The organism is Streptomyces sp. NBC_00239, from assembly GCF_036194065.1.
Taxonomy (GTDB): Bacteria; Actinomycetota; Actinomycetes; order Streptomycetales; family Streptomycetaceae; genus Streptomyces.
In genome coordinates this window covers 6,697,809-6,752,977 of the sequence record NZ_CP108095.1, presented here as the reverse complement: position 1 = coordinate 6,752,977, position 55,169 = coordinate 6,697,809, and the positions used below count along the sequence as shown (strand labels likewise).

Here is a 55,169-nt window from a genome sequence, read left to right as displayed (position 1 = left end):
AACCGGGTCCGCTCCGGAGCCGACGACCTGGTCGCCACAGCCGAGGCCCAGTTGCAGAGGCTTCCGGAGCGGAGCGTCCACCACCGCTGGGTCTGGCAGATCGGCGCTCTGCGCACCGCCCAGGAACGGATCGGTTCCCTGCAGAGCGAGTGGCTCGCATTGCGCGCCACCCTGCCGCAGTCCGTACGGCCCGGGGTCGAGGAGTACGACGGGCCGCTCGCCGGGCGGAACGCCGAGGCCTGGCACTACCTGGACGAATGGTCCCTCCACGGCCAGGCCGTCCTCGACATCCACAACGCTCTGCGGCGCAGCCAGTCCCGGCCGGCAACCGCCCCAGTCGCCGCGCTCCCCGGCCGGGACTCCGTCCCGGCAAAGCCCCGCCGGTAGAAGCCCACCGCCCCCTTCCCCTGGAACCGCCCTCTTGTCCAGCCCCTCCCCTAACTCCAACTCCGACGGCTACGACATAGCCTTCAAGGCCCTCCTCGGCGCCTTCGCCGTTGCCCTGCCCCTGTCCACCCTGGCCTGGCTGGGCGGCAACGCGACCGCCTGGGTCACCAGCAGTGGCCCCTGGGTCCCCTACCAGCCGGCCGAAGCTCTTTTCCACCCCGAACGCCTCTGGCCCGCGGCGGGAGAAACGTCCCTGCTCATCGGCACCCGCATCGTCCCCGCCACTGTCCTCCTCGCCCTCACCGTCTTCGGATACCTGTGGTGGACCCGGCACAGCGGCACGAGCGGGAAGAGGAAGCGCGTCGCCGGGATGGCCAAGCAGAGGGACATCGAGCCGCTGCTCGCCAAGGCCATCACCGCCAAGGCCCGCTCCCTGAGGCCCAGCCTGAAGGACGCCAAGGCCATCGACGCCTCCGACACCGGCGTCCTGCTCGGCAACCTGCAGGGCAGCCGCTCCGAGGTCCGGATGGGCTTCGAGGACGTCGCGGTCGCGATCATGGCCCCCCGATCCGGCAAGACGACCTGCCTGGCCATCCCCGCGATCCTCGCCGCCCCCGGCCCCGTGCTCCTGACCTCGAACAAAGCCGCCGGCGACGCCTACACCGCCACGCTCGACGCCCGCGGAGAGAACGGCCGGACCTGGAGCATGGATCCGCAGCAGATCGCCCACGCGGCCCGTGAGATGTGGTGGAACCCGCTCGCCACCGCCAAGTCCCTCGACGGAGCGGGACGATTGGCCGGGCACTTCCTCGCCGCGAGCGTGGATGCCTCCCAGCAGGGCGACTTCTGGTCCAAGGCCGGATCCAACATCCTGAGCCAACTGTTCCTGGCCGCGGCTCTCGACGAACGCCCCATCACCGACGTCATGCAGTGGCTGGCCTTCCCCGCCGACCGCAGGCCTCTGGACATCCTCCGCGACCACGGGTTCTCGGCCGTCGCCGCACAGCTCAAGGGCACCGTCGAAGGCCCGCCGGAGACCCGCGACGGCATCTACGAGACCGCGAGGCAGTACGCGTCAGCGCTCCTGAACAGCGAGATCGCCGCGTGGGTCACCCCGCAGAAGGGGGTCGCCGAGTTCAAGCCCGCCGACTTCGTGACCAGCAAGGACACCTTGTACCTGCTGTCGAAGGACGGAGGCGGCGGAGCCAGTGCGCTGATCGCCGCGTGCGCGGACTCCGTGATGCGGGCCGCGACCACCCAGGCCGAACGGGCCGGCGGACGCCTGGACCCGCCCATGCTTGCGATCCTCGACGAGGCCGCCAATGTGTGCAAGATCAGTGACCTCCCCGACCTGTACTCCCACCTCGGGTCCCGCGGGATCATCCCGATCACCATCCTGCAGTCCTACCGGCAGGGGCAGAAGGTTTGGGGCGACGCAGGCATGGACGCCATGTGGTCCGCGTCCACCGTGAAGGTGATCGGCTCCGGCATCGACGACCCGGACTTCGCCGACAAGCTCAGCAGGCTGATCGGTGACCACGACGTCGAGACGAAGTCCACCTCCATCTCCGACTCGGGGAAGTCCACCAGCATCAGCATGCGCCAGGAGCGGATCCTTCCCGCGGACGCGATCCGCGCCCTCCCCAAGGGCACCGCGTTGTGCTTCGCCACCGGCATGCGCGCCGCCATGCTCGACCTGCGCCCCTGGTACCTGGAGCCCGGCGCAGGCACCCTCGCCGCCGCTTCCGCCGCCTCGTCCCAGGGCATCACCGACCGAGCGGTCGCCAAAGCCTCGCCGAAGAAGGACGACTTCGGGAAGGCGGCGTGAACAAGCCGGACCGCTCGCCGACGCACACTCCGTGCCGGTCGCACTGACCTTCCCGAAGACACCGGGAGGGGTCTCGCCCTGGCCCACGACAGCCTGCCCCCTGAAACAGAAGGACCCCTGTGCCTGATTCGAACCCGCCGCCCCTGGAATACCCCGGCCTGTCTGACTTCATCGACGACATCATCGAGGATCTTCGCCGGCACCCGATTGGCATCGACCACGTCTCCGTCAGCACCGTCACACGGCACATCAGCCAAGTCAGTGCACTCCTCTCACGGATGGCCGACGAGGCGCACGCCCACAGCGACCACGCCCGCCGTCACCCCGAGCCCAGCATCTGGCGGCCGACCCACATCCTTTCGTTGACGACGGTCTCGCTGGCCGAGGCGCTGTCCGGCTATACGAAGATCCTCGCCCCCCTGACCATCGCCTGCGAGCCCACCCCGTACGGCACGGTCGACGACGCCATGGACCGCTTCGACTTCTACGAGGCCACCGATGAGCACCTGCCCGTCATCCGCCGGGCACTGTCCGAGGCCCGCGACCAAATAGGGCCGGACGCGACCGCCCCCCAGCCGTCGTCAGCGCCCAGCTCCCCAACCGTGCCGCCCGCAATGGACGACGCACCCGGGCGCCCCGACCCTTCGCCGGCAGACACGAACTCCGACCGCGGTCCGCAACCATCCCCACCCCGGGTCCCGGCCAAGTTGAACGACGCCCAGCACCGCGCGCTCCAGGTCATCGCCGAGCACGAGATCACCGTGTATCTGAGCAGGCACAAGCTGGCCCTGTCCGGCCAGCCCGGCGCTCACCGGTTCACCATGCGCACGGTGGAGGCCTTGGAGGCGCAAGATCTGGTGAAGCGTAGTTCCGCCACCACCCTCGTGACGGGCCAGCGACTGCACCTCACTCCCACTGGCCGCCAGGCCCTCGACAGCCTCGGCCCGGTCCCACTGCCCGCTCCGGCTTCCGCTCCCGTACGTCCGGTCCGCCCACCGGCGGCGCGCACCCGCTAGCCGGGATGCGCGACAACGCCCCGGACCGCCCGTAGGCACCAGCGTCGACACCTTCGTGCCCGCGCCCTGGAACCCAACCTGTGCCCGATACCCCATGAGAGTTCGCCTTGCAGATCATCGACCTTGCAGAACAGACCCGCTTCCTCGGCCAGGTGGCCCCCACTCTGAAGGCCCTGCGCGAGGAGGTGGAGAGCGTGAGGGCGGGAGAGATAGCCAAACCCCTTCGCGAGATCGGGCCGACCGCCGTCCGCGTACAGGACTTCGCGATGCAGTGCACCCAGCAGGCCCTCACGCTGTCGACCAGCCAGTACGCCGCCATGAAGGACGGCCACGAGAACCTCGCCGAACTCGTCGAAGCCACAACCCAGATATCTCTCGCCGCCACCCTGTGCACGTTCGCCATCCACCGCCGCACCGAAGTCCTGCTGTACGACGACGCTGATGAGACCCCCGCGGCGAGCCGCAGCAGGCTGAGCGAGGCCACCGAGGAACTGGATCGAGCGGCGAAGACGTACCACCGGCTGGCACAGCGCCTGTCCCATCGCCTGGCCTCGTTCGCCGCGCGACGCGAGGACCAACAGCTGATCGCCCAGGCAGCGGGTAGTCCCAGCGTGACCACCACGCCGAAGGAGCATGCGGCACGGCCTGAAGTCCTCGGTCCGCCAGCAGGCGTCGCGGCACCTCACCCCACCGACACGGCACCCGCAGCCTCGCCGCCCGCACCGCGAAGCCCGGGGCGCAGGTGACCGACTTCGCCCCCACCGACCGCGTCCTCGTCTCCCCCCGCTACCTGGCCGGCGCGGGTACCGACAAGATCCCCGACGTCATCGGGCCGCTCGTCCACCTCTTCGACTGGCGGGCAGAACAGAACCCGCAGCAGGTGAGGCTTACCCATCCGCAGGGCACAGCAGCGCTGGAGTTCACCCCCGAGAGCCCCGACGGCCTGTGGTGGAAGATAGAGAACGTCGAGCCCCACTGGCAGATCCAGATCAGCCGCCAGGCCCCGATCGAGGCGGTATCGGCCGTCGCCCAGAGCCTGCCGCAGCTCCTCGGCGACCACCGTCACGCCGGACAGATCTCCATCACCACGCTCTCGCTCCGCGAGATCGCCGTCACCAACCGGTGGGTCCGCGCGCCCGACAACAGCGCCTACAGCTCCCCGGACAGCCACTGCTCGGTGCACCACCGCCCCCGCCCCGGCGTCGGCTGGTCCTTCGAGCACTCGGTCTACGACGGGTTCGACACGCACTGGAGCGCCACCTTCACCGACGCCGTGCCCGCGCCGCTGGTCGCCCAGTTCTTCTCCCACCTGGCGTCCAGCACGCCCGTGGAGCGCCAGTACCGCGAGATCCCCTTCCTCTCCCGCGACCTGAGCGCCGCGATCATCACGCCCGCCCACTCCGCAAGCCTCGGCGCCCACGTACACCACGCACTCGCCCAGATCCCTCAGCCCCGCCCACCCGCGGCACCGCCCCGCCGTCCCTGATCGGACCACCAGAAGCGGCTACGCCTGATTGACGACTGCCCCCGCTACCGCACCGAAGAGCACCGCACGACGCTAACCATCCGCCCCCTTGGAGTACCCCTGAGTCCGCCCCCGGCCGAAGCCTCCCCCGCCAGTGCGCCCACCCCTTTCGACATCGCGCGCGCCCTGGCCACACACATCTCGACCACCCCGCCACCCCCGCCCCACGCCGTCACCTACAACCTCAATCTGACGCGCAACGCCGCACCCCGCTACGGATACCGAAGCACCGGCGGCTCCGTACTCGCCCTCGCCAACTCCCTGCACGCCCAGCTGTACGGCCTGCCGATCGAACGTCCCGCGCTGCCGAGCGCTCTGGACGAGCTGCTCCAGGCCACGGGGATCGACGACGACCAGGACCTCGTCCTCGAACAGGTCGCCGCGCAGATGGATGCCGCCGTCGCACTCATCCAGCGGGCCCGGTACACCCACAGCCACAAGCTGCCGGATCACGTGGCCATCCGCCTCGCCATGGTGGAAAACCGTGCCCAGCACATGACCGCTGAGCTGCGCGAGTTGGCACCGTCCCTCAAGACCGGAAAGCCCGCCACCCCGCTCCAGGCCGTCCGTCTGCCGCCCAGCCCCTCCGCAACGTCAGGGCCTACACGGCACTGACCCGGCAGCCCCAGCCACAGGCCGCAGCCTGCGCCCCTGACCCGATCCGGGACCCCGTCCCTGAAGGGTTCATCCGCCCATGACCGACGACGTCCTCTTCTCCCTCCCCGACGAGCCCGCACCGGCCGCGACCGCCCCTCCGTCACGCTCCGAACCCACGCCGCCCGCCTCCGCACCCGTCCCGCCAACACGTCCTGATCCCGCGCCGCCCGTGGCCTCCGCGCCCGTCCCGCCCGAACCCTCCTTCCAGAGACCACCCTCGCCGATCGTGCGTCTACTCGCCCTCGCCGACCAGTTCACGCAGTACAACGACCACCTCGCCCGACTCCGCCCGGCCTACGGTGCGGCCCGCGGGCACACCTCCGCCACGTTCCTCGTGAGCGCCTGCACCGAAGCGGTCCAGGCCATCCAGGACCAGCCGATACCCGCGACCGTCGCAGTCACGGACGCCGCGATCCGGATCAAGCAACTCGCCTACCTGACCGCAGGAGCAGCCCGTCACCTCGCCGAGGCCAAGGACCTTCTCGGCGCCCCGGCATCGGGGTCGGACCAGGAACGCGGGACCCAGGAGATCAACCGGCAGATAGCGCTCGCGCAGGAGCTGACGGCACTGGGGCCGGCTGCGGCGCTGGAGGCAGCGACCGCCGTCGCCCTGGAGATGCACCGCAGCAGCCTCACCGGTGCCACGGCAGCAGGCTGCCTGACCCCCGCCGAGCGGACCGCGCTGTATGCCGCCGCCCGCGGTCACCTCGCAATCGGCCGGAGTGGAGGCCGCGAACACATCCACAGCCGATCACGCACCGTACACATCGACACCGTGCTCGCCCTGGAGCACCAGGGCTTGACCGCACGTGAACCCGCCTCCGCTCCACCGGCGTTCGACGGCGGCCCTCCCCAGGACCGCGTCCGCCTCACCCTCAGCGGTGCGATGGCCGTCGCCGCCCAGCTCGGCCGCGCCCCCCACGCCCCCGCGCTGACCACAACTCCGTTGCCAGGCAACGGCGTCACCGCAACACCAGCCCGAACTCGCTGACCAACCCCCTTCCTCTCCGCGCCCCACGCCCTCCCCGCCCGGGACGTGCCCCCTCACCCCCAAGGACCCGCCATCCCCACCACCTCCACGTCCCCCCGGACACCACCCACCGCCACCTCGCCGGGATCTGCCGCCGCAGCCAATTCCCCCGCCAAGCGCATCCTGTCGCTGGGCGCCAGCGTCCAAAGCTCCGTCCTGCTCTGCCTGTCCGCGAAGGGAATCCTTCCCCGCGTCGATGTGGCGATCTTCGCCGACACCGGCTGGGAGCCGAAGCCTGAGCCGGTCCGCGACGACTTCGGTCTGACAGCGTGAGGGAGCTCGTCGTCGACTTGTTCGCCGGCCCCGGGGGCTGGAGCCACGCACTGCACGTGCTCGGCGTGCGGGACGTCGGCCTGGAGTGGGACGAGTGGGCGTGCAAAACGCGTGCCCGTGCTGGGCAGTTGACGATCCGCACCGATGTGGCCATGTACCCGGTGTGGCCGATGGTCGGCCGCACCCATGGGTTCATAGCGAGTCCGCCCTGCCAGGCCTGGTCGATGGCCGGCAAGCGGCTCGGCCTGGTCGACCAGCCTCTCGTCCACCAGGCTGTCGCCGACCTCGCCGCCGGGCGGGATACCCGGGCGAAGCTGCTGACCGCCTGCAAGGATCCCCGGAGCCTGCTGGCCGCGGAGCCGATGCGCTACCTCCACGCCCTGCACTCGGTGGGCGAGCCGGAGTGGATCGCCATGGAGGAGGTCCCCGACGTCCTGCCGCTGTGGCGGCAGTACGCCGTGATCCTTCGGGGCTGGGGCTTCTCGGTCTGGACCGGGATCCTCAACGCTGCGGACTACGGCGTGCCGCAGACGAGGAAGCGGGCGATCCTGATCGCTTCGCAAACCCGCACGGCGGAGCCCCCGCCGCCCACCCATGCCCAAGCGGCGGAACCCGAAGGCCTGTTCGGTCCGGGCCGGGCGAAGTGGGTGTCCATGGCCGAGGCCCTCGGCTGGGGCGCCACCGACCGGCCCGTCCCGACGGTCTGCGCCGGTGGCGGGCCCGGCGGCGGGCCCGAGCCCTTCCCTTCCGGGGCCCGCAAGACGCTCACCGATGCCCGAGACCGCGGCACCTGGAAGCCCCCCGGCCCGCGCCCCGCCTCCCAGCGCACACGGCTCCGCCCGGCTCGCTCCACCACCCCCGCCTGCACGTGCGGGAAGCACCCCTGGGCCTGGTCGCTGCGCAGCAACAACCAAGCCAACGCCACCATCCGGCCCGTGAACGAGCCGGCCGGGACCCTGTTCTTCGGCCATCGCGCAAACGAGTGCATGTGGGTCGCCGAACCGCGCTCGCCTGATACCGCCTCCCAGGGTGCTGCTCCGGAATCGATCCGGATCACCGCCACCGAAGCCGGAATCCTGCAGAGCTTCCCGGCCGACTACCCCTGGGCCGGCAACAAAGGCCAGCAGTTCTCGCAGATCGGCAACGCCGTCCCACCGCTCCTCGCGGGCCACCTGCTGGCCCCGCACCTCGGCAAGACCCTCACCCGCTCCGACTTCACCCTGGCCGTCTGATGCCCAACCCTCACACACCCACAAGGGAGTTCGCTCTGGAGGAGCCGCCTGCGGACCCGCCCGTCCGGTACGCCGAGCAGGCCCTCCTCGGAGCACTCCTTCTCGAACCGCTACGAATCAAGACGCTCGGTCTGCTCAGCCCCGAGCACTTCAGTGTCGCGATGCACGGGGCTTTGTTCGCGGAGATGCGCGCACTCACCCCTCCGGCCCCGAAAATCCATGCCCGGGAACCGGTGTGGATCACCGCCCTTCTTGACCGTGCCCGGCCCCGCGCCCGCGGACTGACCGCCTCCTACCTGCACACCCTGGCCGACTCGTGCCCCGAACCCAGCCACGCCCCGGCCTACGCCCAGATGATTGTGGCCAACCGGACCCGCCTCACCATCCGAGCCGCCGCCCAGCGCCTCATCCAGGCGGCCACCGACCCGGTACTGCCGGACCCCGCCGCCCACGTCCTGGACCGCACCGACGCGGTCGCCGCCGTCCTCGACGACCTGAGTGGGCTCTTCCCCTCCCACCCGGGCTCGCTCCCCCGCACCGTGCTGCTGGACCCACCGACCCCGGACACCGGGACCGAGGCCGCCGGCGAGGAGCAGCTGCTCCTGTCGACGGTGGCCGCGCGCCCCGCGTGCCTGCCCGAGATGAGGTGGCTGCGGCCCGAGGACTTCACCGTCCCGCTGCACGGCGTCCTTTACCGCTGCATAGCCTCCCTGGCCTACCGGGGCGATCCGATCGACGCAGTGACGGTGCTCTGGGAGGCCCAGCACCACGGCCTCCTCGCCTCCGGGGCAACAGCCAGCGACGTGCTGGATCTGCTCGCCACCCCGGCCGGGTCCCCGGAGCACTGGGGCGAGCAGATCCTGCAGCGCGCCCTCCTCCACCACGCGCACACGACCGGCCTGCACATCCACGCCTACACCGACGACCCCGCGAACACCCCGCACCAGCTGATCACCGGCAGCCGCCGCGCGCTCGCCGACCTCGGCGCCGTCCGGGCCCGATGGCAGCACGCCACCCGCCCGCCGACCTCCAGCCCCCCGCGTACCAAGCCCGCCCCAGCATCGCGCGCCGGGCCGCCCGCCCCGCGCGTAACCCCGGCCGCGGTGTCCACGCGGGCCTCCCGATAGCCCACCCCCGAACGGGCCCGGCCAGCAGCACGCCGGCCGGGCCCCGGAATCGAGTCCCATGCCCCAGCCCGGCCTCGCCGAAGCCCACATCCTCCTCGCCCGCCACCCCGACCACAGCAGCGCCGTGACCGCCACCCTCACCGGCCCCGAGTCCAGTCGACACCTCGCGGAAGCCGTCCTGACCAACCGCGGCTTCCGCTGGGTCGACCGCATGACCCTCGTCCTGGCCCGCATCGACCACGAGGAGCCCTACTACGCCGACCAGGCCGCGCGGGCTCTGCGCGACGAGGGTGCGACAGTGGAGATCGCCCCGTCGCTCCAGGAGGAGATCGACACCGAGTGGACGTACGGCAACTACCCGATGCCCTACCTGGATCGGGACGAGATCCGTGAGGTCAGCGCCGAAGCCCAGCGGATCCATGACGACATCGCCTCCGGCCGCCTCACCATCCACCTCCATGCCCGAGACGGATGGACCACCGTCGCCGTCGGCACCTACCGGGACGGCAAGAGCGTCTACCTCCATGGCGAGGACTATCTCCGCCAGGAGGTCACGGACTACGAATCCGAGGCGGAGGCCGTGGCGGACTTCCTGCGCCAGCACTCCGTCGCTGTCCGCCCCGGGCCGCCCCCCTCACCGACATCGAGCGCGCCGCCGCCGAAGCACTCACCACGCCGCCCTCCAAGGGGCCTGCACCTACCCCGGCCCAGAGCGTCGCGCCCAGCGAGCCGACGCCGGAAGCAGTGCCCGTGTACGCCGCCGACCCCGGCGACCACGAAGCCCTCCTGGTCGACTTCTTCGCCAAGCACGAGGAATGGGAAAAGTGGCGGCCTCACGACGAGACCACCATCGCCAGCCACGAGTCCCTGACCCTGCGCGTCGAGTTCCTCCATCAGGCACGGCATGGCGACAACGCCTGGACGATCGCCGCCTACGAGTCCCCCGTCGGCGAGCGCCTGTGGCACGCCTCCGCCACCCCCACGACCCCCGTCGAGATCATGCGCACCGTGCTGGAGAGCCTCAGTACCGAGGACGCCTGGGGGCAGGGCACCGAGACCCCGGTGAAGGAAGAACGCCTCGCCGAAGCGTCCCGTCCACTGGAGGACGTCGGCTGGCCCCTGGATGTCGGATCCCGATTGATCGACTGGACGGCCCCCACCACCGAAATCGGGGCGGGCCTGCGATTCGACACCTTCGTCCAGCAGGGAAGCGTCCTGCCGGCCTGGACCGTCTGGGGCGGCAACACAGCCGACAGTCCCACCTGGGCCATCCGCCTCTCCACACACGCGCCCACCGCACTCATCCAGGACATCACCTTCGAACTCGCCTACGCCCAGGGCCATCGACAGCCCCGCCACACCGCCGCAACCGCGCCCCACCTGCCGGTGCAGGCCACCGTCGCCCGCCCCGCGGCATCGGCGACCCGGACCGCGCCCAGGCGCTGAACTCCCTGCCACGCCGGGGCCCGTCGGACCCGGGGCACGGGCCTCTCCCCGGTCAGTGGCACAGTGAACCGGTGATCCCCTCCCCCTTCGCCGATGTCCCACCCCTCCTGTACACCGACAGCGTGGACATACCCGTGCTGTTCCGTGACAGTCCGGCGGCGCGGCCCTTCAAGCAGTGGCGAACCGCAAAGCCGTCCCCATGGCCCTCGACCGCCGGATTCCCGGCGAAGAACGGCTGGTACCTGCCCACCACCACCTGGCGGGAGATCCTCAAGGCCGCCACCGAGGTGGGCCGGGACATCACCCCCAACCTGCTGCGAATGCCCCAGCTGGCCGGCAGCGAGCTCGTCGCTCGCGTCGCCCCCTTGTACGCCTACCTCGGCACCCACAGCGTCGACACCAAGCACCCCCTGCCGGGCAGTAAGGGCCGGCGCCTGACCGTGAACCCGGTCTACGAGTACGGCACCGAGCGCTCCGCGAAGAACGCCCTCGGCTACCGCCTGGGCATGACCATGGCCGAGTGGGCGACCCGCTCGCTGATGGGACTGGGCCAGACCCTGCACATCGAGGACGGCGGCCCCATCCCCGCCCTCCGGGACAAGTTCGTCACTCCGTCCGCGAAGCTGCCGGACCTGTGGGGCCTGCACGAGGCCGAGAACCTGTACTGGATGATCGAGGCCAAGGGCGGCAACGTCCGCAGCCCGCGGCTCTGGGAAGGCTGGAAGCAGCTCCAGGGCGGAACGAAGGTCCTCCACGAGTACGCCCACCGGCGGATCCTCGTCGGGGCCAGCGTCCAGCCCCAGGGCGACCTGTTCCTCACCGTCGACCACGACCACCACCCCGGCAAGGAACCGCTCCAGCCCGCCGCCGGCCCCACATGGCCCCAACCACCGGGGTCCCCGGAGGACCACCTCGGCGACAGCGACGACGCCCTCATGGGCACGGCACGCGCGCAGATGCTGGTGTACCTCGCACTCAGCGGCGCCCAGCCTTCCCGGCTCAAAACCGTGGCCCTGCCCGCCGACCGCACAAGCCGCCGCAGGGGCCCCCGCGGAGTGACCACGCCTCTGGAGCACGACCCGGACGCCCAGGCGATGCGCAGCGCCGTCCGGACGGAGACCTCCGACAGCGACCAGTCCAGCCGCCGGGGGTACGCCCAAGCCCTCGGTCTCGACGACTTCCTGACCTACCGCGTCCCCGGAACCGAACTACGGCTGGGCATGTCCCGCCAGCTCTTCGCCGCCTGCGCCCAGCTCCACCACGAGGACCAGCTGATCGCCGAGCGAACCCCCGGCATGCGGGCCGAAGACGTCCGGGCCGACGAGCCCGTCAGCGAGGAAGCGGAAGAGCGTCGGCGGCACAGCCAACGGCGGGTCTTCCGGGAGCAGCAAGACGAGCAGCGGGCCCGGATCGAGCCCCGGGTCCGTGCGGCCTTCGAGTACGGAAGGGAACGTCCCTGGCGAGAACTGCTGCACACCCAGAACGATCCGCGCCTCGACCTCGACGAAGACCCCGGCCTCCTCGAAGCCGCGACAGCGGAGACCTATCTCGCCATCCGCGAGGACGATCTCCCCCACCACGGGCGTTGACCGGCCGTCGTTCCGTCGCCTGCCGAAGTCCGATGCCATAGGGGAGGCCCCGCGTACGGGGGATAACGCGGGGCCACTCACCAGACCCTAGCCTCCGACGCACCGCGCGGGGGCGCCCATCCCGACCCCGGGCACTGGGCGCGGCGGAACATAGCAGCGGATCCCCGGTCAGCCAAACCGGGGAATCGCCGGATCATTGGAAATCCACCGCCACCCATGTCCGAACCGTCGAGAGGCACCGTCACGAACCCAGTCGGCCAGCCCGCGTCAAACCCCTTCGACGCCCGTGGCCAGACCCCGGACACCGGGCCATCACGCCAGCGCGTAGCTCTGCCGGAAGTAGTCGGCGGCGCGCTCCAGGTCCCGCTCGGATTGGAGCGTCAGCTCCAGGTCGCCGGTGCCGTGGTGGCCGAGCCCCGTCACGTCCCGCGCGAAGCCGGGCACGAGGTCGACCGTCGCCGGGTCGGCCTTCAGATAGACCAGCAGTTTGGCCTTCTTCGGCGGGACCAGGCAGGCATAGTTCTGCATCCGCCGGTAGGCCGTGTAGGTCTGGTTCGAGACCTTGGTGAGGTCCTCTCCAAGCCCGAGCAGCACCTCGTCGACCGCTGTGGCCAACTCCGCCATGGCCCCGGCAGCCGACGCGGTCCGCTGCGCCTTCGCCGTACCCCGGGTCCGACTCCCGGCCCTCGGCGCCGCAGCGCGGCCAGCGAAGGAGGCCACCGTCTCAAGGCCGACGTGCTCGCTGCCGAAGTACCGGTAGCGGACCAGGTCGATCGCGTGCCGGTGCTCGCGGACGGCGTGGATGTCGTAGCGGGTGAAGTCGCCGGCCACGCAGATCAGCCTCGGTGCGCTCCAGAGCACCTGGGCCGCGGCGTGCACCCCGAGCCGGTCGCGGACCAGGTGCCGGAACGAATCCCGGTGGTCGAGCAACCAGGCCATGTAGAAGAGCCCCTGGTTTACGACTCCTGCGTCGGTGCCACGCTTGTACTCGACGATCACCGGTGCGCCGTTCTCGTCGATGCCCAGCGAGTCGATCCGGCCGCCGTGAACCGGTCCGGTGCTGTACTCGCTCGCCAGGAACCGGACGCCGAGCATGGTCTGCATGTGCGCCTCGACGAGGTCCTGCACATCAGCCTCGGCCTCGGCCAGACGCGGCGCGACCTCGGTCACGCCGCTTTTCGTGTTGAACAGCTTCAGGCCCGACACCTCCCCCTTCTTGACTCTGCCCTCTGCAACAGCGGACGGGTCAAGATTGTTTCCAGGAGGGTCTTCGGACTCGTGGGGACCGTGTGAGAGGCTACGTCCGGCGACTGGGGCGGTTCCCGTCCCAGATCCCACATGCGTCCCACGCTTCCCCTGATCAAACGTCAGGAGAGCGCGTTTCCGCAGGTCAGCCCCCGTAGCTCAGTGGATAGAGCACGCGCCTTCTAAGCACCCGCTCTACGATCCAAGATCCACCCAGGAGCAGGGCGCCACCTCCCATGCTCTGCTACCGCCCAGTGGGCGCGCACGGGTGTCGCGGCCGTTCCGGAACTTCGGCGCGGAGGTGGCCGTCTCCTCGTCCCTCGAAGCCTCAGCCACGTCGCCCGAGGCCGAGGAGCCCGCCCAGGAGGCTGCCATCGGCCATCAGACTGTGGGTGGCGGTGTGACCCGTCGTGGCGGTTGCGGCGTTGGCGTAGCGGCGGGCCAGGTGTGCGAAGGCGAGCCCGCCGGAGAGACACTGTCCACCGAGGACATCGCCCGGCCTCAGACAGACACATCGCAACAGACGGCAGACGATGACCTGACGGCAACCCCCGACTACGAGGGGGCAGCACCCCGGACCAGAATCACGGACGAGGCCGGAAACGAGTCCGAGCCCGTAGCCGGCGAACAGGTCGAGTCCGAGCAGGAGCCCGATACCACCCCGCTTCTAGCGACCCAGGAAGCTGAAGAGCTCCGTACCCGGTGGCAGGAGATCCAGCAGGGGTTCGGTCGACGACCCGAAGCAGCGGTGCTCGCGGCAGACGGGCTCGTCGCCGAGGTGATGCAGCTGCCCGCCACCACATTCGCCGACCACAAGCAGGGACTCGAAAGCCAATGGCATCGCGGCGAGGAGGTCGCCACCGAGGACCTGCGCCTGGCACTGCGCCAATACCGATCCTTCTTCGACCGCCTACTCGGCACCTGACCACCGGCCCGAACCCGCGACGAATACCCGGCGGTTCACAACGAAGCACCGGCCAGTGTCTCCCTCACGCAGAGAGGATCGCGTGGGCAGGCACCAGCCGGTACAGCTACAGAGCCGTCACATGGGGTCGACGTCCCCGAGGCCCCGCTCGCTCTCCTTCTTGCTCTGGTCCATGATCCGGCGGGCCTTGTCCTTCAGCCGCTGACGCTCCGCCGGGTGAAGCAGCCGCTGTACCACCCGAAGACGAAGAGTCGGTTGGGCGTCCTGCGGAGCTCGGCCAGAGCGTTGCCTTGCCGCTCACCCGAGGAGGTCACGACGGCGCTGCCCGGCCGCTGTCACGCCACCTACGCCGACGCGGGGGCTGGGGAAGTTGGGCTGTTTTCTCAACGAGGACTGCAACCAGCAAGGCGGAGGCAGCAGTTCGGGGCCGGCCACCACCTCAAGGGCCCACCGCCTCCCTTCCTCATGACAGGAGTTGGCGCGCGAGAGAGTCCGCGGCCCATCGTTGCCACCGCTCTGGCGTCCAGTGGCGGTCGGTCACCAGCAGGGCGTACGTCTCGGGGCCGAGCAGCGTCATGGCGATGTCGGCGGCCGACGCAGCGTCGTGGCCGTCACGCAGGCCACCGGGGGTCTTGGCCTCCAATGCCTGGGCGAAGTGGAGTTGGACCGTGTGCCGCTGGCGGAGATTGGTCCGCCACAGCTCGGCGAGCTCGGGTTCGGCAGCAGCGGCGCCGCGTACGACCTCCAGGACCGGCGCGGCTCGCTCCAGGATGCGGCGCGCACCTGCGGCCTGAAGGCGGAGTTGCGACTCTGGGTCGGGTTCGGCAAGGAGTTCACGTGCCCACGGGCGGTCGAGGGTGGCGACCGGATCCGCGTCGCCGGCGACGGCGGTGTCCAGAAGCTCCCTGAGCAGGGCGCGCTTGTTCCCGAAGGTGAAGTACACGGTCTGTACGCCGACCTCTGCTGTGCGGGCGATCTCGTCGATGGTCGTGCCCGCCCAGCCCCGTTCGGTGAACAGCCGTCCTGCGGCGTCGATCATCCGCAGTCGGGTCCGCCGGGCTTTCTCCGCCCTGGTCAATGGCTCGGCCATGGAATCCACCCCTCCTCTTTGACTGTAGTACGACTACAGTTTAGCTCACTGGAGTATGACTACAGTCAATTCAGGTGCCGCAGGACGGGTTCTCGTCGTCGGCGGATACGGAGCCGTCGGTGCGACGGTGACCAGCACGCTCGCCAAGTGGTTTCCCGGTCGCGTTGTCCCCTCGGGGCGGGATGAAGTAAGGGCGCGGCGGCTCGGTGGGGTGCGCGTGGACGCCGGCGACCCGGCTGGCTTCCGGCAGGTGCTGGACGAGCTGGGCGATGTGAGCGTCGTTGCGCTGTGCGTCGAGCCGGAGGATGCGGGGCTTGCCCGGATCTGTCTCGAACGCGGAATCCACCTCGTGGACGTCGGAGCGACTCACCGGCTGCTCGAGGAGGTGACGGAGCTGCACGGGCTGGCGGCCGCGGCCGGGGCCACGGCCGTGCTCAGCGTCGGTGTCGCCCCCGGGCTGACCAACCTCCTCGCCTGGCGCGTCAACGACGCCGTCGGTGGTGCCGAGCGGATCGACCTGACCGTGTTGCTCGGCGCGGGAGAGCGGCACGGCACGGACGCCGTGCGGTGGACGGTCGCCGGCCTGGGCAAGCCCGTCACGGCCCGCGCGCAGCGGCTGACCCTGCCCGGGTTCGGCGTGCGGACCGCCCACCCGTTCCCGTTCTCCGACCAGTACACCCTGCGGCGCACCCTCGGTGTCCCGGAAGTGACCACGCGGCTCTGCCTGGACTCCCGGCCGCTGACCGCCGCACTGTTCGCACTACGCCGGGCAGGACTACTTCGCGGCGTTCGCGGAGCACGCCAACGGCAGCTGCTGACCAGGGTCTTCAGCCGCGCCCACCTCGGCGACGACGGCTTCGCGGTACGGGCTGACGCCTACCGCGGCGAACGCCACGCGACCCTGGCCCTCACCGGTCAGGGGCAGAGCCGTGCGACCGGCCTGGTGGCCGCCCACGCCATCCGCACCCTCTTCACGCATGGTGTGCCCGCTGGGGTCCACCACCTCGAACAGCTGACGGCGCTGGCCGATCTGCCTGAACAACTGGCCGCCCACGGCATCACAGCAGCCTGCTGACGCCAAGACAATGCGTGCATCCGGCACTGGTCCCCAAACCTGGGCCCCAGCTCCGATGCGGTCGCTGGATTTCCTCGCTCATTCGGAGGCGAGGTAGCGCCTTCGACGAAGCCGGACTGCGTCCTACGGCCGGGATCACACCGGGGCCCTGCCGGCGCACCGCAACGCTGCGATCAGCGACCTGTTGGAAGGTCGCGCCACAGGGTGGGCGGCCTCTACGCAGTGCAGGCCCTCACCTGAGCCGGGGCTCGGGCGAGGGCCTGCGTACCGCCGATCGTGTCAGTGGTAGGCGTGGGCGACGGCGAGGCCTTTGCCGCGGCCGATCATCCACTTGTTCACCGGCGTGGTGATCAGGAAGGCGACGGCGAAGCCGCCGAGGAGCGCGTACCAAGACATTCCTTCGCTCAGGTGGGCGTCCATCGCGCCCGGGACGAGGGCAATGATGCCGTTGTCCACGGCCTCCATGACGGCGTGGAGACGGCGTCGGCGGCTAGCGTGACCTTGATCGCCGTCTTCCAGTCGAGGTCGGCCTCGCAGACGGCGCAGAGGGTGAAGGAGTAGCCGAAGCAAAAGGCCAGCGCGATCGCCAGGACCATGGTTGGGGTGTTGTGCCAGGCCAGATCCGTGCCGATGACCATGCCGAGGATCTCGCCGATGGCACAGTCGGTGAGGCAGTGGCGAGGATGCGGTAGACGGTGGCGACCGAGGGGCGCTTGCCCTGGCTCTGGTGGGCAATCGCCTCAGGCACCTTCAGTACCGGCCCGACATTCTCGACGGCTTCACAGCAGGCATGGGCCTCGCCCTCGACGCCCCGACGTCTGCCTGACAAGCCGAAGTCGGTTTTCCTGCTCGGTGGGCTGGTCGTCTCGACCGCCGCCGCCCTCGAAGACGACCGCAGCCCGGCTCCGAGCCACGGGACCAGCCAGCACGGTGCAGCCCACACCGTGGGACGCCTCGCAGACGCATCCACACCTGGTGTTATCTTCCTCCCAGTCCAGGTGGGGACGCCCCTGTTGGCATTCCCGCTACCAAGCCCTCCTATGGTCGTGAAGCGTGATCTCAGGCAAGGTCCTTCGCGACCATCACACGGGAGCGTTGCTGCGGGCAACGCTCCTCGCGGTGGTGCTTGCCGTATTCGCGATGCACGTCCTGGCCTCACATCAGCAAGTCCATAGCGGGCACGCCACCGAGTTCGCGCTCATCGACGCAGTGGACAAGGCTCAGCACGCTCACTCCGACGTCGCCCCCGGGGACGCCACCAAAACACCGGCCAGCCCGGACGGCGAATCCCCCTGCCATCACGGCGGAGTCGGAGAGAGCTGCCTGGCGCTGCTGTGCATCGTCGCCGCCCTGTTCACGTTCGTCCTCAGGCGCGGAGGCTCCAACCGCGTCCTGCGCCGATGGGCAACACGCGCGCTTCCCTGGATCAGCCGAACCGGCGACCCACCGTGCCTGCACCGACTTTCGATCCTGCGCTGCTGAGAACTGCACCAGCGTGACGCCGCACCACTGGTGCCGGCGCGCTTCTGCCTGCTCTCACACAGCAAGATCTGAAAGGCCTTACCCGCATGACCACCGTTCTCAAGCCCGAGCTCAACCAAACTCCCGCTTCGAACCACCGCCGCCCCACCCTCGACAAGAAGTCACTCCCGGCTCGCTACAGCGGCCAGATGCTCTACTTCTTGGGCGCCGCCCTCATCGCCGGCGCCGTCGTCCACTACCCGATCAATCCGTCGCTGTACGCGATCATCTGCGTCGTCGGCGCCTTCGTGTTCCTCCTCGGCACCATCGTCAACGAGTTCGTGCTGGCAGACGAGCGTCCGGCGCTGAGCCAGGCAATCTCGCTGGTCGCGTTCTCCCTGCTGCTGTCCTTCGGTGTCGGCCTGGTCGGCGGCGGCATCCAGCACTTCGAGCAGTTCCCCGAGCGCAGCGCCTGGATGACCCCCATCGGCCTGCTCATGTCGTATGTCGCGTTCGTCGCCAAGGACTCCAAGGGCCGCTGGCGGCACCTCGTCACCCCGTTCGCGGCCGGCGTCGTCGTCCTCGCAGCCCTCGCCTGGCTGGGCATGACCGCCCTCGCCGGCACCATCAGCTCCGATGGCCACAGCCACGACCACGGCTCCACGACCCAGACGCCCACAGAGCCGGACCAGGCTCCCGTCAAGCAGGACCAGCCGACCGAGGCACCCGCCGAGCCGGCAAAGGATGGCCATACGTCCCATAGCCACTGACCCCGGTCCCGCACCTCGTAGCCGTTCTCGCGGGCCCACGCTGGGCTCGTAGTCCGGCTCATGGCGCTTGCGCTTGCCGTCGGCGGGCTCGGGATGCGGAGTGCTCTTGCGGGCGCGCAGCTCGGCGAGGCGTTCCTCCAGCCGGTTCTCCTCGCTGGTGATCTTCCCCAGCTCGCCGCGGCGGTGATGTTGATCAGGTCCGCCGGCCGGTTCTTCGCCGCTGCCTCCTTGCGGATCGCCCGCTCGGCGATCCGCCGGGCCTCCGCCTGGTCGTACGCGATGCCGATCCTCTTGCGGGACCAGGCCCCGGTGGTGCTTGTCGGGCATCGTGGCCCGTAGTACCGCCAGGACTTCTCCCGCTCCACCGCTGGGGGCTGATCCCCAGTGGTGGGGTGGGGCGGGTCGCGGGCGGCATACCGCTCAGGATGCACGTGGCCCACGTGGTGTGCGCAGACGCTTCCGTGTGGCCCCATGACCGCGACCGTCGGAAGCCCGCGGTGAGCGCGCCCATGCGCAGCAGGCTGGCGCTGGCCCGGGCGGCCGGCGGAGGGCGGGCGGCGGCGTCGCTCATCGGCGAGGCCGCGGTGCGGAACGCGAGCAGTGCGTCGATCACTACGCAGCAGTTGGAGACGCTTCCCGTCGATCGGCGTGAGACGGAAACGTACGTGGAGTCGGCGATGGCCGCGCTGGAGGAGTTCAGCGCCCACGCCGCCCAGACCATGGCCGACACCCACTCCTCGGCGCAGTATTCGGCGCGGATCTTCCCCAGCAGCTCGACAGGTGGCGCCCGGGGCGGTCGCGTGGGCGCGCGGCACGGGGCCCGGTCGGAGTAAGAAGCGCGGGAGCGGGTCGGGGTGCTGGCCGCGCTCGGGTGGGGCCATCCAGCTGCAGCCGGGGCGTTGCGGACATAGGCCAAGCAAGCGAAGGGCCGGGGAGTCCCTCCCGGAGCGGGGAGGTACCGACCCTTTCGCGGCACTGGGGACAGCTCAGAGAACGCGGACGGCGCCCGCGGGCATGTCGTAGCTCAGGGAGCGTTCAACGATGCCCGTGCTGGGGTTCTGCGCACCGACGTACTTGCCGCCACCAACGTAGACGGCCACGTGGTAGGCGCCGCTTCCCCTGCTGCCCCAATACAGGATGTCACCGGGCTGGAGACTGCTCAGCGACACCGAGCGGCCGAGCATCGACTGGTCCTGCGATACGCGAGGCAGGGAGATGCCGGCCTGGCGGAAGGCGGCCTGGAGGAGGCTGGAGCAGTCCCACGAGTTGGGGCCGTTGCTGCCCAGCACGTAAGGCTTGCCGACCTGCGCGCGGGCGAAGTTGATGATGGCGGCGGCGGAGCCGGTGGCCGGGGTGCTGACGCCGCCGAAGCCCTTGACGGTGGCGGAGCCGGAGCCCTCGCCGGAGGCGGTCGTCACGGAGGTGCGGGAGGAGGTGCGGTTGGCACGCTCCGCGGCGGCCTTGCGGTCCGCCTCCTCCTTCGCCTTCTTCTCAGCGTCCGCCTTCGCCTGGGCGTCCTCCTTGGCCTTCTTCGCCTCGGCGGCAGCCCCGGTACGGGCGCTCTCCTCCTGGGCAGTCAGTTCGCCCTCGATGGCGGCCGCACGGGTGTTCTCGGCGGCCGTGGTGACGGCGGAGGCGACCTCCGCACCCAGGTCCAGATTCAGGACGGGCATTTCGAGCGTCGTCTCGGCCACGGGCTCGGCGGGCGGGGACGCACTCGCGGTGCCGGCCATGGCCAGGGTGCCGAGGACGCCACTGACAACTCCGGCGCGGACCACGAGCGTGGAGGCGCTGCGGCGGGGCTTCCGGTGGCTGGGGATGAGAGCGGTGGGGGACATGAGGACAACCGCTACCAGGGGTTGCGACACCCTTCAAGAAACGTGGGCTGCGCCACAGTTCCGCGCCAGGGGAACCAATCGGGCGCGACAGGCCCCACCTTGACGCCGTAACGGGCGAAACGGACACACTCTTACGAGCCTGCGACCACAGGCTTTCTGGAATAAGTCCGATTGGTCCTGGGCTTACCACCCCCACACGCAGATGGCCAAGCCCGCTTTCGATGGCCCAAATATGGAGTGACACACGTCACAGACGCGTCGCGTTACGCGGGCGTCGTGACCGAGCCGTGATCTTGCTGGGAGCGGGCGGCCGGATCCTGAACGGAGGTGCGCGTCAGCGGATCACGTTGCCGGGCGCCGCCGATGCGGCCACACCACACCAGGTTCGCGGTCTCACGAATCCGTCAGCGTCCATCGCCCCCGTCGCCCAGGCTGCCCCGGATCAACCCGACAGAGGCAGAGGCGTTGTGGACGAGACGAACCGACAGATGGACGGCGGGCGCACTGACAGAACACCCACGGTGCCCACCCGGACATGAACGGCGAGCAGCCGTACGCGCCCGCTGTCCATGCCCCCGAGGTGCGCCCCTTACTTTGCGGGTAACGAAGTGATGCTCTTGCGCCCGTAACGGCGGTGGAGTCCGTGGCAGCCCGCGAGCCCAGTTGGGCGGTCTGCTGCGGCGTTAAACTCGAGCTCCAGTTCACGGGCCTGGCGCCCGGTGCCGGGAAGGCAGCGACCGAGCCATGGCCGTGACCGCTCTCCTCGACAGGAAGAACGCCACGCTCGACCTTGGCCGCCGCCACTCTTGTCCTCGGTGCGGTGCTTGACGTGGAGCAGGTCCTCACGCCCGGCGAGATTGTCGCCGGGACGCCCGATCGCCAGCCCCGGCCAGGGCCCGCGCGACGCCCGGTTCCTTCGGCCCGAGGAACTGGGGTTCCGGCTCGAACAGGGCGTCCACGGCTGCCTTGTCCGCGGCGAATAGTTCGCGTGCGGTGCCGTAATACCAGAGCGCGTCCTGGTGGTCGACCGCACTGACGCCGTACGAGTCGATGCCCGCCTCCTGACACAGGGCGACCGCCCGCCGGATGTGGAAGCCCTGGCTCACGAGGATCGCACGGTCGACACCGAAGATCTTCTTGGCTCGTACGCAGGAGTCCCAGGTGTCGAAGCCGGCGTAGTCGCTGACGATACGGGCGTCGGGCACGCCGTTATGGGTGAGGTACATACGCATGGCGTGTGGCTCGTCGTAGTGATGGCTGCTGTTGTCGCCGGTGACCAGAACCACCTTGACGCGTCCCTCGCGGTACAGCTTCGCCGCCGCGTCGAGGCGGTTGGCGAGGTACATCGACGGCGCGCCGTTCCACATCAGGCCCGCGCCGAAGACCACGGCCACATCTGTGCGAGGGGCGTCCGCCGTTGTCCGCAGGCGGCCGTCCGCCACCGTGAACATCCACGTCGCGGGCAGCAGAGCCAGCACACACAGCAGCATCACGGCCTGCACGGCCCGCCGCTGCCCCGCTCGGGTACGAGGCAGAAGCAGCCTATGGATGCCTCTCAGGCGTGGGCGCGGTAGGCGCATGACAGTGACCCCCGGTTCATCGGCCGCCGCACTCGACAGCGGCGGCTTGTGTTTCTCGGCTGTCTCTGCCGTTTCGACAGCCTCCGCCGCTCTCACAAACGAAAGACGCCTCACTTGGTTCCCAGCCCACCGCGCAGCATGACCAACATCACTCAGTGTGATGAAATCCGCAGGTCACCCTGCCGGCTACTGAAATTGATGCGATGTCGGCCTGTCGTCGGCAGGCCTCACGGGGCAGGCCGGTGCCGGCAAGGCATCCATCGACCAGGTGCGGGCTGCAAGACGGAAGCTGAAAGACGGTCAGCCACTCGGAGTTCGGGGCGAGCACGGAGGTTGTTCCCCGACGGGATCGACTGGCCCGCCCAGCTGCCGGTGTGTCAGCAGGCTCCGACGCCCCACTTCTCCATCCGGGACAGGGCATTGCTGATCGGCCCTGGCGCGAACGGCCAGGTTACGCCCCAGCGCCCGCCATTCCGGCCTGCACGCCCGCGCGCAATCAAATTTTCAACTACTTAGTTGAATAGTAGACAGATCCCAATCAGGCCAATCCACACACGATCTGTTCACGCATTGTCCAAATCGATGTCCATCATTTCGCGAGAGAGCCGCTAAGATCACGGCATGGTTACAGCCCGGTCGCTCTATCGCGTGCCGCCGACCCACTCATCGATGGGTCTGCTGCGCCTGCTTGGGCTGGCCATGCTGCTGCTGGGCCTCTTTTACACGCACGGCGTGCAGACGGAAGGCGGCGCCGAGGGCCACGGAGCCCCCAGCGCATCCGCTTTCTCTGCGACTCCCTCGGGCGGCAGTACAGCCGCCCGGGTGGACCACACGGACCGCCACGGAGCTGCCCACTCCGCGCATGAGTGCACACCCAGGCTGCCTCGACAGGGAGCCACTGTTGACGTACCTCGACTGTCTCCGCTGACCGGGGCGCGATGGACGTTCGGGACCCTGCCGAGCCCGCCCACCCGCGGCGAGGCAGGGCCGGCAGGCTCTTCGCTGACACATTTCAGAACAACGCCCGTGCTCCAGGTGTAGACACTCAACAACACTGGCGACGCCCGTATCACCATATTTGCGCCTTACAGGCGCTATGTTCTGGCTCGTCCAGATTTTGGCGCCTTGATGCCCCACGCCCTCATAGCGGGCGGCGGACGGGCCCAACCCTCGCTGTCCACACCGTCGACCTCGTGCCGCTTCCTCTGCCCACATGGGCCTCCGAAGCGACTGCCGCACGGAGGAAAAGTGCCACGCCACCCGCTCGTACGACCTCTCCGCCGGGCCGCGCCCTGGCCAGGCCGTCTACTCGCAGGCATCCTGAGTGCCCTGCTGCTGGCAGCGGTGCACTGCTCCCCCTTCCTGGCCAGTGACGACCACGGGCACGCTGTGGCGACGGCATCAGCAAGTGAACTCACGCACCAGCACCCGGTCGACGTGCCTGCGGACGGGCACCCTGAGCACGGGCACAGTTCTGAATGCGTCTCCCCCGGCCTGGCTCCCCAGCCTCAGGGCGGATCCCAGTCCACAGCAGGCGCGGCAACAGTGCTCTCCCTCGCCATTGCCAGTGCCCCGGCGATGGCAGAGCCCCCAGCTGCACCGCCTGGCGCCGACAGAACGCCGATAGCCCAGAGCGGCCGCTCCACGCTGACAAGTATCTGCCGGTGGCGCATCTAGACCACTCGCCATGCAGCCGTACGAACCGGCTGCCGCACGCCGATCTTCAGAGCCGGGATACCCCCTGCCCTGCGCCGGCGGCATGCGACCTGAGCGAGTACTTGACGCGCATCACCGAATGAGAGCGAAACAATGCATTCCTCGACCACGGACGCGACACCCCCCACCCGCTCCGCCCTGTCCGGGCTCGTGGGTAACACCCCACTGCTTCGGATCTCAGAGCCTCTCGCCCCGGAGGGACGCGGCTTCTGGGCGAAGCTGGAGGGCTTCAACCCCGGCGGCATCAAGGACCGCCCCGGCCTGCACATGGTCGAACGCGCCCGCGCCCGGGGTGACCTCAAGCCTGGGGCCCGGATCATCGAATCCACCAGCGGCACCCTCGGCCTCGGCCTGGCCCTGGCCGGCATGGTCTACGGACACCCCGTCACCCTGGTTACCGACCCGGGCCTTGAGGCATCCATGACCCGGCTGCTGACCGCCTACGGAACCCAGGTCAACGTCGTCTCCGAACCGCACCCCACAGGCGGCTGGCAGCAGGCCCGCCGCGACCGCGTGGCCCAGCTCATGGGGCAGCACCCGGACTCGTGGTGCCCCGACCAGTACAACAACCCCGACAACACCACCGCCTACACCCCGCTGGCACTCGAACTGGCCACCGAGCTGGGGCACATCGACGTCCTGGTGTGCAGCGTGGGCACCGGCGGACACTCCGCAGGCGTCTCCCGGGTACTGCGGCAGCTCTACCCCGACCTGACGCTCGTGGGAGTCGACACCATCGGCTCCACCATCTTCGGCCAGCCCGCCCGGCCCCGCCTGATGCGCGGGCTCGGATCGAGCATCTACCCCCGCAACGTCGCCTACGACAACTTCTCCGAGGTGCACTGGGTCTCCCCGGCCGAAGCGGTGTGGACCTGCCGCCAACTGGCCTCCTCCCACTACGCCACCGGTGGATGGAGCGTCGGCGCCGTCGCCATGGTCGCGGGCTGGCTGTCGCGCGCCCTGCCCAAGGACACCCGGATCGCGGCGATCTTCCCCGACGGTCCTCAGCGCTATCTCAGCACCGTCTACGACGACGACTACTGCGCGGCCCACGGCCTCCTCGAGTCGCCGCCGGCGTTCGAACCCGAGGTGATCGGCCGCCTGGACGAGAAGGAGGTCACCCGCTGGACCCGATGCACCACCGTGGTCGACCCGCTCACCCTCGACGACGAGGCGCGGGACGCCGACGTCGAGGAGAACGCCGACGAGGCCGAGCCGCTCAACGAGGCCGACGCGGAGGACGCGGCCTGATGAAGGGCACCATCACACAGTTCCGTTCGTACGAGAGCAGCGTTCAGCTGCTGATGGTGAATCAGTTCACCATCAACCTCGGCTTCTACATGCTGATGCCCTACCTGGCCACGCACCTGGCCGGCCCGCTGGGACTGGCGGGCTGGCTCGTCGGCCTGATTCTCGGCGTACGCAACTTCAGCCAGCAGGGCATGTTCCTGGTCGGCGGAACGCTGGCCGACCGCCTCGGTTACAAGCCGCTGATCATCGCGGGGATGGTGCTGCGCGTCATCGGCTTCGCGACGCTCGGGCTCGTGGACTCCGTACCGGCTCTGATCGCCGCGTCCGCCGCGACCGGCTTGGCCGGGGCCCTGTTCAACCCGGCCAGCCGCGCGTATCTGGCCGCGGACGCGGGCGAGCGTCGGGTCGAAGCCTTCGCGCTGTTCAACGTCTTCTACCAGGCCGGCATCCTGCTGGGCCCGCTGGTGGGCATGATCCTGACGGGCGTCGACTTCCGCGTCACCTGTCTGGTGGCCGCCGGAATCTTCGCCGTGCTGAGCCTCGTGCAGATCCGGGCGCTGCCTGCCCGCCGCGGCAACGATGCAAAGGACGAGAAGGATGGTCAGCGCGAGAGCGTGCTGACCCAGTGGCGCGGCATCCTGGCCAACCGCCCGTTCCTTCTCTTCTCCGTGGCCATGATCGGCTCGTACGTCATGACCTTCCAGGTCTACCTGGCACTCCCGTTGGAAGTGCGGCGCCTGGGCGGCGAAGGCCAGTTCGGCACGGCTGCGGTAGCGGTGCTGTTCGCCGTCTCAGGGCTGAGCACGGTCCTTTTCCAGACGAAGGTCACCGCCTGGTGCAAGGCCCGTGTGGAGCCGGGTCATGCCCTCGCCTGGGGGCTGCTGACGATGGGGGTGGGTTTCCTGCCCCTGCTGGCTGCCACGGCAGTGCCTGTTCCGGACGGCGGGATAGGACTGTGGCTACTGGCCGCCGTGCCGCCGGCGTTGTCCGCCCTACTGCTGGCCCTGGGCACGATGATCGCCTATCCGTTCGAGATGGACACCATCGTCCGTCTCTCCGGCGACCGCCTGGTAGCCACCCACTACGGGTTGTACAACACCATCTGCGGTGTCGGTATCGCGCTCGGCAATCTGCTCACCGGCGCGGCCCTGGACGCGGCCCGGAACGCCGGGGTGTCCGCGCTCCCGTGGCTGGCGCTCTTCGCCCTCGGCCTCGCGTGCACCGCCGCCGTCTACGGACTGCACCGCACCGGCCGCCTCGCACCACCCGTGCCTGAGACACGGCCCGAAGCCGTGACCGTCTGACCGAACGGCCAAGCACCAGGGGGGCGGGCACGTGCCATCGCCCGCCCCTCTGCTCTGCCGTGCCCCCGCATCGGGAGTGAACCTTGATACCCGCCCCACTTCGGCAGGCCCACACCGCGTTGCAGCTCAGGCCGTTCCAGGCCGTGCGGTACGACCCTGCGCGTGCCGGCGACCTGTCCACCGTGATCAGCCCGCCGTACGACGAGATGATTCCCGCCCACGCGCGGGCCCAGCCTCATCACATCGCCCGGCTGCTCTATGCCCACGATGTACATGCCGCCGCAGGACAGTTGGACCGATGGCTGAACCGAGGCGTACTGCGCCGCGATTCCCAGTCCGCCCTCTATGTGTACCAACAGCGTCGCGGACAGCAGCTCTTGCAGCGTGGACTGATCGGTGAACTGCTGCTGTCCGACGAGAGCGCCGGAGCAGTTCTGCCCCACGAGGATGTCCAGCCTCATGTCGTCGGGCAACGCGCCGCGCACATGGCCGGACTGCGCGCCCAACTGGAGCCGCTCCTCCTCGCCTACCGCTCTACCGATGGCGCGGGGACCCGCCTCATCGAGGACATCACCAGCCGCCGCCCCACCGCGTCCGCCCGTCTGGGGGCGATCACTCACACCCTGTGGAGCTGCACCGATCCCGCCGAGCAATCAATGCTCGCTGCGGGGCTCACAGGGTGCCAGGCCCTCATAGCCGACGGCCACCACCGCCATGCGGCCTGCCTGCGGCTCGGGCAGGAGCAGACAGGGAGCAGTACCTGGGACCGCAGTCTGGCGCTCCTGGTCGACTCCGCGGCAACTCCCCTGCAGTTGAAGGCGATCCATCGCGTCATTCCCGGCCTGGAGCCCGACAAGGCGGCCGCGGCAGCCGCAGACGTGGCACGGGTACGTCCACTGCCCTCCGGGCCACGACTGCCCGACCCGGATGAGCTGGTCGTCGCCGGCGGCGGCCGAGCCTGGAGCATCTCGGCCCCTGAGCCGGAAGCGCTGCGCGAGGCGCTGGACGGGCGGCCGTACGAATGGCATGAGCAGCCCGCTGCCATCGCGGACCTTCTCCTTCTCGCTCGCGCCTGGTCGGTGCCCGACCTCCCCGGTGCAGTGCGTCATGTACACGACGCCGCCCAGGCATTGACCTCCGTAGCTGCGCCAGGCGGCGGGACCGCGGTCCTGCTCCCCGCTATCACCGAGGACACGGTGAGGGGACTCGCAGCGAAGGGCGTGCTCCTCCCCCGCAAATCAACCTCCTTCGGCCCGAAGCCGGCTGCCGGCCTGGCCATGCGAGTCGTCGCAGCCCCGTAGAGCCCGGCTCAAAAAACCGCGGGGCGGCCGACGGATCGCTCCGTCGGCCGCCCCGCCGCCTCGACTCAGCTCTTGCCGAGCATCTTGTTCATCTGCTCGATCTCGGCCGTCTGGGCCTTGATCACCTCGTCGGCCAGCTTCTTGGCAGGGTCGTACTTGCCCTGCGCCTTCTCGGTCTTGGCCATTTCGATGGCGCCCTCGTGATGCTTGATCATCATCTCGGCGAACATCTTGTCGAACTCGGCGCCCTTGGCCGCCTTCAGCTTGTCCATGTCGGCCATGCTCATCATGCCGGGCATGCCGGATGACATGTCGTGACCCTGGCCGGACATGTCAGCGGGGACTTCCTCACCCCATGAGGTGAGCCAGCCGGACATGGTCTTGATCTCCGGGTCCTGGGCTCCCTTGATCTTCGTCGCCAGGTCCTTGGTCTCCGCGGACGCGGCGCGGGTCTCGGCCAGCTCGGCCATCTCCACCGCCTGGCGGTGGTGCTGGATCATGTCCTTGGCGAAGGAGACGTCAGCCGCATTGTGGTCACCAGCCGTGATGGAAGCGCTGGCGGACGGCGTGGACCTGGACTCCCCCATCGCCCCCATGTCGTGCTCGCTGTCACCCCCACAAGCGGCCAGGACCAGGGCGGCCACTCCGGTGCCGGCGACAAGGGCGGTACGACGGATCAGCGTGCGGTGCGCGTTCATGCGAAACTCCTCGGTTTGATCTGTGGCAGGGCATGGTGAGTGGCGACGCCGACCCCATGCGGGCACCTTCCGGCGGCGCGCGGCCTGTCCTATATCCGCAGGAGCTGCAGTTCCGAGAGAGAAGGAGGGGCTCGTCCCCCGTCAGGGCCGCTGGAGAGGGCGGTGATCTGCCCCTCTGCGGGCAGGGGATGCCCGATCACTGTGGGGACGAGGGCGGGAAACACCAGAGGCCCCGCCACGGCGCCGGACGCACACGTCGGATCGGCATGATCCGCAGGCTCGTGCTGTCCGTGGCAGTCGTGGCCGCATTCATCCGACTCGGCCAAGACAGCTGCCGCGCGCCCGATCTCCGCACTGCGCCCATGCGTGCTCTCCTGTGCCGCGGCCGGGGCAAACCCCAGGCCGTGCATCCCGAGCAGCCCTATGAGGAGGCCGAGGACGAGCAGCCCGCTGAGCCGCAACAGTGGTTGCGGCTTCGCGGGCTTCTCATTGCGTGACATCGGCGCCATCGTAAGCACAATGCACCCACCCACGGCATGCCGAACGCGTCCGAACAGGTAGGAGGGGCCGGTCCGTGCTCATTCGCGCGGTCTACTATGTAGTTGCGTACAACATTGGCGAAAGGATTCGGCCCATGCGTCGGCTGGGGGAACTTGAGGCGGAGATCATGGACCGCTTCTGGAGATGGAACCGCCCCGCCACGGTGCGCGAGATCGTCGACGACATAAACGAGCAGCGGACCATCGCCTACACGACGGTGATGACCGTGACCAACATCCTGTTCCACAAGGGCTGGCTCCTGCGCGGCAAGGAGGGGCGGGCCTGGCTGTACACGCCGGTGCGCAGCCGAGAGGCGTACTCGGCCCTCTTGATGGAGGACGCTCTGGGGGCCAGCGAGGACCGGCCGGCCGCTCTGGTCCAGTTCGTCGAGAAAATGTCCGCCGACGAGGTCGCAGCGCTGCGCACAGCGCTGCGTAACGTGGGACGACGGCCGAAGCCATGAACGCGGCGCCCGCTCTGGTCGGCTACACGGCGGCTGTCGGCTTCCTCGCCCCCCGGCTGATGCTGCGCAGCGCCTGGCCGCATCGGGCTCCCGCCCTGGCAGTGGCCGCATGGCACGCACTGGCCGTCTCGTTCTCCGTCTCCGCCGCGCTCGCGGCGTACCACCTCGCCACGCCGACCGAACACCTGCACGCGGGCCTCGTGGGCCTGCTGCACACCTGCGGAATCGGCAGCGGCGCCGCTGCCCCAGATCCGACGACCGCCGACCAGCTGGCCGTGGCCTTGCCGAGCGCCGTGGTGCTGGCCTTGGTCGCGAGCTTCGTCTTCCACATGACCCGCGCCGGGCGTGCGCGAGCCCGGCACCGTGACGCATTGGACAAGGTGGGGACCCACTCCGCCCGCCTGCGTGCCACTGTCCTGGCCCACAGAACGCCGGCAGCATACTGTCTGCCAGGCCGCCGCTCACGGATCGTGGTCAGCGATGCGGCCGTGCGGCTGCTCTCCGACGAACAGCTCGACGCGGTCCTCGAGCACGAGCGCGCCCACGTCGCGGGCCGCCACCACTTGGTGCTCGCCGTGGCAGAGGCCTTCGCCACCGTCTTCCGGTGGGTGCCACTGGCCCGCCACGCCAAGGAGCAGACGGCGATCCTGCTGGAGATGATCGCGGACGACCGAGCGCTGCGGAGCCATGAGCACGACGTGCTCGCGACCGCGATGTACGAAATGGCTGCGGGCCGCGCCCCGGAGGGTGCGTTCGGCGCGGGCGGGAACACCGCTCTTATCCGTATGCAGCGCATTCTGGGACGGCGCGATGGCGCCCATCCGGCGCTCTGGGGTTCCGTGGCCGCCGTGGCCGCTGTGGTGCCTCTGCTGCCGCTGCTGGTCGCCTGCCCGCCCGGTCTCTGACAGGAAAGACCACGTCCGTCCTACGTCAGGTTGCTTTCCACTTGCCTCTCATCTACGAAGTTACTAAGTTTTTACTCGCTTGGGCCTAAGGTCAGCGCGAAGATCGAATCCGCCCATAAGTACCGCCCGGCCATCCCCGTGAGGACCCCCAGTGACCGCACGTCTCCGTTTCCGCACCCTGTTCGCCGCCACGGCCGCCACACTCGCCGCGGTCACGCTCGCCGCCTGCGGTGCCGAGTCCACTGGCGACGAATCAGCGGATGCCTCGGCACCGCTGGCGCATGTCCACGGCCTCGGCGTCGATCCTGCGGACGGCCGCGTGTACGTCGCCACGCACGACGGTCTCTACAGCGTCGGCGCAGGAACGGACCCGAAGCTCGTCGGGGACCGCAAGGACGACTTCATGGGCTTCACCGTGACAGGCAAAGGCATCTTCATCGCCAGCGGCCACGGCGCACCGGGAGGTGGCCAGCCGGGCAATCTCGGACTGATCGAGAGCACGGACTCGGGTCGTACCTGGGCGTCCAAGTCGCTCTCCGGCAAAGCCGACTTCCACTCCCTCGACTCCGCCGAGGGCACCGTGTACGGGTACGAGGGCGGACGAATCCGAGTCACGAGCGATCTCAAGACCTGGGACGACCGGGCCAGCCTCAAGGCCCTCGACCTGGCAGCAGGTCCGGGAGGGGGCGAGCGGCTGCTGGCCACGACCTCCGAGGGCGTGGCGGCCAGCGCCGACGGGGGCCGTACGTTCGGCAAGGCCGCAGGCGCGGTGCAGGCGTACGTGTCCTGGCCGGAGGAGAAGGCCCTCTTCGGAATCGACCCGGCCGGGAAGCTGAGCCGCAGCGAAGACGGCGGCACGTCGTGGACCGTGCTCACGACCGTGCCCGGCGGAGCGCCCCAGGCGCTCACCGCGGTGGACGCCCGGCACGTCGTCGCCGCGACCCAGGACGGGGTGTACGAGTCGCGTGACGGCGGCCAGACGTTCACCGCGCTCTCGCCGCGTTCCTCCTGACCCGCCTCGAAGCAGCTTGGCGGGGGTGTCGGCACCGATCTCGTCACGCGCCGGCTCGTCTCCGCAGACACGCACCATTTTTCCGCCGCAGACTGCGCACACCTACGTGGCCGCAGAGTCTGAGGGGCAGCGCCGCGCTCGGTCTACACATTGCGCGCGGGTGCGCAGCGATCAAGGCTGGGCCGTCTGCTTCGCATCACGCCCGATACCGCGCTTCCACAGGGCGAGGGTGCAGCACCCGGCGCCGTGCTCCCTCACGGAGCCCACACCTCCTAGCCCGGTAGGAGTGGCCACTCCTACCTCCATGTCCTTCAGCGAACGTTCCTCGCCCTGGCCGTCGGCTTAGATCCACGCCCAGTCGCTGCAGACGGCCGGCGCCGGCGGAGCGCTGCTGGTTCCGGTGGCCGCGCAGGTGACGTCTGCGTGCTCGGTATGTCCGTCACCTGGTGCGGGGTCGCCGGCATGGACGCATCCGCCAAGGTCCTCCGAGGCGGCCGGCGGGCCGCCGACGGCAGCCCGCGCGTGCTCCGAAGCCGTGGCGTGGTGCGCCGCCGAGGCGTGGGCGGCCATAAGGGCCGCACCCGGGCCCAGGCCCGTGCATGACCAAGAGTCCGGTGAGGTCGGCCAGGACGAGGAGCAGGTGGCAGCTCGAAGGCGTCGCGCTCGCGTCGTCTGCCTGTCCGCAGCAGGCATCGCAAGCGGCCATCCGAAAACGCGGTGCGGCCGAGCCCCGGATGACGCACCCCTCTTGAGGAATACCCACCCGGGGTATAACGTTCCCGCCATCGAGATACCCCCAGGGGGTATACGCCGTCGCTTCGAGGAGCGGTCATGCCAACTGTCAATCCACGTCGTTGGTGGGCACTCGCCGTGCTTGCCGCCGCACAGTTCATGGTCATCATGGACACGTCGATCATCGGCGTGGCGCTGCCCGAGATGCAGCGCGACCTGGGCTTCTCCCAGGGTGATCTGCAGTGGGTGTTCAACGCCTACGTCATCGCGTTCGGCGGACTGCTCCTGCTGGGCGGCCGCCTCTCCGACCTCCTCGGCGCCCGAAAGGTCTTTGTGGCCGGCTGGGGCATCCTGATCGCGGGCTCCGCCGTCGCCGCGGCAGCTCAGAGCGCATGGGTGGAGGTCGCCGGCCGCGCGGTACAGGGCGTGGGCGGCGCGCTGATCGCACCCGCCTCGATGACCCTGCTGATGATGCTCTTCGGCCACAGCCCCAAGGAGCTGGGCAAGGCCCTGGCCCTTTACGGCGCTGCGGCTCCGGCCGGCGGCACGGCGGGCGTGTTCCTGGGCGGGGTGTTCACCGAGTGGGCCAGCTGGCCGTGGGTGTTCATCATCTACATCCCGATCGGCATCGCCACCCTGCTCGCCACCGGCCTGCTGCCGGCCGTCGCCGCCCGCCGCGGCGGTGGCGTGGACGTCCTGGGAGCGGCGGCCGTCACCGCCGGGCTCGCGCTCACCGTGTTCACCGTCGTCCGGGCCCCCGAGACCGGCTGGGGGACCGCGCAGACGGTCCTTCAGCTGATCGCGGGGACCGCCCTGCTGGTCGTGTTCGTCCTCATCCAGCGGTCCGCGAAGTCGCCCCTGATGCCGCTCGCCATCTGGCGCACCCCCGGCCTCGGCGTCTCCAACCTGGCGATGGCACTGCTCGGCGCCGCCTGGATCCCGATGTGGTACTTCCTCAACCTCTACCTCCAGCAGGTCCTGGGCTACGGCGCCTTCGCCTCCGGAGCAGCCCTACTGCCGATGACCGGCCTGCTGATGGTCTTCATGACCACCGCCAGCGCCCGCCTGCTCGGCCGCTTCGGCCCCAAGCCGCTGATCACGGGCGGCCTGCTGGTCCTGGCCGCCGGCCTGGTGTGGCTGTCGGCCGCCCGGCCGACGGGATCCTTCGTGGTGGACGTCCTGCCCGCCTCACTGGTGGCAGCCCTCGGCATGGCACTGGCCTACATCCCCACCTTGATGACGGCCATGTCCGCCGCCCCGCAGGAACAGGCCGGCCTCGCCTCCGGCATCGTCAACACCACGTACCAGGTCGGCTCCGCCCTCGGCCTGGCCTCGCTCACGGCACTGGCCACCTCCCAGGGAGCGGGAGCGCTCGGAGACTTGTCCGCCCTGACCAACGGATTCAGCGCCGCGTTCCTCGCCGCCGCGGGCATCGCCGCCACCGGCGCAGTGGCCACCCTCGCCCTCATGCGAGGCAAGGCTCATCCGGCCGCCGACCCGGCGGCATCCGTACCGGCCCAGGGCGAGGCCAAGTCCCGCCAGGCAGCTGCCAGCTGACTGCGCCCGGGCCACCGCCTCACTTCACGCACTGCCTGCCTCCGGACAGGGCGGGGCCCGCCGGGCAAACCCGGCGGGCCCCGCCCTGTCCGGAGGCAGTGGACTCAGAGACGATGGCCAACGCCGCGGACCACCTAGATCACCGGGATCAGCAGTTCCTGCCCTCCCCCATGGGTGACCACGTCACCGACCGAGTGGTTCGGGGCCGAACAGGGCTACCCCCAACCGGTCTTCGTTCCTCCGGCGACTCTGGACACATACCCCCCTGGGGTATAAGTTTTCTGTGTGGGGCCGAGAGAAGTCGGCCACGCTGGACGCGAATTGGGGATGAAGGATATGGATCACAGCGCACATCACGCCGCCGCTCACGACCACTCCGCACATCAGGCCCACGCTGGCGAGCACGACCACGCCGCGCACCACTCCCACGGGGGTCATGGCGGCCACCCCATGGGAACGGTGACCTGGGGAGCGGCCGCCAAGGCGACGCTGCACTGCCTGACCGGGTGCGCCATCGGTGAGATCCTTGGCATGGTCATAGGCACCGCCCTGGCCTGGGGCAACGCGCCCACCATGGTCCTGGCGATCACGCTCGCGTTCGTGTTCGGCTACTCCTTCACCCTGTTGGCAGTGCGCAAGGCCGGGCTGGACTTCAAGACCGCCCTCAAGGTCGCGCTCGCCGCCGACACCGTCTCCATCGCGGTGATGGAACTCGTCGACAACGGCATCATCGCCCTGACCCCCGGCGCCATGGACGCCCACCTGACCGACGCACTGTTCTGGACCGCGCTCTTGGGCGGTTTCGCCGTCGCCTTCCTGATCACCACCCCCGTGAACAAGTGGATGATCGGCCGCGGCAAGGGCCACGCCGTCGTCCACGCGTACCACTGACGCCCTCGCCGCCAGCCGGATCCTGAGGCCGCTCCTCGATCATCGAGGAGCGGCCTCCGCCACGTCTTGACGACGCAACCCCGCTGGCCCCCAATGGCGCACAGCTACGCCGTCCTCCACCAGCCGCCGCCTTCCGCGGGCGCGCGACGGGACAAGAACCGGGCCCCGATGCCAGCGCCACTTCCGGGTTGGCTATCATCACGACGTGGTCACGAAACCGACGGTCGCAGCCCTGCCGGCCACCCGCTCCCGGGTGCCGCAGCTGTCCCGTCTGCTGTGGCTCGGAGCGCTGCTTCTCGGGCTGCTGTACACGCACGGCGTGGACAGCGGAAGCGCAGCCGCGCATCGCTCCTCAGGCGTCGTCGCCACCGTCCCCACCAGTGCTACGGGCTGGTCGACCGCCGACGAATGCCACGACGGCAGCCACGAGTCTCCACACACCGTTGAGGCCTGCGCGGCTGGGCAGCCGACCAGCGGCTTCGATGTGTCCGCACCGGCCGTGTCGCCGCTCGGAGCAACTCTCCCGAATCACCAGGCGACGAGCTCTCTCGCAGGCTCCACCGTGGCAGTGCAGCCCGGCGGCCCGAGTGGCGCGCCAGCGATCCTGCGCGTTTAGCCCGCTCACAGCCTTCCCTGCCTTCACCCTTCCCCGCCATGTCCGGTCGGCCTTCCATGGCCCCCTGAGACGTTCGCTCGCTGCGCGCTCTAGCAGCGGCTCCGTCGGCGGATTCCCTTGCTCCTCGTACCGGCTCGCGCCTACGCCGCCCCGTCCGGGCTGGCGGGGCACTTGCCCATGCCTCAGATCACGAAAGGCCTCGTCTTGTCGCTCCTCACCGACCACCCCACTCCGCGCCTCGCGCCTCAGCCCGCTTCCGGAGGCCGTGGCGCCGCGCGGCAGCGGGCCCGGTCGCATCGCGCTCGCCGCACTCCTCCCCTGGCCGGCCGCTACATCGGGTACGTGCTGTACTTCGTCGGCGCCGGTCTCATCAGCGGGGCTGTCGTCCATCACCCGCTGGACCCGGCCCGGTACACGGTCGTGGGCGTCATCGGTGTCTTCGTCTTCTTGCTCGCCACATTGGTCAACGAATTCCTGCTCGCCAGCGACCGGCCCGCATTGCCGCGAGCACTCATGGTGATCGGCGCCTCGCTCCTGCTGTCGTTCGGCATCGGCATGCTCAGCGGCGGCCTGCAGCACTTCGACGACTTCCCCGCCCGAGGTGCCGTACTCGTCCCACTGGGCATAGCGGTCTCCTTCGTGGCCTTCGTCCTCAAGGACGCGGACGCCTCCTGGCGCCGGATCTTCGGCCCCATGGGGCTTGCCGTATTGCTCATCGCGGCAGGTGCTTACTTCGGTCTGAACGTGATTGCCGACGGGATGGCCGCCGAGACGTCCGGAGGCGGCCACAGTCACGGCGGTGGCGCCGAAGACCCTGCTGACCGCGGCATAGGTAGCGAATCCCCCGCATCTCCCGGAGGGGCCACGGCCCCGAAGGAGCCCGCTGCGCCGAGCCGGGGCGGGGCAGCCGAGGCGGACGACGGTCACGCTCACTGACCGACCGAGGGGGCGCCAGCCCCCGAAGCGGCCGCGGCGTACGCCTGTCCGGCCACTCCCGGAAACCGGGAACCAGGTCGCGTCGGCAGGCATCTACTAAGACACTTAGCTTATTAGGAATGGAGACAAGACGTCATGCAGCAGAGTCCGCCAAGGGGCCGTAGGGGCGTACGAACGCTCGCGCTCACCGCGGCCGTCGGTCTCGCCCTGGCCGGGTGCAGCGCGGCCGGACAGAACAAGAGCGGCTCCAGCACGACTGCCGTCGAGGACGCCAAGAACAGCGGCCCTTCCGCGATAGTCGTGGACACCGGCTCCGGCGAAGCCCCGGTCCCCGTGTCACAGAAGATCACCGTCAAGGCCGAAGGGGGCTCCCTGACGTCCGTGGAGGTGACCTCACCCGGCCAGGGCGCGGTCACGGGCACCTTGTCCCAGGACAAGTCCGTCTGGACTTCCTCGACCACATTTGCTCCCGGCGCCGAGTACACGGTGACAGCACAGGGCGCGGGTACCGACGGGGCCAAGCTGACCAAGACCGCTTCCTTCACCACGCAAGCGGCTGCGAATACCTTCGTCGGCACGTACAACGTCGACAAGGGCTCGACCGTGGGCGTCGCAATGCCCGTCTCGATCACCTTCAACAAGCCCATCCACGACAAGGCGGCCGTTGAACGCAAGCTGGCGGTCACCGCGTCGCCGGCTGTCGACGGATCGTGGAGCTGGATGAAGGACCGCGATGGGAAGGACCGTGTCGACTACCGGCCGAAGGAGTACTGGAAGCCCGGGACAGACGTCACCCTGCGCATGGACCTTGCCGGAGTCGACGCCGGCGGTGGCATGTACGGCACCCAGCAGCGCGAGGTGAACTTCCGCATCGGTGACGCGGTGACCAGCACGGTCGACGTCGAGAAGAAGGCCATGACCGTCGCCAAGAACGGCAAGGCACTCAGGACACTGAACGTCTCCACCGGCAAGAAGGACTTCGAGACCTGGAACGGCACCATGGTCGTCCTGAGCAAGGTCCCGTCGATCCGGATGAACTCCGCCACGGTCGGCATCTTCGGGCCCGAGGCGTACGACATGGAGGACGTGAAGTGGGACGTTCAGCTCACTCCGTCGGGCACGTACGCGCACGCGGCCCCATGGAACGAGGGCAAGTTCGGCCGCGTCAACGCCAGCCACGGCTGCATCGGCATGAGCACCGAGGACGCCAAGTGGTTCTTCGACCAGGTCAACCCCGGTGACCCCGTGACGGTTGTGAACTCGGTGGACACGGTGGCCGTCAACAACGGCTACGGCGACTGGAACGTCGACTGGGCCACGTGGAAGAAGGGCAGCGCTCTCTCGTAACACGCCCGTCGGCAGCCGACCTCGGAGGCGGACACGCCGCCTCCATCGCCCTATACGGCCTGCGGCGGCGATCCTCTTAGCCGTCGCCCGCTCCGGTCGAGCAGCATTGCGGCCCCGACCCGCGCCCTCGTCAGCCACCCCCCGGTCCACGTCACCCCGGTGACATTCGACACGGTTGTTACTAAACAACTTCGTAATTTACTATCTGGTCAGCCGCCGGCCGGAAAAGATGAGCAGGCTCCCCCGTCCAGCTCAACCGGTCGGCGGCCCCCCTTGAAGGAGTCACACATGGGCAGCTGGCCCGCCCGTAGATGGGCCGTCGCGGCAGCGGTCGCCGTGCTCGCCGCCCTCGTCATCGGAGTCCCCACCGGTGTGGTGCCTTCGCCGTTCTACACGCGCATGACGCCGGTGCTGTGGTGGAACTATCCGGTGTGGCTGGCGAGCTCCCTCCTCGAGGGACTGCTCGTCGCCACGTACGTCCGCGCCGGCGAGCCGTCATCCGCCGAAGCCGAGACGAAGGAGCGTCCGGCGACGGCCCGCGCCTTGAGCGCCGGCCTGCTGTCGGCGTTCGCGGTCGGCTGCCCCATCTGCAACAAGCTGGTTGTGCTGGCCATCGGGGTGACCGGTGCGCTCTCGTACTGGGCGCCGCTTCAGCCGCTGCTCGCCGTGGCCTCGGTCGGCCTCCTGCTCTTCGCGCTGATCCGCCGACTTCGTACGGCTGCCAGCTGCCCCGTTCCTTCGTGAGCAGCAGCGAGCGCCATGCACGACCGCCTCGCATGCCCGTGAGCACCTGGGCAGCGGCGGCGCTCGGCGGCCTCCTCCTCTACGCCTCGTTCCCGCCCGTAGGCATGTGGTTCCTCGCACCGCTCGGGCCGGCGCTACTGATCGTCGCGGTCCGGGGCAGGTCCTGCCGGGCGGCATTCGCGGCCGGCGCCGTCTTCGGAACAGCCTTCTTCGGTCCGCTGATCGTCTGGCTCTCCAATCTCGGCGTGCTGCCATGGCTGGCGCTGACCGCGGTCCAGACCCTGCTCGTGGCCCTCGCCGCGATGCTCCTGCCGCGGCTGCTCTCTCTGCGGGGGTGGCCGTTGTTCGCCGCTGCCTGGTGGGTCGCGGTCGAGGCGCTTCGGGGACGGGCTCCGCTCGGTGGTTTCCCGTGGGGCAGGCTCGCCTTCGGCCAGGCGGACGCGCCGTGGGGCGAGTGGGCCTCGGTCGGTGGCGCTGCCGCGCTCTCCTTCGTCACGGCGCTGCTGGGTTCGCTGCTGGTGTACGGCGTGACGTCCTGGCGGGGCGGTCACCGACGGTCGAGTGCGGTCGCGTCGTGCGGTGTGGTCGCACTGGTGGTCGCACCGCTGCTGATCCCTGCCGCGAAGCCGTCGGGGCGGAGCGCGGTGGTGGCCGTCGTGCAGGGCAATGTCGAACGCGAGCGCTCGCTGGCCGAGCAAGCGCGGGTCCGCGGGGTGGCACAGAACCATGCACGGCAGACCCAGGAGCTGGCCGACGCCGTCCGCCGAGGTGAGGTTCCCAGGCCCGACGTGGTGCTGTGGCCCGAGAACTCCCTGGACAGCGATCCCCAGCGAGACCTGGAGCTGGGCGCCCTGGTGGCGGATTCCGTGCGGCAGCTGGACCGTCCGCTGCTGATCGGCGCCATCCTGGACGGGCCGGCCGGCCAGTCATACAACGCGGGACAGCTGTGGCTGCCTCAGCAGGGACCGGTCGCTTCGTACGCCAAACGCCAGCTCGTCCCGTTCGGCGAGTACATCCCGGCACGGTCGCTGCTCGGCGGATTCGGCGCGCTGCAGCTCATCCCCCGGGACTTCGCCGCCGGGTCCTCCCAGGCGCCTTTGATCGCGGGCCCGGTGCGGCTCGGCGATGTGATCTGCTACGAGATCGCCTACGACGGGCGAGTCCGCGACACCGTCCTGGCGGGAGCCAACCTTCTGGTCGTCCAGACCAACAACGCCACATACGAGCGCGGCGTGCAGGCCGGCCAATCCGAGCAGCAGCTCGCCATGGCCCGGATCCGTGCGATCGAATACGGACGGTCGGTCGCGCTGGCATCCACGAGCGGTGTCAGCGCCCTCGTCACACCGGACGGGAGGGTCAGCGACCGGCTGGGCACCTGGCGCGGTGGTTACCTGGTCGAGAGGCTTCCGCTCGCCGAGGGGAACACCTTGGCCGCACGGCTCGGCACGTGGCCGGAGCTTCTGCTGGGCGCACCGGCCCTCGCGGGCCTCGCGACCCTGCTGCGGCTACGGCGAAGGGCACGGGCGAATCCGCCGGCGGCGGACCTCAAGCGTGACCCACGTCTTACTAATCTACTTAGCTGAATCTCGTATAGTGCAGAAATGGACCTCGCCTTTTTGCCCAGCCCATCGACCGGCGTCGTCAACCTGGGACCCATTCCACTGAGGGCTTACGCCTTCTGCATCATCCTCGGCATTTTCGTCGCCCTATGGCTCAGCAGCCGACGCTGGGCGGCGCGGGGCGGGTACAAGGAGACCGTAGGCGACATCGCCATGTGGGCCGTGCCCTTCGGCCTGGTCGGCGGACGGCTCTACCACGTAATCACCAGCCCGGAGGCGTACTTCGGAGCGGGCGGCGATCCGATCCGCGCGCTCTACATCTGGGAGGGCGGTCTGGGCATCTGGGGGGCGATCGCGCTGGGTGGCGTCGGCGCGTGGATCGGCTGCCGACGGCAGGGCGTGTCATTCCTTGCCTTCGCGGACACCGTCGCGCCCGGAGTCGCGCTGGCCCAGGCGATCGGCCGGTGGGGCAACTGGTTCAACCAGGAGCTCTACGGCAGGCCCACCACACTCCCCTGGGGCCTGGAGATCGACCCGGACAAGCGGCCGTCCGAGACCATCGATCTGGCGACGTACCACCCCACTTTCCTCTACGAATCGCTGTGGAACGTGGGCGTGGCGGTACTGCTGATCTGGGCGAGCCGCAGGTGGGCCCTTGGACACGGCAGGACCTTCGCCCTCTATGCGGCGGCGTACAGCGTCGGGCGCTTCTGGATCGAGTACCTGCGGATCGATGAAGCCCACAGCTTCCTCGGGTTCCGGCTGAACAACTGGACGTCTGTCGTGGTCTTCGTGGGCGCCGTCGCTTATCTCGTAATCTCGACGCGTCGACACACGGGGGTGGAGGACGTGTCGGCGGACGGATCCAAGACCGAGCCCCCACAGAAGCAAACGGTCGGAGCGTGATCTGGCAGCCGGCCTCTCGGTCCGGTGCTCGCCGACTGGCCGGCAGGACTCGTACTGCGCCTGGAACTCCAAGGCGATGTCGTGCAGCGAGCCGCCGTCGAATGGGTCGCCGCCCCCGCCGCTTCCCGTCCGCCCTTCTGGAACGAGCCGTGGCTGCGTGCATCGGCCGGCGAGCGCGTAACCCGCGGCGCGGCGGCTGTGTGCGGCTCATCTTGACAGCCTCGGCCGGTTCCTCGCCGTGGCTGGGTGGGACGACGCGGCAGCCGACGCGCGGCAGGGACGCGATCGCGCGCTGACCGGTGTCGCAGCCACCGAACTCCCGGCGCCTGTCGGACCCTTGATTTGTCGCAGCCGGCGTTCGCGGACATTGCCCGGTGGCTGACGGCAGGGCTCGGCGAACTGCCCAGCGAGCATACGCACCACCTCGGTGTGACCGGTCCTGCGCTGGTGGCCGACGGGGACGTGCAGCAGGACGCTCGTCTGGCTCGACGGGATCGAGCCCAGCGCGGGTGACTGCGACGTCCCCGGCACACTCGGCGCAGCCGACGTGACCGGCCCCCGGGGAAGAACCGACGGCGCGACGCAACGGCACATCGGCCGCAATCAGCGTGCCGCTCTTCCTGGGCGGGGGTCATGGCCCTCTGCTGCCCGGCTGGGTCTGGACGCTGCAGAAGACGCAGCTGTGTTGGCCTTCCTGTTCTGGGCGCGGCGGAGAGTTCCGACCGTACGAATGGAGCACTACGTGGAGCTCGCGTGGGTCGTACGGACTCCGCTGGCGGTGGCGCAGGCCCTGGTAGTGGCTGTGATGGTGCTGAGCCGATGACGGGAGGGAGGTGCCTGCGCGATGAGTGACGCGGCCTTCTGGGTGCTGGCCGTCCTCGCCGTGGCCAGCGGTTTCATGGTCTTCTGAGTCGATTCCATGGCCCGCGCGGCGTTCTCGCGGCTCGGAAGCACGTGTCCCCCGGCCCCCCGCGGCAAGAACGGGCCACCGCGCCCGCGCTGACCGGCCGGGCCATCCCCGGGATCCTGTGCCCGTGTGGCGGGTTCCCGGGCTGCTGCGGAAATCCTTCCCGGATGCGGCGAGCCCGGGCGACGGACCGGCGGCATGTCCGGCCTCCACCGTGACTGACCGCGCCAGCGCCAGAACGGGTCGCTTTTGTCGTCAGAGCGTTCCTGGCCTCGATGGGATCAAGGCACGCGCGGCTGCGGCGACTCGCCGGGCGTTGAGTCCTGCGGTGGTTGCCGTTTCGGGGTGCGGATCGCTGTGCCTGCCAGGATGGCGGCTGCGAGCGCTATCGCGGCGTTGACTTGGAATCCGGTGGCGATGCCGTCGGTGAATGCCTGGGGGGCGACACCGGAGTCGGCCAGGTCGCCTGGCCACTGGGCTGCGACGATGGCGCCCATGATCGCGATTCCCAGGGAGAGTCCGATCATTCTGGAGGCGTTCAGGGTGCCGCTGGCGATGCCGGCGCGCTCCTCGGGCACGGCGCCCATTGCAGCTGTGGTGATCGGTGTGCTGGACAGCCCGATTCCGATACCGGCGATCACGAGTCCGGGCAGTAGTTGCCGCGTTCCCCATCCGGGGTTGATTCCGGCCAGTGTGAAGAGCCCGGCTGCTGTCAGCGCCATGCCGGCGCTGATCAGGATGCGGGCGCCCGTACGGGAGACCAGCCATCCGGCGACCGGGGCCACCACGGCGACGAGGAGGCTCAGCGGCAGCAGTGTCACCCCGGCCTGCACGGGCGAGAACCCGGTGGCGAACTGGAGGTAGAGGGAGAGGAAGAAGAACAGGCTGCACATGATGGCGAGGCTGGCCAGGCCCAGGGCATTGGCGGCCACGAAGTTGGGGAGCCGGAGCAGGGTCCGGTCCAGCAGCGGTGTGGTGACGTGCCGTTCGATCAGGGCGAAGACGGTGAAGCCGGCCGCTGCGAGGCCCATCACGCTCCACAGCGTGGCAGATCTCCATCCGTAGGTGTTGGCCTGTGTGAGGCCGAAGATCATGGCCGACAGGCCGAGTCCCGAGGCGATGCCTCCGGCGATGTCCATCTTGCCCGGGCGACCGGCGGGTTGGGTTCTTCTCGGCAGTACCGCGCGGGTGGCGATCAGCATGAGGATGCCGAGGGGAACGTTGAGGAAGAAGATCGAGCGCCAGCCGAAGGCGTCGGTGAGGATCGCGCCGAGCAGGGGGCCGATGGCCAGTGCGGTGGCGCCGACGCCGGACCATACGCCCAGGGCCGCTGCTCGGCGCGGGCCGGAGAAGGATGTGCACAACAGGGCGAGGGCGGACGGTCCCATCAGTGCCGCTCCTGCGCCCTGGCCGGCACGCATGCCGATCAGGGTACTGCCGGTCGGAGACAAGGCCGCCCCGAGGGAGAGGCCCACGAAGATGGCCAGCCCGGTGAGGAAGACCGGCCGTGCGCCGTGCCGGTCGGCGAGCATGCCGCCCCACAGGGTGAGTACGGCGAAGGCGAGCGTATAGATGTTGACGACCCATTCCAGCCCTGCCAGGCCGAGGCCGAGGTCACGGCCGAGGGAGGGCAGCGCGATGGCCACCGCGGTGTCGTCGAGCAGCACCAGGAACCAGGCGAGGGCGACGGTCCCGAGGAGGAGCCACTGGCTGTGGCTCCCTCGCGTCGGCTCGGGCGGGCCGCCTCGGGCGCCGGTGCCGGTGACCGTGTCCTCTTTCACCGGGACGGCACCGGCATCGCTGCGACCCGCTGAGGCGTCACCTGCGGAGAGGCCGGGCCCGTCATCGTTCTTCTTCCGTGTACTGATCCGGGTCGGCGGTGAAGCGGTCCTTGCAGGCGGTGCTGCAGAACAGGTAGGTACGCCCCTGGTAGGTAATGCGGGGCGTGGTCGGCGAGTCCTCGACCGTCATGCCGCAGACCGGATCGGTGGCTGTCTCTGCCATGTCCTTCTCCTTCCTTGGTGCGGTGTGGTGAGTCCCGGGCAAGCCGAGGTCAGGCGCTGGGGTGGCCGCTGTCGTGGCCTTCGCCAGGGCCGGGGGCTGCGGGGGTGCCTCGTGGTGGTTGGGAGGGGGATGTTGCTGCGTGTGGCAGGCGGAGGCGTTTGAGGGCGAGGGCGTTGACGGCGACGATGATGCTGGATCCGGACATGGACAGCGCGGCGATCTCCGGGCGGAGCACCAGGCCGAAGGCGGGTTCGAAGACGCCTGCGGCGATCGGCAGGGCGATGGCGTTGTAGCCGATGGCCCAGCCGAGGTTCTGGCGCATCTTGCGCAGGGTGCCCCGGCCGATGCGCAGGGCGGTGGGGACGTCGAGGGGGTCGGAGCGCATCAGGACGAGGTCGGCAGTCTCGATGGCGACGTCGGTGCCGGCTCCGATGGCGATGCCGAGGTCGGCCTGGGCCAAGGCCGGGGCGTCGTTGACTCCGTCGCCGACCATGGCGACCTTGCGTCCGCCGCGCTGGAGTTCGGCGATCTTCGCAGCTTTGTCGCCGGGGAGGACTTCGGCGATGACGGTGTCGATGCCGAGGCGCTGCGCGATCCGCTGAGCGGTTGCCTGGTTGTCGCCGGTGAGCATGACGACTTCGACGCCGAGAGCGTGCAGTTCGGCCACCGCGGCGGCGGAGGTCTCCCGGGGCGCGTCGGCGATACCGATCAAGCCCGCTGCCTGGCCGTCGATGGTGGCGATGACGACGGTGCGGCCGGTGGCGGCCAGTTCCTCGCGCCGGGCAGCCAGCGGGCCGAGGTCGACGCCTTCGCGTTCGGCCAGGCGGCGGTTGCCGATGGCGACGCGGTGGCCGTCGACGACGGCGGTCGCTCCGTGACCGGGGACGTTCTCGAAGTGCCGGGCGCTGGCAGCCTGTACGGAGCGTGCCTGGGCGTGGCGTACGACGGCTTCGGCCAGTGGGTGCTCGGACTCGCGCTCGACCGCCGCGACCAGCCGCAGCAGATCGGCCTCGTCGGTTCCCGGGGCGGTGATCACGTCGGTGACTTCTGGTTCGCCCTTGGTCAGGGTGCCGGTCTTGTCCATGACGACGGTCTGGATGCTGGCGGATGCCTCCAGGGCGACGGCGTTCTTGAACAGTACGCCGCGTTTCGCGCCGAGGCCGGTGCCGACCATGATGGCGGTGGGGGTCGCCAGGCCCAGGGCGTCCGGGCAGGTGATGACCACCACGGTGATGGCGAACAGCATGGCGGTGCCCAGGGTGCGGTCGGTGGCCAGCAGCCAGACGGCCAGCGTCGCGGCACCGCCGAGTAGGGCGACGAAGACCAGCCAGAACGCCGCCCGGTCGGCGAGCCGCTGACCGGGGGCCTTGGAGTTCTGGGCCTGCTGGACGAGTTTGACGATCTGGGCCAGCGCCGTGTCGGCGCCTACCTTGGTGGCGCGCACCCGCAGGGTGCCGTTGGCGTTGATGGTCGCGCCGACGACCGCCGAGCCGGGGGCCTTGTGCACGGGCAGGCTCTCACCGGTGACCATGGACTCGTCGACCTCGCTCTCCCCCTCCTCCACGATCCCGTCGACGGCGATCTTGGCTCCGGGGCGGACCAGCAGCAGGTCCCCGGCCATGACCTCGGCGGTGGGGATCTCGACCGGTTCGCCGCCCCGCAGGACCAGGGCCTTGGGCGGGGCGAGGTCGAGCAGGGTGCGGATGGCGTCGTTGGCGCCGCCGCGGGCGCGCATCTCGAACCAGTGGCCGAGCAGGACGAAGGAGGCCAGCACGGTGGCCGCCTCGTAGAAGACGTCGCCGCCGCCGGTGAGCGTGACGATGAGGGAGTACAGCCAGCCCGCTCCGACGGCGACCGCCACCAGCACCATCATGTCCAGGGTGCGGGCGCGCAGGGCGCGTACGGCGCCGTCGAAGAAGATCGAGCACGAGTAGAAGATCACCGGCAGGCTCAGCAGCAGCGCCCACACGTCTTGGCGCAGGCCGAACGGGACGGGGGCATGCCAGCCGAAGACGTCCTCGCCGATCGGGGACCAGACCACGATCGGGATGGAGAACAGCAGCGCGACCAGAAAACGGTTGCGCATGTCGGCGACCATCGCCGCCATCGACATCTCGCCGTGTCCGCCGTGGCCCATGACCTCGTGCGGCGACGGCATCCCCTCCGGCGCGGCGAGGGCCTCGGCATGTTCCGCGTGCGCGCCCCGCGCCTCCTCGGCGGGTTCGGGCAGTACGGCAGCAGCGCCCGCGCCGTGTGCGTGCTCGTGCCCGGTGTGCCCGCCGGGCATCTCGGTGGCGGGTGGATCGGGTTCGGCCATCGGGTCGCAGACGTGGGCGGGCACCGACTGGCCGGCGCAGTGGTAGCCGCATTCGGTCACCCAGCCGCGCAGCTCGGCCAGCGAGGTACGCCGCGGGTCGAAGACGACCGTGGCTGACTGCGCGACCGGGTTGACCTCAACCTCCAGCACACCCGGGCGCCGCCCCAGCACCGCGGTGACCGTGCTCTGCTGCGACGCCCACACCAGGCCGCGTACATCCAGCACTGCGGTGCTGCGCTCCTTGCGCGGGCCGGCCGGGGGGTGCACATGGTGGCCGTGTTCGTCTGTGGAGCCAGGCACCGTCATCGCTCCCTTCCGTGTTCGTGTCCACCGCGGTCCGCCGGCTGGGGGCCTGGGGTGCGCCGCCTTTTCGGGAGGCGGGGCAGGCCGGCGAGTACGGTCAGGATCCGCGCTGCCTGGACGGCGGACGCGGCCAGCAGCAGGGCGGCCAGTACGAGCAGCCCGGTGCCAGGGCCGGGAGCAGAGCGGAGACCCTGGTACAGCACGCCCGCCGCCAGGACGGCGGTGGTCGTGAGAGCCCAGAAGCAGCGTTGTACGCGCTGCAGGGCATTGATGCTCATCAGTGCCCCTTCGGGTTGGCGATCCAGACCTGGATCGTGATCGCGGCGAGCGCGAGCATCAGCACGAGGGCGGCGGCGAGGGCGGGTTTGCGCTCGCGCCAGCTCCGCTTGGGGCCGCGGTCGAGGAACGGCACGAGGAAGATCAGTCCGAAGACGCCCGCGATGACGTAGGCGATGGAGGCAACGCCGAACCATTGCTCCATCGGGAAGAACCACCAGAACATCCACGGCGGGCGGGTGACTTCGATCCCGTCGACCGGGGTCGGGCCCACCACGGGCGGTACCAGCACGCTGAGAACGGACAGCAGGCCCAGCAGCACCAGCCCGAACGCGGCCACCCGCTTGAGGTGTGCGGTGAACGGCTCGGGTGACTCGGCTTCGGGCGCCGGGATCTGGGGGTGCGGCGAGATCTTGTGCCGCTTGACCAGGAGCGCGTGCCACACGAACAGCAACAGGACCAGACCGGGGATGATCACCGCGTGCGCGCTGTAGAGGCGCAGCAGGATGGGCACCCGGTCGGTCAGCTCCTGCGTGAACCAGATGCCTGCCCCGCCGAGCAGTTCGGCCACGTCCAGGTTGTGGACCAGGGCCTCGTATCCCTCCTGGTCCCACTTCAGGACGGTGCCGGTGAACACGGCGAGGAAGGTGAGGAGGAACATCGCGGCGCCGACGATCCAGTTGCCCTCGCGCGGCTTCTTGTAGGAGGCGTGGAAGAACACCCGCAGCAGGTGCAGCAGCGCCGTGACGAACATGGCCTGCGCCGCCCAGTAGTGCAGGCCGCGGGCGAAGCCGCCCAGCCACACGTCGCTCACCAGGTCCCGCACCGACTGGTTGGCGTCCTCCGGGATCGGCGAGTAGAACTGCGCGATGTAGATCCCGGTGGCCAGCAGGATCACGAACGCCACCGTGGTGATGCCGCCCAGGCTCCAGGCCAGGTTGTTGGCGTGCTCGGGCACCGGATAGGTCAGGGCCTTGGTGCCCATGCGTTCGTCGATCGCGTCGACGACACGATGGAAACGGCCGCGGTGGGCTGTCCCCGCCGGGGTCGCGGGGGCCGGTGGGGTCGGGTCGGAGGTCATCGGCCTCTGCCCTCCTTTTTCGCGGAGCGGCGCTCGAGTTCCCGGATGCTGTGAGGGGGGCGCAGCCGGACCGACAGCCACAGCCCGAGTGCGACCGCGACCAGGGCCAGCGCGAGAAGGGCCGCGTCCCCGGCATCGGCGATGCCCCGTGCGGGCCGGAACTCGTCCAGCACCACGCTCGTCCCGGTTTCGGTGCCCGTCGCGAACCGTCCGGGCTGCGGAGCGGAGGGCAGTTTGCCGCCCAGCGACTTCACAAGGATTGCGCGGGTCTCCTGGAGGGTGGCCTGGTCCTGGCCCGGACGCTCAACGACATCAAGGGCCTTGGCCACCAAGCCCAGGTCGGCGCCCTCCTTGCGCGGCGCCTCCAGGGCGTCTTCAATCCGTTCGGCCACTCGTGCCTGGCCGGCGTCGTTGGCGATCAGGGCGATGGCCTGCTCGACCAGCACCGCCGACTTGTCGCTCTCCTCCATGTCCGCCCGGGCAACGCCGGGCATCGTGAGGAGGAGCAGAGCAACCGCCGCGCCAGCCAGCCCGGCAGCACGCCGGGAAGGGACACGGAAGCCTGCCCTCTGCCGCATGCCCGCTCTCGGGCCGGGGGTGTCCTTGCGCATGACGATCGCCTTTCGTGGCGTCAGGGACACGGCCCCCGTTTGACCAGCACCAGCCGAGTGTGGGTGATGCAAAGAAGCTTCTTGTTCACTGACTCGCCGAGCTGCGGCCTGTTCACCCAGGCGAGCACGCCTCCGTCGGCCCCGCGTCGAGGCGGGGCCGGTCGATGCCGGCGCCCTGCGCTGCTTCCCGCCGTTGCCCGGGCAGAACGGGTCAGTCTTCGCGCCAGGAGTGTTTGATGAGCAGGTTCTTGGCCTCCTCGGCGACCTCCGCGTCGGCGACCACGTCGTAGCGGGCGGCCACGATCTGGCTGCGGGAGGCGAAGTCGCGGTGGCCACCGCTGAGTGAGTGGCCGGCGAATCCGAAGACCGCGCCGAACGCCGCGCCGTACAGGAGCCCGCTCGCGATGAGCACCAGGACGTGGTGGCTGCCGGCGGCGAACAGCGACAGCAGTAGCCCGATCAGCAGTCCGAACCACGCGCCGCTGCCGGCGCCGGCCAGGGTGGCCCGGCCGCGGGTGAGGCGGCCAAGGACGGTCTCGACCATGCGCAGGTCCGTACCGATGATCGCGGTTCGCTCCACGGGGTATTTGCTGTCGGACAGGAAGTCGACCGCGCTCTGGGCACCGGCGTAGGTCGAATACGAGCCGACGACCGGACGGTCCACCGCCGCGGTGGGCGTCTGCTCGGTCATTAATGGGCTCCCTCTGCTCGGGGGGTGGCTGGCCTGCGCCTCCGCCGCTTGGCCGCCGGGCCTGGGCACTGATTGCCCAGGCCGTTACAGGCAGCTGGATGGGGCAGGCGAGACGGCGCCGCCCCGTCCTTGTGGGTCAGCTCTTGCCCAGCATCGTCTTCATCTGGGCGATTTCCGCGGTCTGGGCGGTGATGATGTCGTCGGCGAGCGTCTTGGCTGGACCGTAGGCGCCTTCGGTCTTCTCGGTCTTGGCCATCTCGACCGCGCCCTCGTGGTGTTCGATCATCATGGTCAGGAACATGGTGTCGAAGCCCGTGCCGGAGGCGCCGCGCAGCTGGTCCATCCGCTGGTTGTCCATCATGCCGGGCATGCCGGAGCCGTCGTGGTCTCCACCGTCCATGCCGTCCATTCCGTCCATGCCTGTGGGGACCTTCTCGCCCCAGGCTTTCAGCCATCCGGTCATGGTGGCGATCTCCGGGTCCTGCGCCTTCTTGATCTTCGCGGCGAGGGCCTTCACCTCGTCGGAGGAGGCGTGGGTCTGGGCCATCTCGGACATGAGGATGGCCTGGCGGTGGTGCGGGATCATGCCCTGGGCGAAGGTGACATCCGCCTGGTTGTGCTCGCCCGCGGGGACGGTGGCCGGGACGGAGGCGGTGGCGGGCGGTGGGGCGCTGGTCGCGCCGCTGTCGCCCTCATCTCCGCACGCGGCCAGTCCGAGTGCGGCGACCGCCGCAACGGCGGTGGCCGCAGCGGCACGGCGGCGAAGGCGGGAGGGGGTTGTGTTCATGGTTCACAGCTCCTGGACGTGGGGGATCGAGGAATGCCGGTGTGCGGAGGCGAGCCCAGCGGGCCCCGCACCGCGGGGGCGTTTCCTAGATCCGCAGGAGCTGGAGCTGGAGCTGGGCGAGTGTGGGCGGGGCGTGCCCTCCGGACGGCTCGTACGACACCGACAGGGGGAGGCGATGCTGTGGTGTCGATGCCGCTCGGTGCACAGGCGGTCAGTGCGGGGACGAACACTGCGCCGGGAACGGCTCCCGACGCGCACATCTGGTCGGCGTGGCCGGCGTGCCGGTCCGCGCTGCCGTCGTCGTGAATGCGGGGCGAGGCCCGCCGGTAGGGGGGCTGGCCGGGCCAAGGCGGTGCATGGCCACCAGCCCGGTCAGTACGGCGAGTACCAGCGGCATCGTGAGTCGCGGCACCGGCGGCGGCGACGCACTCGGCTCGCCTCGGCTCACGGTTTCAGCGTAGGCGCGGCCTGCACGTGGCGCGCGGGCGTGGAGCCCTGGTGATGGTGTCAGGTCACGGTGAGGGTGCCTTTCATGTTCGGGTGGATGGTGCACAGGTAGGAGTAGCTGCCGGGCGTGGACGGCGCGGTGAAGGTTGCCGTCGCGCCGCCGCTGATGGTGCCGGTGTCGAACGCCTTGTCCCCGGTGGCGGTCACGGTATGTGAGGCCGAATCCCGGTTGACGACGGTGACCTTCGCCCCGGGACGCACCTGAAGATCGGCAGGGCTGAAGGTGAAGTTCTCGATCACGATGCGCACCGCGCCGGGTACGGCACTGGACGCGGTGGAAGCGGCGCTCGTAGGGGCGGGGGCTGTGCCGTAGCCGTTGCTGCCGTTCGAGCAGCCGCTCAGGGCGAGCAGCAAGCAGGCTGCCCCCGCCAGGGCGGTGCGGCCCCGCCGCGGACAGGTAGGTGACATGCGGAGTGGTCTTTCGGACGGGCTGCTTGCTCCGGGTGCGGCTGGTGATCGGCCGCGCACTCAGGGTCGCTGACCAGGGTGGCGCCCGCCAGGGCAGTACCGCCATCCGCCTCATCGGCTCGTCTGGCGGTGGGGCCATTGTGTCGCCGTGGACATCTGGGATTCAGACCTGCTGGAGAGGGCGTGGCCGCCTTCGCGGATGCTCAGGGCTGTGGACCCCTCGGGGATGGTGGCCACGGCGAGGAGGATGAGGACTGCCGGAACGGCGGCGAGCGACACCCGCAGCACGTGGTTGAGCCCGGCGTGGTGGGACGGCAGGTCGGGTTCTGTCACGTGGTCACCTCCCCGGATCGGATACACACTGGTCCTCTGTCACAGGCCGGGTGCGCCCCACAGCGGGAACCAGCGGGTCAGGTCCTGTTCAATGTGCAGGTCGTCCTTGACCGTGGCCTTGATCTGGAGTTCCAGCGGATTGTCGCGTTTGTTTCCGGGCAGCGGGGCGAACGGGTAGAACGTGCCGCGCTTGTAGAGGTAGACCAGCGCGAGGGGGCGCAGTTCGGCGTCGTGGAAGGTGACCAGGGAGCAGAGGAGTTGCGGTCCGAAGCCACTGTCCTGCAGGGCGGTGTTCACCGCGTGCAGGTCGTTGACCAGGGCGGGCATGTCGCCGGGGTCTCGGCGGGAGAGCAGCCATGAGTATCCGTAGGTGTCGCGGCTGAACTCCACCGGCTCGCCGCCGCGTTCGGAGTCCGCGTCGAGGAGGGCTCGTACCTCCTGCTGGATCTGGGCGAAGGCTCCGCCCTCGATGGCGGCAAAGCACACCGATCCGGCTCCGGTCGGGGTGAAGCCGATGGCGGCCTGGAGGGTGATCGCCGCGGAGGGCAGGCCGAAGAGCTGGTCCAGGTCGGGCCTGACCGGTTTGCTCCGTCCGAACAGGACATCCAGGAATCCCACGGGGCATCAGCTCCTTCTCATCACGCCTCGCCGGGTTCGCCGCCCGCCTCGCCGAGCTGTACGGAGATCTCCGCGAGCGCCTCGATACGGCGTTCCAGGGTGGGGTGGGTGGAGAACATGTTCGCCACCGCGGTCCCCGGCCCGAGGGCGGGGGTGAAGAAGAATGCGTTGAATGCCTGGGCAGTGCGCAGGTCCCGGGTGGGGATGCGGGCGATGTCGCCGCTGACCTTGGTCAGCGCCGAGGCAAGGACCGAGGGTTTCCCGGTGAGCATGGCCGCGGCCCGGTCGGCGGCCAGCTCCCGGTAGCGGGAGAGCGCCCGGATGAGGAGGAAGCTGATGGCGTAGACGAGGGCGGAAACCGCCATCACGGCCATGAAGACGGCTGCGGTGTTCTGGTCGCGCTGGTTGCGTCCGCCGAACAGCTGGGAGTAGAAGGCGAAGCGGACAACGAGTCCGGCGATCACGCCGAGGAACGAGGCGATGGTGATGACGGCCACGTCGCGGTGGGCGACATGGGAGAGCTCATGGGCCAGGACGCCTTCGAGTTCCTCGGTCTCCAGGCGACGCATGAGGCCGGTGGTCACGCAGACCACGGCGTGGTTGGCGTTGCGGCCGGTGGCGAACGCGTTGGGCAGGTCCATCTCCGAGACGGCCACCCGGGGCTTGGGCATGTCCGCGGTGGCGCACAGCCGGTCGATGACCCCGTGCAACTGGGGCTGTTCCTCAGGCGTGACGAGGTGCCCGTGCATGGCGTAGAGGGCGATCCGGTCGGAGTACCAGTACTGGGCGCCCAGCATGGCGGCGGCGATGACGACGACCAGGACGACGGACTTGAGCAGTACGATGAGCGCGGCTATGAACGCCACGTACAGCAGGCCGAGCAGGAACATCGTGACCACCATGCGGGCGGTCAGCTGCCGGTCGGGTTCAAAACGGCTGCGCATCGTCATCACCCTGGGATCAGGCCCTCGTCGGAGAGCAGCTCGCGTACCTGCCTGAGGCTGTTCGTCTCGTCGGGAAGTATCAGGTCGGACGGCGTGATCTGCTCGTCCGGCAGTCGTGTGCCGAGGCTGCGCACCCCGTCCAGCAGGGCCGACAGGGCGTGGGCGAACGCCGTCTCGTCACCTGAGTCGGCGGCCTCTTGCAGGGTGGAGTCCAGTTCGTTGAGCCGGGCAAGGTGTTCCTCGGTAATCTCGTACTGGCCCTCGCCGAGAATCCGCATGATCATGACGTCGCCTCCTGGTCCGGCGGTGCCTGCCTGGTCCCACCCGCCTCCACGGCCGGCGCAGCCGCGGACGCCGGGAGCTGGGCCTTCATCCGGGCCAGCTCGATCTCTACGTCGCTGCCCGCGGTGACGCGCTCCAGTTCAGCCTGGATGTCGTCACGTCCGGCGGGCAGGGTGGCGTCGTCCAGCGCGCCGGAGGCGATCAGCTCGTCCAGCGCGCCGGCGCGCGCCTGGAGCTGCTCGGTCTTGTCCTGGGCCCGCTGCATGGCCAGGCCCACATCGCCCATCTCCTCGCCGATGCCGGTCACGGCCTCGGTAATGCGGGTCTGGGCCTCGGCCGCGGTGTAGGTCGCCTTGATCGTCTCCTTACGGGTGCGGAACGCGTCCACCTTCGCCTCCAGACGCTGCGAGGCGAGGGTGAGCTTCTCCTCCTGCTCCTTCAGTGACGCCTGCTGGCCCTCAAGATCGGTGACCTGCGCTTCCACGGCCGTCCGGCGGGTCAGCGCCTCGCGCGCCAGATCCTCACGCCCCACCGCGAGTGCCTGCTCCGCCTGGCCCTGCAGCTTGCCCGCGGACTGCTGCAACTGGCTCACCTGCAGCTCGACCCGTTTGCGACTGGTCGCCACATCGGCCACACCGCGCCGTACCCGTTGCAGCATCTGGAGCTGCTGCTCGTAGGAGTAGTCCAGGACCTCGCGTGGGTCCTCGGCCTTGTCCAGCGCCTTGTTCGCCTTGATCCGGAACAAGGTGGCGATGCGTTGGGAGATGCTGGTCATGGCGACCGCCTTCCTCTGAAGTTTGTGCCCGCCGGAGGGATCGGCTGCGTCAAACCGCGCAGCCGCGGTACCGGCCCGCCGCTGGTCCTCAGCCCGGAACGCGTCTCTTCCATTGTCCGGGTGTGTCCCTGTGGCGGCAGTTTGATCGTGTTCCGTGCGGGTTGTGGCTGGTCATGGCCCGCTCCCGGCTTGGGTAGCCGCCGGCGGGCTGGGAATGTCGCGCAAGGTGTCACCGACGGCATGGGCCAGGGCTGCGGCGATGGTGCCGGCGCCCCACAGTCCCCAGGCAGCTGCGGGCGCGTCGGCGACGAGCAGAGCGGGAACGGGCAGCACACCGGCAGCCAGGAGGGCGGGGGCGGTGCGGTGGAGGGTGCGGTCCAGGCGCGAGGCGTCTCGCCGGTGGCACCTGGCGAGACGCAGTGCGCACGCCGCGATGGTCAGAACCTGGACGGTGATCAGGAGCCAGACCAGGACAAGGGCGGCAGCCATGTCTATCGCCTCCTGTCGGGGCCGCGGGGCCGACGGTGGCGCTCGATGCGGGCGAGCACGAGGAGCACCAGCACGATCCCGGCGAGCACGCCGGCCACGATCGCTGCCTGGACGAGGACGGGGAGTCCAGTCATCAGCTCCTCCCGGTGGCGGAGTGCCGGGACGTCGCCTCGGGCGCCGGCCCCGGCTCGTGCCCGGACGGGGTGTCCTTGCCCGGCGAAGCGGGGCTACCGCGGCGAGGCCGACGTGGCCAGAAGCGGGGAGTACGGGCGGCGTAGGCCGTCCACTCCTCACCGAACCGGGCCGCGACCTCGCGTTCCTCGCTGCGGGCCAGGCGCGCGTACACGTACACCAGGACCGGGAACATGATCAGGGTGGGGAGGGTGGGCCACTGCAGCAGGAACCCGATCATGATGAGCAGGAAGCCGTCGTACTGCGGGTGGCGCACCCAGGCGTAGAGGCCGGTGGTGGCGAGCCTGTCGTGCTGTGCGGCGTCGTGCAGGACCTTCCAGGCGGCGGCGATCAGCCAGAATCCGAAGCCGATGGCGACGTAGCTGGCCAGGTGGAAGGGGCTCAGGTGCGGATCGCCCGACCAGCCGGTCAGGTCGTTCCACAGGTGCCCGCCTGCGTGGGTGTCTTCCAGGAGCGGGAACTGGTTGCCGAGCCAGCTGCCCAGCAGGTAGATGGTCAGCGGGGTGCCGTACATCTCGGTGAACAGCGCCACCAGGAAGGCGCTGTAGGCGCCCATGGCCCGCCAGTCCCGTTTGGATTTCGGGTGGAAGAAGCTGGCGGCGAAGACGATGAACAGCGCCGTGTTGAGCACCACCAGCGGCCACAGGCCGTATGCGGCGTCACCCATCACGTCCTCCTCGGGGCGGTGTCCGCTGTCCGCGGGCCAGTGCGCTCATGCGCCGCTGGTAGGCGGCCGCGTCGATCTGGCCGTGGGTTCGCAGGCCCGCACACCAGCGTTCGGCGGCCTCCAGAGCGGCGCGGCGGCCCCGCAGCCGCGCCAAAGGGGGCCACCGGCTCTCGCGAGGTGTGATCAGGCGGCCGATGTCGTAGACCAGGGCCGCGAGAATCAGCCCGCCGATCAAGATCGCGATCAAGGCTTGCATGCCACGTCACCTGACCTCGCCCGCTGGTTTCAGCGGAAGGGCTTGTGGTCGTGCGGGTCGCGGTCCTTGGGCACGTCATCGTGCCTGTGGATGTCGTCACCGCCGTGCATGCCGCGCATCATGAAGAACATCATCAGCGGGCAGAGGGC

General features: G+C 69.7%; 59 protein-coding genes and 3 pseudogenes (2 of these 62 cut by a window edge). 35 read left to right on the top strand and 27 right to left on the bottom strand.

Annotation, left to right across the window (positions count from 1 at the left end):
* From OG764_RS29800 to OG764_RS29740, 13 genes are all read left to right on the top strand, one after another.
* A protein-coding gene (locus tag OG764_RS29800; protein WP_328971508.1) for a hypothetical protein crosses the window boundary here: on the top strand, positions 1 to 387 show its 3' portion. 198 nt of this gene lie to the left of the window's left edge; the window shows 387 of its 585 coding nt (coding positions 199-585); the start codon falls outside the window, past its left edge; its stop codon occupies positions 385 to 387.
* Positions 388 to 421: 34 nt separating this feature from the next.
* The gene (locus tag OG764_RS29795) at positions 422 to 2,215 is read left to right on the top strand and encodes a type IV secretory system conjugative DNA transfer family protein (RefSeq protein WP_328971507.1); all 1,794 of its coding nucleotides are present in this window, start codon (positions 422 to 424) and stop codon (positions 2,213 to 2,215) included.
* A 119-nt stretch (positions 2,216 to 2,334) separates the two neighbouring features.
* Positions 2,335 to 3,231: a hypothetical protein gene (locus OG764_RS29790; protein ID WP_328971506.1), complete on the top strand. Its 897-nt coding sequence runs from the start codon at positions 2,335 to 2,337 to the stop codon at positions 3,229 to 3,231.
* Positions 3,232 to 3,338: 107 nt separating this feature from the next.
* The gene (locus OG764_RS29785; RefSeq protein WP_266440372.1) at positions 3,339 to 3,977 is read left to right on the top strand and encodes a hypothetical protein; all 639 of its coding nucleotides are present in this window, start codon (positions 3,339 to 3,341) and stop codon (positions 3,975 to 3,977) included.
* Positions 3,974 to 4,717, top strand: coding sequence for a DUF317 domain-containing protein (locus OG764_RS29780; protein WP_328971505.1), 744 nt, complete (start codon positions 3,974 to 3,976; stop codon positions 4,715 to 4,717). The genes OG764_RS29785 and OG764_RS29780 overlap by 4 nt, the downstream gene beginning before the upstream one ends.
* Before the next feature lie 426 nt (positions 4,718 to 5,143).
* Positions 5,144 to 5,371: a hypothetical protein gene (locus OG764_RS29775; RefSeq protein ID WP_328971504.1), complete on the top strand. Its 228-nt coding sequence runs from the start codon at positions 5,144 to 5,146 to the stop codon at positions 5,369 to 5,371.
* 79 nt (positions 5,372 to 5,450) lie between these two features.
* Entirely contained in the window at positions 5,451 to 6,404 is a 954-nt protein-coding gene (locus OG764_RS29770) for a hypothetical protein (protein ID WP_328971503.1), read from the top strand.
* A 45-nt stretch (positions 6,405 to 6,449) separates the two neighbouring features.
* Positions 6,450 to 6,716: a hypothetical protein gene (locus OG764_RS29765; RefSeq protein ID WP_328973307.1), complete on the top strand. Its 267-nt coding sequence runs from the start codon at positions 6,450 to 6,452 to the stop codon at positions 6,714 to 6,716.
* Complete coding sequence (locus tag OG764_RS29760; protein WP_328971502.1) at positions 6,713 to 7,948, top strand: DNA cytosine methyltransferase; 1,236 nt, start codon at positions 6,713 to 6,715, stop codon at positions 7,946 to 7,948. The genes OG764_RS29765 and OG764_RS29760 overlap by 4 nt, the downstream gene beginning before the upstream one ends.
* Entirely contained in the window at positions 7,948 to 9,075 is a 1,128-nt protein-coding gene (locus tag OG764_RS29755) for a DnaB-like helicase N-terminal domain-containing protein (protein WP_328971501.1), read from the top strand. The genes OG764_RS29760 and OG764_RS29755 overlap by 1 nt, the downstream gene beginning before the upstream one ends.
* Before the next feature lie 58 nt (positions 9,076 to 9,133).
* Positions 9,134 to 9,946 carry a hypothetical protein gene (locus OG764_RS29750; RefSeq protein WP_328971500.1) on the top strand — a complete coding sequence of 271 codons (813 nt, stop codon included), beginning with the start codon at positions 9,134 to 9,136 and terminating at the stop codon, positions 9,944 to 9,946.
* Positions 9,862 to 10,521, top strand: a complete 660-nt coding sequence (locus OG764_RS29745) for a DUF317 domain-containing protein (RefSeq protein WP_328973225.1) — start codon at positions 9,862 to 9,864, stop codon at positions 10,519 to 10,521. The genes OG764_RS29750 and OG764_RS29745 overlap by 85 nt, the downstream gene beginning before the upstream one ends.
* Before the next feature lie 71 nt (positions 10,522 to 10,592).
* A complete protein-coding gene (locus OG764_RS29740) occupies positions 10,593 to 12,110 on the top strand; it encodes a gamma-glutamyltransferase (protein ID WP_328971499.1) in 1,518 nt (505 codons plus the stop codon).
* A gap of 312 nt (positions 12,111 to 12,422) precedes the next feature.
* On the opposite strand, the gene OG764_RS29735 is transcribed toward OG764_RS29740, so the two are convergent.
* Positions 12,423 to 13,316, bottom strand: a complete 894-nt coding sequence (locus tag OG764_RS29735) for an endonuclease NucS domain-containing protein (RefSeq protein ID WP_328971498.1) — start codon at positions 13,314 to 13,316, stop codon at positions 12,423 to 12,425.
* A 307-nt stretch (positions 13,317 to 13,623) separates the two neighbouring features.
* Between OG764_RS29735 and OG764_RS29730 the strand changes: the two genes are divergently transcribed.
* Positions 13,624 to 14,280 carry a hypothetical protein gene (locus OG764_RS29730; RefSeq protein ID WP_328971497.1) on the top strand — a complete coding sequence of 219 codons (657 nt, stop codon included), beginning with the start codon at positions 13,624 to 13,626 and terminating at the stop codon, positions 14,278 to 14,280.
* Positions 14,281 to 14,397: 117 nt separating this feature from the next.
* On the opposite strand, the gene OG764_RS29725 is transcribed toward OG764_RS29730, so the two are convergent.
* A complete protein-coding gene (locus tag OG764_RS29725; protein WP_328971496.1) occupies positions 14,398 to 14,517 on the bottom strand; it encodes a DUF6381 family protein in 120 nt (39 codons plus the stop codon).
* 226 nt (positions 14,518 to 14,743) lie between these two features.
* Positions 14,744 to 15,370, bottom strand: coding sequence for a TetR/AcrR family transcriptional regulator (locus OG764_RS29720; RefSeq protein WP_328971495.1), 627 nt, complete (start codon positions 15,368 to 15,370; stop codon positions 14,744 to 14,746).
* Between the two features lie 55 nt (positions 15,371 to 15,425).
* Here OG764_RS29720 and OG764_RS29715 point away from each other — a divergent pair, with 55 nt between their 5' ends.
* On the top strand, positions 15,426 to 16,445 hold the full coding sequence (locus tag OG764_RS29715; RefSeq protein WP_328971494.1) for a saccharopine dehydrogenase NADP-binding domain-containing protein: 1,020 nt from the start codon (positions 15,426 to 15,428) through the stop codon (positions 16,443 to 16,445).
* 279 nt (positions 16,446 to 16,724) lie between these two features.
* Here OG764_RS29715 and OG764_RS29710 read toward each other — a convergent pair.
* Positions 16,725 to 17,122 (bottom strand): annotated as a pseudogene (locus tag OG764_RS29710) (DUF4396 domain-containing protein); the annotation flags it as partial.
* Positions 17,123 to 17,169: 47 nt separating this feature from the next.
* Here OG764_RS29710 and OG764_RS41790 point away from each other — a divergent pair.
* The 5 genes and pseudogenes from OG764_RS41790 to OG764_RS29690 form a co-directional block, all read left to right on the top strand.
* Positions 17,170 to 17,271: pseudogene (locus tag OG764_RS41790) on the top strand (transposase); the annotation flags it as partial.
* A 227-nt stretch (positions 17,272 to 17,498) separates the two neighbouring features.
* The gene (locus OG764_RS29705) at positions 17,499 to 17,927 is read left to right on the top strand and encodes a DUF6153 family protein (protein ID WP_328971493.1); all 429 of its coding nucleotides are present in this window, start codon (positions 17,499 to 17,501) and stop codon (positions 17,925 to 17,927) included.
* An 86-nt stretch (positions 17,928 to 18,013) separates the two neighbouring features.
* Entirely contained in the window at positions 18,014 to 18,676 is a 663-nt protein-coding gene (locus tag OG764_RS29700) for a hypothetical protein (RefSeq protein WP_328971492.1), read from the top strand.
* A gap of 60 nt (positions 18,677 to 18,736) precedes the next feature.
* The gene (locus tag OG764_RS29695; RefSeq protein WP_328971491.1) at positions 18,737 to 19,015 is read left to right on the top strand and encodes a hypothetical protein; all 279 of its coding nucleotides are present in this window, start codon (positions 18,737 to 18,739) and stop codon (positions 19,013 to 19,015) included.
* 170 nt (positions 19,016 to 19,185) lie between these two features.
* Positions 19,186 to 19,509, top strand: coding sequence for a hypothetical protein (locus tag OG764_RS29690; RefSeq protein WP_328971490.1), 324 nt, complete (start codon positions 19,186 to 19,188; stop codon positions 19,507 to 19,509).
* Positions 19,510 to 19,662: 153 nt separating this feature from the next.
* Here OG764_RS29690 and OG764_RS29685 read toward each other — a convergent pair whose 3' ends face one another.
* Both OG764_RS29685 and OG764_RS29680 read right to left on the bottom strand, forming a co-directional pair.
* Positions 19,663 to 20,514 carry a C40 family peptidase gene (locus OG764_RS29685; RefSeq protein ID WP_328971489.1) on the bottom strand — a complete coding sequence of 284 codons (852 nt, stop codon included), beginning with the start codon at positions 20,512 to 20,514 and terminating at the stop codon, positions 19,663 to 19,665.
* 842 nt (positions 20,515 to 21,356) lie between these two features.
* The gene (locus OG764_RS29680; protein ID WP_328973224.1) at positions 21,357 to 22,094 is read right to left on the bottom strand and encodes a SanA/YdcF family protein; all 738 of its coding nucleotides are present in this window, start codon (positions 22,092 to 22,094) and stop codon (positions 21,357 to 21,359) included.
* Between the two features lie 1,809 nt (positions 22,095 to 23,903).
* Here OG764_RS29680 and OG764_RS29675 point away from each other — a divergent pair.
* From OG764_RS29675 to OG764_RS29665, 3 genes are all read left to right on the top strand, one after another.
* Positions 23,904 to 25,061: a PLP-dependent cysteine synthase family protein gene (locus OG764_RS29675; protein WP_328971488.1), complete on the top strand. Its 1,158-nt coding sequence runs from the start codon at positions 23,904 to 23,906 to the stop codon at positions 25,059 to 25,061.
* A complete protein-coding gene (locus tag OG764_RS29670) occupies positions 25,061 to 26,365 on the top strand; it encodes an MDR family MFS transporter (RefSeq protein WP_328971487.1) in 1,305 nt (434 codons plus the stop codon). Before OG764_RS29675 ends, OG764_RS29670 begins: the two co-directional genes overlap by 1 nt.
* 83 nt (positions 26,366 to 26,448) lie before the next feature.
* On the top strand, positions 26,449 to 27,666 hold the full coding sequence (locus tag OG764_RS29665; protein ID WP_328971486.1) for a DUF1015 domain-containing protein: 1,218 nt from the start codon (positions 26,449 to 26,451) through the stop codon (positions 27,664 to 27,666).
* 65 nt (positions 27,667 to 27,731) lie between these two features.
* Here OG764_RS29665 and OG764_RS29660 read toward each other — a convergent pair whose 3' ends face one another.
* Both OG764_RS29660 and OG764_RS29655 read right to left on the bottom strand, forming a co-directional pair.
* Positions 27,732 to 28,364 carry a DUF305 domain-containing protein gene (locus OG764_RS29660; protein ID WP_328971485.1) on the bottom strand — a complete coding sequence of 211 codons (633 nt, stop codon included), beginning with the start codon at positions 28,362 to 28,364 and terminating at the stop codon, positions 27,732 to 27,734.
* A gap of 89 nt (positions 28,365 to 28,453) precedes the next feature.
* Positions 28,454 to 28,864: a DUF6153 family protein gene (locus OG764_RS29655; protein ID WP_328971484.1), complete on the bottom strand. Its 411-nt coding sequence runs from the start codon at positions 28,862 to 28,864 to the stop codon at positions 28,454 to 28,456.
* Between the two features lie 134 nt (positions 28,865 to 28,998).
* Here OG764_RS29655 and OG764_RS29650 point away from each other — a divergent pair, with 134 nt between their 5' ends.
* From OG764_RS29650 to OG764_RS29600, 12 genes and pseudogenes are all read left to right on the top strand, one after another.
* On the top strand, positions 28,999 to 29,367 hold the full coding sequence (locus tag OG764_RS29650; protein ID WP_328971483.1) for a BlaI/MecI/CopY family transcriptional regulator: 369 nt from the start codon (positions 28,999 to 29,001) through the stop codon (positions 29,365 to 29,367).
* Entirely contained in the window at positions 29,364 to 30,272 is a 909-nt protein-coding gene (locus OG764_RS29645; RefSeq protein WP_328971482.1) for a M56 family metallopeptidase, read from the top strand. The genes OG764_RS29650 and OG764_RS29645 overlap by 4 nt, the downstream gene beginning before the upstream one ends.
* A gap of 151 nt (positions 30,273 to 30,423) precedes the next feature.
* Positions 30,424 to 31,284, top strand: coding sequence for a F510_1955 family glycosylhydrolase (locus tag OG764_RS29640; RefSeq protein WP_328971481.1), 861 nt, complete (start codon positions 30,424 to 30,426; stop codon positions 31,282 to 31,284).
* A gap of 831 nt (positions 31,285 to 32,115) precedes the next feature.
* Positions 32,116 to 33,573, top strand: a complete 1,458-nt coding sequence (locus tag OG764_RS29635) for an MFS transporter (protein WP_328971480.1) — start codon at positions 32,116 to 32,118, stop codon at positions 33,571 to 33,573.
* Positions 33,574 to 33,909: 336 nt separating this feature from the next.
* A complete protein-coding gene (locus tag OG764_RS29630; protein WP_328971479.1) occupies positions 33,910 to 34,464 on the top strand; it encodes a DUF4396 domain-containing protein in 555 nt (184 codons plus the stop codon).
* Positions 34,465 to 34,669: 205 nt separating this feature from the next.
* Positions 34,670 to 35,080, top strand: a complete 411-nt coding sequence (locus OG764_RS41785; protein ID WP_443056089.1) for a DUF6153 family protein — start codon at positions 34,670 to 34,672, stop codon at positions 35,078 to 35,080.
* Positions 35,081 to 35,422: 342 nt separating this feature from the next.
* Positions 35,423 to 36,016: a hypothetical protein gene (locus OG764_RS29625; protein ID WP_328971478.1), complete on the top strand. Its 594-nt coding sequence runs from the start codon at positions 35,423 to 35,425 to the stop codon at positions 36,014 to 36,016.
* A gap of 135 nt (positions 36,017 to 36,151) precedes the next feature.
* Positions 36,152 to 37,363, top strand: a complete 1,212-nt coding sequence (locus OG764_RS29620) for a L,D-transpeptidase (RefSeq protein WP_328971477.1) — start codon at positions 36,152 to 36,154, stop codon at positions 37,361 to 37,363.
* Between the two features lie 288 nt (positions 37,364 to 37,651).
* On the top strand, positions 37,652 to 38,107 hold the full coding sequence (locus tag OG764_RS29615; RefSeq protein ID WP_328971476.1) for a hypothetical protein: 456 nt from the start codon (positions 37,652 to 37,654) through the stop codon (positions 38,105 to 38,107).
* 32 nt (positions 38,108 to 38,139) lie between these two features.
* Positions 38,140 to 39,690 (top strand): apolipoprotein N-acyltransferase, encoded by a 1,551-nt coding sequence (gene lnt / locus OG764_RS29610; protein ID WP_328971475.1) that lies wholly within the window; start codon positions 38,140 to 38,142, stop codon positions 39,688 to 39,690.
* An 18-nt stretch (positions 39,691 to 39,708) separates the two neighbouring features.
* Positions 39,709 to 40,572, top strand: coding sequence for a prolipoprotein diacylglyceryl transferase (lgt, locus tag OG764_RS29605; RefSeq protein WP_328971474.1), 864 nt, complete (start codon positions 39,709 to 39,711; stop codon positions 40,570 to 40,572).
* A gap of 593 nt (positions 40,573 to 41,165) precedes the next feature.
* Positions 41,166 to 41,395, top strand: a pseudogene (locus OG764_RS29600) (NADH-quinone oxidoreductase subunit H); the annotation flags it as partial.
* A 365-nt stretch (positions 41,396 to 41,760) separates the two neighbouring features.
* Here OG764_RS29600 and OG764_RS29595 read toward each other — a convergent pair.
* The 19 genes from OG764_RS29595 to OG764_RS29505 all read right to left on the bottom strand — a co-directional run.
* Positions 41,761 to 43,260 carry an MFS transporter gene (locus OG764_RS29595; protein WP_328971473.1) on the bottom strand — a complete coding sequence of 500 codons (1,500 nt, stop codon included), beginning with the start codon at positions 43,258 to 43,260 and terminating at the stop codon, positions 41,761 to 41,763.
* A gap of 61 nt (positions 43,261 to 43,321) precedes the next feature.
* Complete coding sequence (locus tag OG764_RS29590; RefSeq protein WP_328971472.1) at positions 43,322 to 43,483, bottom strand: YHS domain-containing protein; 162 nt, start codon at positions 43,481 to 43,483, stop codon at positions 43,322 to 43,324.
* Between the two features lie 49 nt (positions 43,484 to 43,532).
* The gene (locus OG764_RS29585; protein ID WP_328971471.1) at positions 43,533 to 46,025 is read right to left on the bottom strand and encodes a heavy metal translocating P-type ATPase; all 2,493 of its coding nucleotides are present in this window, start codon (positions 46,023 to 46,025) and stop codon (positions 43,533 to 43,535) included.
* A 77-nt stretch (positions 46,026 to 46,102) separates the two neighbouring features.
* A complete protein-coding gene (locus OG764_RS29580; protein WP_328971470.1) occupies positions 46,103 to 46,381 on the bottom strand; it encodes a hypothetical protein in 279 nt (92 codons plus the stop codon).
* On the bottom strand, positions 46,381 to 47,460 hold the full coding sequence (locus OG764_RS29575; protein ID WP_328971469.1) for a cytochrome b N-terminal domain-containing protein: 1,080 nt from the start codon (positions 47,458 to 47,460) through the stop codon (positions 46,381 to 46,383). The genes OG764_RS29580 and OG764_RS29575 overlap by 1 nt, the downstream gene beginning before the upstream one ends.
* Positions 47,457 to 48,071 (bottom strand): hypothetical protein, encoded by a 615-nt coding sequence (locus OG764_RS29570; RefSeq protein WP_328971468.1) that lies wholly within the window; start codon positions 48,069 to 48,071, stop codon positions 47,457 to 47,459. Before OG764_RS29570 ends, OG764_RS29575 begins: the two co-directional genes overlap by 4 nt.
* Positions 48,072 to 48,282: 211 nt before the next feature.
* On the bottom strand, positions 48,283 to 48,762 hold the full coding sequence (locus OG764_RS29565; protein ID WP_328971467.1) for a general stress protein: 480 nt from the start codon (positions 48,760 to 48,762) through the stop codon (positions 48,283 to 48,285).
* A gap of 136 nt (positions 48,763 to 48,898) precedes the next feature.
* Positions 48,899 to 49,549: a DUF305 domain-containing protein gene (locus OG764_RS29560; RefSeq protein WP_328971466.1), complete on the bottom strand. Its 651-nt coding sequence runs from the start codon at positions 49,547 to 49,549 to the stop codon at positions 48,899 to 48,901.
* A 507-nt stretch (positions 49,550 to 50,056) separates the two neighbouring features.
* Complete coding sequence (locus OG764_RS29555; protein ID WP_328971465.1) at positions 50,057 to 50,464, bottom strand: cupredoxin domain-containing protein; 408 nt, start codon at positions 50,462 to 50,464, stop codon at positions 50,057 to 50,059.
* Positions 50,465 to 50,575: 111 nt separating this feature from the next.
* Positions 50,576 to 50,797, bottom strand: coding sequence for a hypothetical protein (locus OG764_RS29550; protein ID WP_328971464.1), 222 nt, complete (start codon positions 50,795 to 50,797; stop codon positions 50,576 to 50,578).
* Positions 50,798 to 50,836: 39 nt separating this feature from the next.
* On the bottom strand, positions 50,837 to 51,415 hold the full coding sequence (gene pspAB, locus OG764_RS29545; RefSeq protein ID WP_328971463.1) for a PspA-associated protein PspAB: 579 nt from the start codon (positions 51,413 to 51,415) through the stop codon (positions 50,837 to 50,839).
* Between the two features lie 20 nt (positions 51,416 to 51,435).
* The gene (gene htpX, locus OG764_RS29540) at positions 51,436 to 52,359 is read right to left on the bottom strand and encodes a zinc metalloprotease HtpX (RefSeq protein WP_328971462.1); all 924 of its coding nucleotides are present in this window, start codon (positions 52,357 to 52,359) and stop codon (positions 51,436 to 51,438) included.
* 5 nt (positions 52,360 to 52,364) lie between these two features.
* Entirely contained in the window at positions 52,365 to 52,643 is a 279-nt protein-coding gene (gene pspAA / locus OG764_RS29535; RefSeq protein WP_328971461.1) for a PspA-associated protein PspAA, read from the bottom strand.
* A complete protein-coding gene (locus OG764_RS29530) occupies positions 52,640 to 53,416 on the bottom strand; it encodes a PspA/IM30 family protein (protein WP_328971460.1) in 777 nt (258 codons plus the stop codon). The genes pspAA and OG764_RS29530 overlap by 4 nt, the downstream gene beginning before the upstream one ends.
* A gap of 171 nt (positions 53,417 to 53,587) precedes the next feature.
* Positions 53,588 to 53,905, bottom strand: a complete 318-nt coding sequence (locus OG764_RS29525; protein ID WP_328971459.1) for a hypothetical protein — start codon at positions 53,903 to 53,905, stop codon at positions 53,588 to 53,590.
* Between the two features lie 2 nt (positions 53,906 to 53,907).
* Positions 53,908 to 54,039 carry a hypothetical protein gene (locus OG764_RS29520; protein WP_266445806.1) on the bottom strand — a complete coding sequence of 44 codons (132 nt, stop codon included), beginning with the start codon at positions 54,037 to 54,039 and terminating at the stop codon, positions 53,908 to 53,910.
* Entirely contained in the window at positions 54,039 to 54,764 is a 726-nt protein-coding gene (locus OG764_RS29515; RefSeq protein WP_328971458.1) for an isoprenylcysteine carboxylmethyltransferase family protein, read from the bottom strand. Before OG764_RS29515 ends, OG764_RS29520 begins: the two co-directional genes overlap by 1 nt.
* Positions 54,757 to 55,020, bottom strand: a complete 264-nt coding sequence (locus OG764_RS29510; RefSeq protein WP_328971457.1) for a hypothetical protein — start codon at positions 55,018 to 55,020, stop codon at positions 54,757 to 54,759. The genes OG764_RS29515 and OG764_RS29510 overlap by 8 nt, the downstream gene beginning before the upstream one ends.
* 29 nt (positions 55,021 to 55,049) lie before the next feature.
* On the bottom strand, positions 55,050 to 55,169 hold the 3' portion of the coding sequence (locus tag OG764_RS29505; RefSeq protein WP_328971456.1) for a DUF2933 domain-containing protein. Its footprint extends 111 nt past the window's final position; 120 of the gene's 231 nt are visible here — the last part of the coding sequence; the start codon falls outside the window, past its right edge — the gene reads right to left on this strand; its stop codon occupies positions 55,050 to 55,052.

What these genes read in the sequence shown, in the direction of transcription:
- OG764_RS29720 (WP_328971495.1), bottom strand. Translation starts at nt 15,370, where the DNA reads ATGGCCGAGCCATTGACCAGGGCGGAGAAAGCCCGGCGGACCCGACTG.
- OG764_RS29635 (WP_328971480.1), top strand. Translation starts at nt 32,116, where the DNA reads ATGCCAACTGTCAATCCACGTCGTTGGTGGGCACTCGCCGTGCTTGCC.
- OG764_RS29670 (WP_328971487.1), top strand. Translation starts at nt 25,061, where the DNA reads ATGAAGGGCACCATCACACAGTTCCGTTCGTACGAGAGCAGCGTTCAG.
- OG764_RS29575 (WP_328971469.1), bottom strand. Translation starts at nt 47,460, where the DNA reads ATGACCTCCGACCCGACCCCACCGGCCCCCGCGACCCCGGCGGGGACA.
- OG764_RS29530 (WP_328971460.1), bottom strand. Translation starts at nt 53,416, where the DNA reads ATGACCAGCATCTCCCAACGCATCGCCACCTTGTTCCGGATCAAGGCG.
- OG764_RS29510 (WP_328971457.1), bottom strand. Translation starts at nt 55,020, where the DNA reads ATGCAAGCCTTGATCGCGATCTTGATCGGCGGGCTGATTCTCGCGGCC.
- OG764_RS29580 (WP_328971470.1), bottom strand. Translation starts at nt 46,381, where the DNA reads ATGAGCATCAATGCCCTGCAGCGCGTACAACGCTGCTTCTGGGCTCTC.
- lnt (WP_328971475.1), top strand. Translation starts at nt 38,140, where the DNA reads ATGCCCGTGAGCACCTGGGCAGCGGCGGCGCTCGGCGGCCTCCTCCTC.
- htpX (WP_328971462.1), bottom strand. Translation starts at nt 52,359, where the DNA reads ATGCGCAGCCGTTTTGAACCCGACCGGCAGCTGACCGCCCGCATGGTG.
- OG764_RS29525 (WP_328971459.1), bottom strand. Translation starts at nt 53,905, where the DNA reads ATGGCTGCCGCCCTTGTCCTGGTCTGGCTCCTGATCACCGTCCAGGTT.
- OG764_RS29675 (WP_328971488.1), top strand. Translation starts at nt 23,904, where the DNA reads ATGCATTCCTCGACCACGGACGCGACACCCCCCACCCGCTCCGCCCTG.
- OG764_RS29770 (WP_328971503.1), top strand. Translation starts at nt 5,451, where the DNA reads ATGACCGACGACGTCCTCTTCTCCCTCCCCGACGAGCCCGCACCGGCC.
- OG764_RS29715 (WP_328971494.1), top strand. Translation starts at nt 15,426, where the DNA reads ATGACTACAGTCAATTCAGGTGCCGCAGGACGGGTTCTCGTCGTCGGC.
- OG764_RS29630 (WP_328971479.1), top strand. Translation starts at nt 33,910, where the DNA reads ATGGATCACAGCGCACATCACGCCGCCGCTCACGACCACTCCGCACAT.
- OG764_RS29695 (WP_328971491.1), top strand. Translation starts at nt 18,737, where the DNA reads ATGGCGCTTGCGCTTGCCGTCGGCGGGCTCGGGATGCGGAGTGCTCTT.
- OG764_RS29555 (WP_328971465.1), bottom strand. Translation starts at nt 50,464, where the DNA reads ATGTCACCTACCTGTCCGCGGCGGGGCCGCACCGCCCTGGCGGGGGCA.
- OG764_RS29645 (WP_328971482.1), top strand. Translation starts at nt 29,364, where the DNA reads ATGAACGCGGCGCCCGCTCTGGTCGGCTACACGGCGGCTGTCGGCTTC.
- OG764_RS29560 (WP_328971466.1), bottom strand. Translation starts at nt 49,549, where the DNA reads ATGAACACAACCCCCTCCCGCCTTCGCCGCCGTGCCGCTGCGGCCACC.
- OG764_RS29590 (WP_328971472.1), bottom strand. Translation starts at nt 43,483, where the DNA reads ATGGCAGAGACAGCCACCGATCCGGTCTGCGGCATGACGGTCGAGGAC.
- OG764_RS29750 (WP_328971500.1), top strand. Translation starts at nt 9,134, where the DNA reads ATGCCCCAGCCCGGCCTCGCCGAAGCCCACATCCTCCTCGCCCGCCAC.
- OG764_RS29650 (WP_328971483.1), top strand. Translation starts at nt 28,999, where the DNA reads ATGCGTCGGCTGGGGGAACTTGAGGCGGAGATCATGGACCGCTTCTGG.
- OG764_RS29565 (WP_328971467.1), bottom strand. Translation starts at nt 48,762, where the DNA reads ATGACCGAGCAGACGCCCACCGCGGCGGTGGACCGTCCGGTCGTCGGC.
- OG764_RS29690 (WP_328971490.1), top strand. Translation starts at nt 19,186, where the DNA reads ATGCGCAGCAGGCTGGCGCTGGCCCGGGCGGCCGGCGGAGGGCGGGCG.
- OG764_RS29755 (WP_328971501.1), top strand. Translation starts at nt 7,948, where the DNA reads ATGCCCAACCCTCACACACCCACAAGGGAGTTCGCTCTGGAGGAGCCG.
- OG764_RS29660 (WP_328971485.1), bottom strand. Translation starts at nt 28,364, where the DNA reads ATGAACGCGCACCGCACGCTGATCCGTCGTACCGCCCTTGTCGCCGGC.
- OG764_RS29520 (WP_266445806.1), bottom strand. Translation starts at nt 54,039, where the DNA reads ATGACTGGACTCCCCGTCCTCGTCCAGGCAGCGATCGTGGCCGGCGTG.
- OG764_RS29570 (WP_328971468.1), bottom strand. Translation starts at nt 48,071, where the DNA reads ATGCGCAAGGACACCCCCGGCCCGAGAGCGGGCATGCGGCAGAGGGCA.
- OG764_RS29775 (WP_328971504.1), top strand. Translation starts at nt 5,144, where the DNA reads ATGGATGCCGCCGTCGCACTCATCCAGCGGGCCCGGTACACCCACAGC.
- lgt (WP_328971474.1), top strand. Translation starts at nt 39,709, where the DNA reads ATGGACCTCGCCTTTTTGCCCAGCCCATCGACCGGCGTCGTCAACCTG.
- OG764_RS29620 (WP_328971477.1), top strand. Translation starts at nt 36,152, where the DNA reads ATGCAGCAGAGTCCGCCAAGGGGCCGTAGGGGCGTACGAACGCTCGCG.
- OG764_RS29680 (WP_328973224.1), bottom strand. Translation starts at nt 22,094, where the DNA reads ATGCGCCTACCGCGCCCACGCCTGAGAGGCATCCATAGGCTGCTTCTG.
- OG764_RS29700 (WP_328971492.1), top strand. Translation starts at nt 18,014, where the DNA reads ATGACCACCGTTCTCAAGCCCGAGCTCAACCAAACTCCCGCTTCGAAC.
- OG764_RS29655 (WP_328971484.1), bottom strand. Translation starts at nt 28,864, where the DNA reads ATGTCACGCAATGAGAAGCCCGCGAAGCCGCAACCACTGTTGCGGCTC.
- pspAA (WP_328971461.1), bottom strand. Translation starts at nt 52,643, where the DNA reads ATGATCATGCGGATTCTCGGCGAGGGCCAGTACGAGATTACCGAGGAA.
- OG764_RS29685 (WP_328971489.1), bottom strand. Translation starts at nt 20,514, where the DNA reads ATGTCCCCCACCGCTCTCATCCCCAGCCACCGGAAGCCCCGCCGCAGC.
- OG764_RS29515 (WP_328971458.1), bottom strand. Translation starts at nt 54,764, where the DNA reads ATGGGTGACGCCGCATACGGCCTGTGGCCGCTGGTGGTGCTCAACACG.
- OG764_RS29615 (WP_328971476.1), top strand. Translation starts at nt 37,652, where the DNA reads ATGGGCAGCTGGCCCGCCCGTAGATGGGCCGTCGCGGCAGCGGTCGCC.